Below are 57,218 nucleotides of genomic sequence, written 5' to 3' on the forward strand. Positions count from 1 at the left end.
TCCTGATGGCCCGTACCGGCCGCTGGTGATGGGCGTCTGAGAGCCGCGGCCCGGCGTCAGTCCGGAGTGCGGGCGGTCGTGCCGGGGGCGGGAAGGGTCGGCGGACCGCTCGTGGGGCGGGCCGCGGAGGGGCTCGGGCCCACGGGCGCAGGCGGCTCGGACGTGCGGGCCGGCGGTGACGGGCGGGTGCTCTGGCCCGGAGGCGAGGGACGCGCGGTCATGGCGGGCGGGCTCTCCGGCGCGGGGGACGGCGGGGACGTCTCCGGGCAGGGGGAGGCCGAGGTCCCGGCGGAGAAGCCGTTCGAGGGATCCTTCGAAGGCTCCTCGGACGGTCCGGGGGACGGCGGGCTCGCCGACGGGGTGGGCGAGGCGTCCGAGGCGTCGGTCCTGCCGTCGGGGGCGTCCTGGCCCGGGGTCGGGGGCGGGGGACTCTGACCCGTGGGGTCCTGGCCCGCGGGAGCGGGATGGGCGCCGGGGACGCAGTCGGGGGAGGGATCCTCGGAGGGGCCGTTCGCGGGCCCCGCCGGGGAGCTCTCGGGCGGGGCGCTCCCGGGGACGGGCGCGGCCGACTTGGGGAGGTGCTCCTGGACGGTCTCGCGGGGATTGCCCGCCGAAGTGATGCGGTCGATGGCCGAAGGGGAGGCCGACACGGCGACGGCGACCACGGTGACGACGGCGGCGCCCGCCAGCAGGGGCCCCTTCCAGCCGCCCGTCAGCCAGGACCACAGGGCCGGGCGGGACGCCTCCGTGCGCGCCCTGATCCGCTGCAGCCCGTCGGCGTCGGGCGTGATCTGCTCGGCCTCCGCGTGCAGGGCCCGGCGGAGGCGGTCGGCGTGGAAGTCGCCGGGGGTCAAGACTGCTTCTCCAGGACGTTGCGGAGCGCGGCCATCCCGCGCGCCGTGTGGCTCTTCACCGCGCCGCGGCTGATGCCCATGGCGGCGGCGATCTGCGCTTCGGACAGGTCGGCGTAGTATCGCAGGACCAGCGCCTCCCGCTGCCGGGTGGGAAGGGTGTGCAACGCCTTGATCACAGCGGCCCGCTCCAGCTCGATGATGGCGCCGGTCTCGGCGCTCTGCACGTCGGGCAGGCCCTTGGGGGCGTACTTCTCCACCACGGCGCGGTGCCGCAGCACCGAACGGGCCCGGTTGACCACCGACTGGCGCAGGTAGGCCAGCGCCTTGTCGGGGTCGCGCAGCCGCCGCCACGCCCCGTGCATGGCGACAAAGGCGTCCTGCACGACCTCCTCGGCGGTCGACTGGTCGCGGACGAGCAGCGCGGCCAGCCGGACCAGGGGACGGTACTGGCTGCCGTACAGCTCGGTCACCGCGCGGTCGGCGTCCCACGCCGCCATCGAGGTCGGCGCCACCAGGAGGGTCTCGGTCACGTCGTTGGGACGTGCGCCTTCTTCGTCCGGTTTACCCGATCGCATCTGATCGTCCGGCCCCGGTCACCCCTCCACCTCCCTGCGGGTGTGCCACGACCGCCGGGGGAGGGCGGCCTGCCGTCGAAGAACCCCGTCGCGAAAGAACCCCCGTCGCGAAAGAGCCCCGTCGTGAAAGAGCGCGGGCGGATCCCCGCGCCGGGGGCCGGGGGTTCGCGCCGCCAGGCCACCATAACCAGACCGGGCGCCGCCGCGCCGGATGAGTGGGGCATCGGACCCGCTCAAGATCTCGATAGCATGCCGGGGAAGGCTCTGACGGAGGCGACGTGGACTGTCTGTTCTGCAAGATAATTTCCGGTGAGGTTCCCGCGGAGGTGGTGCGGGAGGGCGAGCGCACGCTGGCCTTCCGCGACATCAACCCGCAGGCCCCGGTGCACGTCCTGGTGATCCCCAAGGACCACCACCCCGACTTCGCGGCGCTGGCCGCCGATCCGGAACTGCTGGCCGAGGTCGCGGCCGAGACGGGACGGGTGGCCGAGGAGGAGGGTGTGGCCGGGTCGGGGTACCGGGTGGTCTTCAACACCGGTTCGGGCGCCGGCCAGACGGTCTTCCACGCGCACGCCCATGTGCTGGGCGGACGCGGTCTCAACTGGCCTCCCGGCTGAAAAAGGGGTCGGCGATCACGACCCGCGCTCGGTACCATGGGTGTCAGGGAAAAGAATCCGCAGATCAGAGGGGCTCAGTGGCCGTTCCAGGCCGGCAGATGACCGAATCAAAGAATCCCGCCCAGAACGGCGCGCGCTCCCAGATCAAGATCGTGGTGCCCGACGAGCAGTCGATGGTGGCCCTGCTGGGCTCCCGTGACGAGCTCCTGGCCGTGATCGAGCGAGCCTTCAACAGCGACATCCACGTCCGCGGCAACGAGATCACCGTCACCGGCGGCTCGGAACCGGAGCTGGTGGCCAAGCTCTTCGGTGAACTGGTGACCCTGCTGCGCAAGGGCGCGACGCTGACCCCCGAGTCGGTGGAGCGCAGCGTCTCGATGCTGCGCGAGTCGGCCCGGCCCGCCGAGGTGCTCAGCCACGACATCCTCTCCTCCCGGGGCCGGACGATCCGCCCGAAGACCGTCAACCAGAAGCGGTACGTCGACGCGATCGACCAGCACACGGTGGTCTTCGGCATCGGCCCCGCCGGCACCGGCAAGACCTATCTGGCGATGGCCAAGGCCGTGAAGGCGCTGCAGGAGAAGAAGGTCAACCGGATCATCCTCACCCGTCCGGCCGTCGAGGCGGGCGAGCGGCTGGGCTTCCTGCCCGGCACGCTCTACGAGAAGATCGACCCGTACCTGCGCCCGCTGTACGACGCGCTGCACGACATGGTGGATCCGGGGTCGATCCCGCAGCTGATGCAGGCGGGCACGATCGAGGTGGCGCCGCTGGCCTACATGCGGGGCCGCACCCTCAACGACTCCTTCATCATCCTGGACGAGGCGCAGAACACCTCGCCGGAGCAGATGAAGATGTTCCTCACCCGGCTGGGCTTCGGCTCCAAGATCGTGGTGACCGGCGACGTGACCCAGGTGGACCTCCCGTCCGGCTCGCGCAGCGGCCTGTCGGTGGTCCAGGAGATCCTCGAGAACGTCGACGACATCTACTTCTGCCGGCTGAGCAGCAACGACGTGGTCAGGCACCGGCTGGTCACCGACATCGTCGACGCCTACGAGCGCTACGACGCGGTCCAGCCGGCGGATCAGCGCCCGGCGCGGCGTGAACGAGGACGAAGATGAGCATCGAGGTACTCAACGAGTCGGGCGCCCCCGCCGACGAGGAGACCCTGGTCAGGCTGGCCCGGCACGTCCTGGACGGCATGCAGGTCCATCCGCTGGCGGAGTTGTCGCTGCTGCTGGTGGACGAGCCGGCGATGCGCGAGCTCAACCTCAAGTGGATGGGCGAGGACAAGCCGACGGACGTCCTGGCCTTCCCGATGGACGAGCTGCGCCCCGGTCATCTGTCGGGCGGCTCGGAGGACGGGGAGGCCGATCCGGGCCTGCTGGGCGACGTGGTGTTGTGCCCCGCGGTGGCCGAGCGGCAGGCCCGGCAGGCCGGCCACGGCACCCAGGAGGAGCTGGAGCTGCTGTGCACCCACGGCATCCTGCACCTGCTGGGCTATGACCACGCCGAGCCGGAGGAGCACGCCGAGATGTTCGGTCTGCAGGGGAGGCTGCTGGAGAGCTGGCGGGAGTCCCGCTGAACGGCGTGCAGTTGTGGATGATCGGGACGTCGGTCGTCCTGGTGGTCTTCGCGGGCCTGTTCGCCGGGGTGGAGACCGCGCTGACCCGGGTCTCCCGGGTCCGGGTCGCCGAGCTGGACTCCCCCCGCCTGTCGGCGGTGGTGGCCGACCCGGCGCGCTACGTCAACCTCCTGCTGCTGCTGCGCACCTCGTGTGAGCTGGCCGCGACGGTGATCGTGGCGGACCTGTGCATCGGCTGGCTGGACGAGACCTGGCGCGCCTATGTCACCGCCGCGGTGATCATGATCCTGGTCAGCTACATCGTGGTCGGGGTCGGCCCGCGCACCCTGGCCATCCAGCACGCCGACAAGGTGGCGCTGGCCGGGGCGACGATCATGCATCCGCTGGTGCGGGTGCTGGGCCCGCTGCCGCGGCTGCTGATCCTGCTGGGCAACGCGCTGACTCCCGGCAAGGGCTTCCGCGAGGGCCCGTTCGCCACCGAGGCCGAGCTGCGGGACCTGGTCGACCTGGCCGAGCAGCGGCGGCTGATCGAGCCGGACGAGCGCGAGATGATCCACTCGGTGTTCGAGCTGGGCGACACCCTGGTCCGCGAGGTCATGGTGCCGCGCACCGACATCGTGTTCATCGAGGGGGACAAGACGCTGCGCCAGTTCCTGTCGCTGTCGCTGCGCTCGGGTTTCTCCCGGATCCCGGTGATCGGCGAGAACGAGGACGACGTGGTGGGCATCGCCTATCTCAAGGACGTCGTCCGGCGGCTGCACGAGACCCCGTCCGACGAGGCGGTCCGGGTCGCCGCGCTGATGCGCCCGGCGACGTACGTGCCGGACTCCAAGCCGATCGACGACCTGCTGCGCGAGATGCAGGCGCGGCAGATCCACGTGGCGATCGTGATCGACGAGTACGGCGGGACGGCGGGCCTGGTCACCATCGAGGACATCCTCGAGGAGATCGTCGGGGAGATCACCGACGAGTACGACAACGAGATCCCCCGGGTGGAGAAGCTTCCCGACGGCCGGCTGCGGGTCACCGCCCGCATGAGCGTCGAGGAGCTGACCGAGCTGTGCGACGTGGAGATCGACGTCGAGGACGTGGAGACCGTCGGCGGGCTGCTGGCACACGCCCTGGGCCGGGTGCCGATCGCCGGCTCCACCGCCGAGGTGGCGGGGCTGCGGCTGGTCGCCGAGAGCCTGGCCGGGCGCCGCAACCGCATCGGCACCGTGCTGGTCGAGCGCCTGCCGCAGGAGCCCCCCGCCGCCGAGGAGTGACGTGCCCCGCCCGGAACAGGGCCGCCTGCGGGCCGTCAACGGCGCGAACCCCCGCCACCGCCCGCCGGGCGCGTGAGCGGGGCCCCGAGGAGGGGCTGTGGAGAAAGCGAACGGTCAGTACGCAGACTGTAGGCTGAGCCCGTGAACGCCGAGGACGAGAAGCTCATCAAGCTGGCCCGATCCTCCCGCGCCCGCAACAGCGCCCCCGAGGGCGCCGCGGTGCGCGACGAGACCGGCCGCACCTACACCGCCACCACGGTGGCGCTGCCCAGCCTGAGCCTGACGGCCCTGCAGGTCGCCGTGGCGATGGCGGTGGCCAGCGGCGCCGAGGACCTGGAGGCCGCGGTGGTCGTCACCGGCGGAGACCTGCCGGACATCAGCGCCGTCCGGGATCTGGGCCCCAAGGCGCCGGTCCTGGTGGCCGGGCCGGACGGAACGGTGCACACCACCCTCTGACCCGCCTTTGACGCGCGGCGGCTTGGCGTCCGCTTGCGTCCGCACCCGCAAGTGACGGCCAAGCCGCGGGCAAGACGTCTCTTCCACAGTGCTCTTCGACAAAGAAGAGCTGGAGAAGGGACGGGGGATGTCTCGGATGCTTCACCGCCTCGGGGGAGCCGCGGCGCGGCGGCCCTGGCGGATGATCGGGGCCTGGCTGCTGGCCTTGGTGCTGTTCGTGGGGCTGGCCTCGACATTGGGCGGGGCCCTGCACGACGACTACAACCTGGAGGGGACGGGTTCGCAGGCCGCGACGGATCTGCTGCGCGAGCGGTTCCCGGCGGTCGCCGAGACCGACGCCCGGGTCGTCGTCCACGCCGACGGCCGGCTGGACCGGGGCGCGGTGGACCGGGCGATCGAGCGGATCAAGGAGCTGCCGCACGTCACCGGCGTGGACGGGCCGCTGCCCAGCGCCGACGGCCGGACCGCGCTGCTGACCGTCCGCTACGACGAGCCGGTCACCGATCTGGATCCGGTGAAGGCCTTGGAGGAACTGGAGGGGGCCGCCGAGGTCCCGGGCGCCCGGGTGGAGTTCGGCGGTCAGGTTCCGGAGAACGCCGCGTCTCCCGGCGGGGTGTCGGAACTCGTCGGGATCGTCGTGGCGCTGGTCGTCCTGTTCCTGGCGTTCGGCTCGATCGTCGCGGCGGGGCTGCCGTTGGCGGTCGCGCTCACCGGTCTGGGCGTCGGGATGGCGGGCATCACGCTGCTGGCGGCCGTCGAGGACGTCAGCACCATCACGCCGATGATGGCGATCATGATCGGGCTCGGGGTCGGGATCGACTACGCCCTGTTCGTCCTCACCAGGTTCCGGGAGAACCTCGCCGACGGCTTGGACGTGCCGGGAGCCGCGGCCGGGGCCAACGCCACCGCGGGCAGGTCGGTGCTGTTCGCGGGCGCCACGGTTCTGGTGGCGCTGTGCGGGCTGGCGTTCGCCGGGCTGCAGGTGTTCGTCGCGATGGGCTTCGCGGCGGCCATCGTGGTCTTCGCGACCATGATGTCGGCGGTCACCCTGCTGCCTGCGCTGCTGGGGCTGGCCGGGCACCGGGTGCTGCGCCGCGGGGAGCGCCGCGGCGCCCCCGTCGTGAACTCCTCGCGCTGGGTCGGCGCTTGGGCGGCCAGGGTGGGCCGCCGTCCGCTGCCGTGGCTGCTGGCGGCGCTGACCCTGCTGCTGGCGCTGGCCGCGCCCGCCCTGGGCATGCGGACCTGGCCGAGCGACGCCGGCTCCGAGCCGGAGGACCGGACGATCCGCAGGGCCTACGACCTGATCGCCGAGGCGTACGGGCCGGGTGCGAACGGGCCGCTGCTGGTCGCCTTGGATCTGGGAGAGAAGACGGACCCTGCGGACGTCAGGGTGAAGCTGGCGGGTCTGGAGGGCGTGGTCTCGGTGAGCGAGCCGAGCCTCTCGCCGGACGGGGGCGTCGCGGTCCTCACGGTCGTCCCCGAGTACGGTCCGCAGGACGAGCGCGTCTCAGGGGTCCTCGGCTCCGTCCGCGAGCAGGTCCGGCCGCTGGGCGGCGAGGTCACCGGGCTCACCGCGGTCTACCACGACCTGAACGAGATCCTGCTGGACCGGATCTGGCCGGTGATCCTGGCCGTCGTCGGCGCCTCTGTCCTGCTGCTCCTGCTGGTCTTCCGGTCGGTGGCGGTGCCGTTGAAGGCCGCCGCGATGAACCTGCTGTCCATCGCCGCCTCCTATGGGGTGCTCACCGCGTTCTTCCAGTGGGGCTGGGGGACGTCGCTGCTGGGCCTGCCGCACAGTGTGCCGGTCTCCAGCTACATCCTGCCGGTGATGTTCGCGGTTCTGTTCGGCGTGTCGATGGACTACGAGGTGTTCCTGCTGTCGCGGGTGCGGGAGGACTACGAGCGCACCGGTGACCCACGCGGCTCGGTGGTCTCGGGCCTGGCCTCCACCGGCCGGATCATCACCAGCGCCGCGCTCATCATGGTCGCGGTCTTCGCCGGGTTCGTCTTCGATCCCTCGGTGGTGATCAAGCAGATGGGGATGGGCCTGGCCGTCGCGGTCGCGTTGGACGCCACCCTGGTGCGGCTGGTTCTGGTTCCGGCCACGATGGCGCTGCTGGGCCGCTGGAACTGGTGGCTGCCCCGGCCGCTGGCCGGGGTCCTGCCGAAGGCGGACACGCATGGCGAGGATCCCACCGGGCGGCGGGAGTCCACCCTGGTCGGCTGAGCCGCGTCTGGACCGCGGAACGTCCCGGAACCCTCAGGTTCCGGGACGTTCCGGTCAAGGGGGCGGTGCGGGGGAGGGTGGGGACTTAAGATGCCCAGGAAATGGTAGAAATACGGGCTTTGGGCACCTTTGAAGCCCGGGTCGGCGGGGGCGTCGCCGACCTCGGGGGAACGCGCCAACGCGCGGTGCTGGCACGCCTGGTCGCGGCGCGGGGCCGGATGGTCCCGGTGGAGCGGCTGATCGACGACCTGTGGCCCGGAGAGGCCCCCGCCCGGGCGCTGGCGGGCGTCCAGGCCTTCGTCTCCCATCTGCGGCGTGCCCTGGAGCCGGGACGGGCGCCGCGGACCGCGGCCGCCGTACTGGTGACACGGCCGCCGGGATACGCGCTCCGACTGGAGGAGGAGGCGGTCGACGTCTGGCGCTTCGAGACGCTCGTGGCGCAGACCGCCGACCCTCAGACGGCCTGGGCGCGTGCCCACGCCGCGCTGGAACTGTGGCGGGGACCGGCGTACGCGGAGTTCACGGACCTCCCCTGGGCCGAGGCGGAGAACACGCGACTGGCAGAACTGAGGCTCACCGCGATCGAGCGCAGGGCCGAGGCGATGCTGCGCAGCGGCGCGGCGGCGCAGGCCGTCCCGGACCTGGAAGCGCACACCGCCGAGCATCCGCTGAGGGAGGAGCCCTGGCGGCTGCTCGCCCTGGCGCTGTACCGGACGGGCAGGCAGGCCGACGCGCTTGCGGCGCTGCGCAGGATCCGGGAGCTGCTCGCGGAGGAACTGGGGGTCGACCCCGGCCCCGCCCTGCAGGCGCTGGAGAACGACATCCTGCGGCAGGCGCCGGAGCTCGACCTGGCCGGGCCACCGGTCCGGCTCACCCGGATCGCGGAGGAGACCGCGCCCGTCCCCGTGGCGAAGACGGCCGCCGAGGAGGATCCACCCGCCGATCTCCTCGTCGGACGGGACCGGGAGCTGGCCGAACTGCTCGGCGCGGCACGGGAGCGCCGCCGGCTGGTGCTGCTGTCGGGCGAGGCGGGAGCGGGCAAGACCGCGCTGGCCGACCAGGCCTGCCGGCAACTGGCGGCCGAGGGCTGGGAGCAGGCCTGGGGCCGCACTCCCGAGGTCGACGGCGCGCCCGCCGCGTGGGCCTGGGCCGAGCTGCTGCGCTGGCTGAACACCCGCCACTCCGCGCCGCCCGCGCTCGCCCCGATGCTCGACGACGACGCCCTGGCCCCCGCAGGCGACTTGGCCGCGGCCAGGTTCAAGCTGCACCGCGCCGTCGGCGACTACCTGGCCGAGGTGGCGTGCCGGGCCCCGCTGGTGCTCGTCCTGGAGGACCTGCACCGCGCCGACGAGGAGACTCTGAGCCTGCTGGCGGGCCTGCCCGAAAGGGTTCCCGGAGTGCTGTTCGTCGGCACCTACCGCCCCAGCCCGCCGTCCGAGGCGCTGACCGACGTCCTGGCCTCCCTCGCGCGGTACGAGCCGGTCCGGATAGAGCTGTCCGGGATCGACGCGAAGGCCGTCGCCGAACTCGTCGGCCGCATGTGCGGGGCCGAAGTGGACCGGCGGACACTGGCCGCGATCGCGGAACGCACCGCGGGCAACCCCTTCTTCGTCCGGGAGACCGCCCGGCTGCTGGACGCCGAGGGGGCCGAGGCGGCCCTGCACGAGGTGCCCTCCGGGGTCGGGGACGTCCTGAGACGGCGGATCTCCCGGCTGCCCGCCGCCGCGCAGACCGTGATGCGGACGGCCGCGGTCATCGGCCGCAACTTCGACCCCGAACTCCTCGTCGAGGTCTGCGAGCTCGACGAGGACGCCGTCCTGGACTCGCTGGAGGCCGCGCTGGTCACCGGTCTGATCACCGAGAGCGGCAGCGGCACGCGGTTCGCCCACGTTCTGATCCGCGACACCCTCTACGGCGACCTGTCCAGGCTGCGCAGGACCCGGCTCCACGCCCGGGTGGCCGACGCGCTGGAGGCGCAGCCGCAGGCCGATCCGGCGGCCCTGGCACACCACCACTTCGCCGCGGGCAGGCGGCTGGACCGGGTCACCCGCCACGCGTCCCGGGCGGCCGAGGCGGCCGAGGCCCGCTTCGCCCACCGCACCGCCGCGCAGCTGTGGATCCAGGCCCTGGACGCCCACGACCGCTCGGGCGCGGACGACCCGCGGGCCCGGCTGGAGCTGGTGGCGCGGCTCATCCGGGTCATGATCATGGCGGGCGAGCTGATGGGGGCGCGGGACCGGCTCTCCGGGGTGCTCGGCGAACTGCGCCGGCTCGGCGATCCGGAGCTGACCGCCCGGGTCGTCACCTCCTACAACGTGCCCACATCATGGATCAACCACCGGTACGGGGTCAGGGACGAGCCGCTGATCACGGTCGTGGAGGAGGCGCTCGCAGCCCTGCCGGAGGGCGTGGCGCGCTGCGGGCTGCTGACCACCCTGGCGCTGGAGCTGGACACCGAGGAGGAGGACCGGGGCCGGGGCCGCCAGGCGGCCAGGGAGGCGGTGGAGATCGCCCGGGGGCTGGGCGAGCCCGGACTGCTCGCGCACGCGCTCAACGGCCTGTACATGAACTCCTATGACGTCCCCGAGTCGCTGTACGAGAGGGACGCCATCGGCCGGGAGCTGCTGGACCTGGCCGAACGCCACTCCCTGGGCGTCCACCAGGTGATCGGCCACATGTACCTGAGCCAGACCAGCGGCGGGCTGCTCGACCTGGCACGCGCCCGGGCCCACCAGGAGGAGGCGGCGCGGCTGGCGCACGCGTACGAGCTGCCCCTGCTGGGGAACATCACGGCTTGGAGCGCGGGGCTGTACCTGGTGGTCGCGGGCCGGTTCGAGGAGGCGGCCGAGGCCTACCGGCGTAGTGCGGAGCTGTCCTCCACCACCAGCATGTGGGGCGGCGAGCAGGCCATGCTCTGGATCGCCCGCTGCGTCCTCCTGCTGGCCCAGGGGCGTCTGGCCGAGGCCGAGGACGGGCTCCCGTTCGGGCCCGAGCTGCAGGCCTCGGGACTGGTGGTCGACATGCACGCCCTCGTTCACCTGGCCAAGGGGAACGCGGAGCGGGCGAAGGAGATCTTCTCCTTCGCCCAGCCCATCCCGCACGACTACGTCCACGAATTCCACCTCTGCCTCCGCGCCGATGTGAGCATCGGGCTGGAGGACAGGGGACTGGCCGAGGAGACCTACCGCCGGCTGCTCCCGTACGCCGGCTTCTACGCGGGCCTGAACACCGCTTCGGTCGCGCTGTGCCCGGTCTCCCACGTCCTGGGGGACCTGGCGAGGTTCCTCGGCCTGGACGCCTCCCCGCACTACGCCAGGGCAGCCGAGGTCGCCAGGACGGTCGGCTCACCCCACTGGGAGGAGCGGGCCCGCGCTCAGCTGCCGTAGACCGCCCGCTGCAGCTTCTGGTAGCCGGGCCGGAACATCCGCAGCATGATCCGGACGGGCAGGCCCGCCGTCTTCTTGATGTGCGCCCACTCCTCGTCGGTGGCGTAGGAGACCATGAGCGGCAGGACGAGTTTCATGTGGCCGAGAGAGGTGTCGGCCTGGAACTTCTTCTCGCACGCGGCGAAGTCCTCGGCCGAGACGTACCGGAGCATGACCGGGAACAAGGCGCGCTCCTCCTCGACGATGTGCTCGTCGAGGAGGTCGGCCAGCTCGGCGAGCGCCCGGGCGCGCTCCCGTCCGGAGGAGGCGAGGATCCGGTCGACGCAGGGGTCGATCTCCCGGTGCTCCTCGGTCAGCGGGGCCAGGTCGACCGCCGCGCCCGCGGAGGCGGCGATGACCGGCCACAGGACCTCGTCCTCCTTGACGTGGTGGGAGTGGACCTCCTTCATGAGGAAGGCCAGGAACCGCCGGAGCGCGGCCTCCTGCCCGGGAGGGAGGAAGGAGCCGCCCTGCCGGGCGGTGAACTCGGCCAGTTTGCGGACCTCGCCGCGCAGGGCGCGGTGGGCGAGGGCCATGCCGATCAGATCCGGTTCGGGGTCGCCCTCCGACCGGGGGCGAACGATGAGAGATTCCATGCCCGTACCCTCTCCCGGCCTGCTTGAGACTGACTTGCCGCTCGGTTGCCGCCCCCGGGACCAGCGGTCGGCTTGGCCGCGCCAAGCGAAGTGAACTTGTGATCGGGGCACGGGGAGCGGCGGTTTATGATGCCCGCGACATGGTCGAGATAAGGGTCCTCGGGGCTTTCGAGGCCCGGGTCGGCACGGGCGACGCCGACCTCGGAGGCAGGAGACAGCGGGCGGTGCTGGCCCGCCTGGTCGCCGCGGGCGGCCGGATGGTCCCGGTGGACCTGCTGATCGACGACCTGTGGCCGGGGGAGGCGCCCGCGCGGGCGCTGGCCGGGGTGCAGGCGTTCGTCTCGCACCTGCGGCGCGCCCTGGAACCGGACAGGCCTCCCCGCACCCCGGCGTCCGTGCTGGTGACCCAGCCGCCCGGATACGCGTTGCGCCTGCCCGAGGACGCGGTGGACGCGTGGCGGTTCGAGCGGCTGGTCCGCGAGAGCGCCGACCCCTCGGCCGCCTGGGCCAGGGCCGACGCGGCGCTGGAGCTGTGGCGGGGATCGGCCTACGTGGAGTTCGCCGACCTTCCCTGGGCCGAGGCGGAGCGGACGCGGCTGGACGGGCTGCGGCTCATCGCCGTCGAACGCAGGGCCGAGGCGATGCTGGCGAGCGGGGCCACCGCCCAGGCCGTCCTGGAGTTGGAGGCGCACACCGCGGCCCACCCGCTGCGGGAGGAGCCCCGGCGGCTCCTGGCCCTGGGCCTGTACCGCAGCGGCAGGCAGGCCGACGCGCTGGCCGTCCTGCGGGAGATCCGTGAACTGCTGGCCGAGGAGCTGGGCGTCGACCCCGGTCCGGCCCTGCAGGCGCTGGAGGGCGACATCCTGCGCCAGTCCCCCTCGCTGGACCCGGCACGGCGGACCGCGTCGGCTGCCGCCGCCCCGCACCGCGCCCCGGACGGGCCGCGAGCCGAGCCCGAACCCGAACCGCTGGTCGGACGGGATCGCGAGCTGGCCGAGATCCTCGACGCGGCCAGGGCGGGCAGGCGGCTGGTGCTGCTGTCCGGGGAGGCGGGCGCGGGCAAGTCCGCGCTGGCGGACCGGGTCTGCCGGAAGCTGGCCGCCGAGGGCTGGGAGCAGGCCTGGGGCCGCACCCCCGAGGTCGACGGCGCGCCCGCCGCGTGGGCCTGGGCGGAGCTGCTGCGGGAACTGGCCGAAAGCCACCCCGCCCCAGAGGTGCTCGCGCCGATGCTCGACGACGACGCCCTGGCCCCGGCCGGGGACCTGACCGTCGCCAGGTTCCGGTTGCACCGGGCGGTCGGCGAGTACCTGGCCGAGGTGGCGCGCCGGACTCCGCTGGCGGTCGTCCTGGAGGACCTGCACCGCGCCGACGAGGAGACCCTCGGCCTGCTGGCGGGTCTGCCCGAACGGGTGCCCGGCGTGCTGTTCCTGGTGACCTACCGCAACACGCAGCCGACCGGCGGGCTGGTGGACGCGCTGGCCTCCCTCGCCCGGCACGAGCCGGTACGGGTGGAGTTGTCGGGGATCGACGCCGACGCCGTCGCCGAACTCGTCCGCCAGGTGTGCGGCCTGGAGAGGGGCGCCGTGGACGCCCGGACGCTGGTCGCCATCGCCGAGCGGACGGCCGGCAACCCCTTCTTCGTGCGGGAGACCGCCCGCCTCCTGGCCTCCGAAGGGCCCGAGGCGGCCGTCCACGGGGTGCCGTCCGGGGTCGGCGACGTGCTCAGGCGGCGCGTCGCGCGCCTGCCCGCCGCCGCGCAGACCGTCCTGCGGACGGCCGCCGTCGTGGGACGCGACGTCGACCCGGACCTGCTCACCGAGATCTGCGGGGTCGACGAGGACACCGTCCTGGACGCACTGGAGGCGGCCCTCGTCACGGGCCTGATGACGGAGAGCCCCACCCGCACGCGGTTCGCCCACGTCCTGGTCCGCGACACGCTTTACGGCGACCTGTCGCGGCTGCGCAGGGCCAGGATCCACGCCCGGGTGGCCCGGGCGCTGGAGGAGCGCCCCTCCGCGGACCCGGCGGCCCTCGCCCACCACCATCTGGCCTCCGGCACCCGGCCGGACCGCGCCGCCCACCACGCGCGCCGGGCGGCGGAGGCCGCCGAGGCCAGGTTCGCGCACCGGACGGCCTCAGAGCTGTGGACCCAGGCCCTGGACGCCCACGACCGCTCCGGTGCCGGAGGTCCCGCCGAGCGGCTGGGACTGGTGGCCAGGCTGGTTCGGGCGCTGGCGCTGGCGGGCGACCTGATCCAGGCCAGGGAGCGGCGCGCCGAGGTGCTCGACGCGCTGCGCGACCTGGGGGACCCGGAGCTGACCGCCCGCGTCCTCAGCGCCTACGACGTGCCGACGTCCTGGACCAACCACAGGTACGGGGTCCGGGACGAGCCGGTCATCGCGGTGGCGGAGGAGGCGCTGGCGGTCCTGCCCGAGGGCGAGCCGCGCGCCAGGCTGCTGACGACCCTGGCGATGGAGCTGGAGGCCGATTTCGAGGAGCGGGGCGCCCGCGCCGCCGAGGAGGCGGTGGCGATCGCCCGGAGGCTGGGCGGGCCCGAGCTCCTCGCGCACGCCCTCAACGGCCTCTACATGAACAGCTACCGGACGGCCGGGTCGCTGCGCGAGCGCGAGGCCATCGCCCTGGAACTGCTGGAACTGGCAGAGCGCCACTGCCTGGGCCTCTACCAGGTGCTCGGCCACATGTTCCTGCAGCAGATCCGCCTGGGCCTGCTCGACCCGGAGGGCGCGGCCTTCCATACCGGGGAGGGGCAGCGGCTGGCCCTCCAGTACGAGCGTCCCCTGCTGGCCAACATCGCGGGCTGGCCCACGGGTCTGCTCCTGGCCGCCGAGGGCAGGTTCGCCGAGGCGGCCGAGGCCTACCGGCGGACCGGCGAACTGTTCCTCACCACCGGCCTGTGGGGCGGCGAACTGGCGATGGTCTGGCTCGGCCGGTTCACCCTCATGTTCGCCGAGGACCGGCTCGCGGAGCTGGCCGAGGAGACCGCCGCGATGTGGGAGATGTGGGGTGATAGCGGCACCATGTCTGACATCTATGCCCTCACCCTGGTCGCACGGGGCGAACCGGAACGGGCGCGGGAGATCTTCGCCCGGAGAAGGCCCGTCCGGTACGACTACTTCCACGACCTGCTGCTCACGGTCCGCGCCTTCGCCGCCGTCCGGCTGGAGGACCGCGAAGCGGCGGAGGAGATCTACGAGCGCCTCCTCCCGTACGCCGACTACTACGCGGGAGCGATCACCGCGGCGGTCGCGCTCTGCCCGGTCTCCTACGCGCTGGGCGAGCTGGCCCGCTTCCTGGGAAAGCACGCCTCGGAGCACTACGCGCGGGCCGCGGAGGTCGCCCGGAAGGCCGGCTCGCCCTACTGGGAGGAAAGGGCGCTGGCCCAGCTCCCGTAGGGGTCCGGCCCGCATAAGCCCAGAACCCGCAATGGGGGTCGGCGTACCGGATAAACGTGCCCGGGTCACTCCGTGTTCCTGCGCCCGGTGACGTCGGATGCGGCGGGGTCAGGGCCGGCGCAGTGGCAGGCGCAGGATCAGGCGGGCTCCGGAGGCGCCGTCGACGCGGTGGGCGGCGTGCAGGGTGCCGCCGTGGGCCTCGGCGATCTGACGGGAGATCGGCAGGCCCAGGCCGCTGCCGCCCGGGTCGCTGGTGCGCGCGTCGGGGCGGCGGAAGAAGCGGGCGAAGATCTCTTCCTTGTCGGCGTCGGGGATGCCGGGCCCGTCGTCGAGCACCTCCAGCACGGCCTGGCCGTCGTCGGCGACGACGGTGACCTCTATGCGGGAGCGGGCGTGGCGTTCGGCGTTGGCCAGCAGGTTGCCCACCAGGCGGGCCAGCCGGATCGGGGAGCCCTCCACCACGATTCCGGGGTCCAGGTTGGTGGTGATGGCGGTTTCGAGGTCGCGGCGGGCCAGTTCGCCGCGCACCACGTGGGCCAGGTCGACCGGCTCGGTCGGTGCGAGTGCCCCTGCCTCCAGGCGGGCCAGTTCCAGGATGTCACCGATGATGTCGCCGAGCCGTTCGGCGTCTTTCAGGGCGGCCTGCAGGATCTCCCGGGGGTTGGCGTCGGGGTCGGACAGCGCCTCCTCCAGCCGGAGCAGCAGGCCGGTGAGCGGGTTGCGCAGATCGTGGGAGGTGTCGGCGACCGCCTGGCGCTGGCGCCGCACCATCTCCCGCAGCCCTTCGGAGACCCGCCGCTCCTGGGCCTCGGAGCTGCGCAGCCGCCGGTTGATCTCCTGCAGCTCCCCGGTCTGGGAGAACAACTGGGCCTCGACCGCCGCCGCGTGCGTCAGACCGGCGTCGGAGAACGCCGATCGGCCGCCCTTCTGCATCCGGTCGATGAACGAGGTCACCTCCTGCATCCGCACGATGACGCCGCAGACCGCGCCCTCGCGGTCCAGCAGCGGAGAGCTGACCACGCTCCAGTACCGCTTCTCGGAGGCTCCCGGACTGCCGGGCACCTCGATGTCGTAGCGCTGCAGCATCAGGGTGTCGGCCTCGTCCTCGCTCCCGGCCAGCGCCCGCTCCAACGACGACCGCAGCGTCTCCACCCCCTCGCCGAAGGAGCCGCCCGGGAACACCTCGAAGGTGTTGCGGCCGATGATCTCCTCGCGCGTCCGGCCGAGCAGCCGCTCATAGGCTCGGTTCACGGAGACGAAGACCAGATCGGGCGACAGCAGCGCCAGCGCTGCCGGAGCGGCATCGAACAGAGCCCGGAAATCAACCTCGGCCATCAGTGCCCCCTTACCGTCACACCCTCAAAAAACCGCCACTGACCTGGGATAACACTACGCCTGGGCTGCCTGGTAGCCGCCGGCGAAGGCCTCCGGCGGGGCGGGGTCGGCGGACTGCTCCACTCGTTCACCTGCCCGCGGATCCGTGACTCCATCGCGAGCTGATGCTCATCGGTGCCCGTCAGCGCCCGTACACACGCCCCGCCGTGAAGTCGATCAATCGTGACCTTGGGGCTCCGCCGGAACACCCGGTTCAAAGCACCCTTCAACGCCCCAAGATCACGTCATTGTGGGTTTCGGGCTTATGCGGGCCGCGTCACCCCGTAGACCTCCCGTTGCAGCTTCTCGTAGCCGGACCTGGAGAGGCGCAGCAGGACGCGCATGGCCGGGCCCGCCTTCTTCAGGAGGTGCGCGAGCTCCGCGGGGTCGGCGTAGTGGGCGATGAGCGGAACGACATATCTCAACTGAGACAAAGCGGCCTCCTTCTGGAAGCGCTTCTGGCACTCGGCGAAGTCCTCGGCCGAGACGTACCGGAGGATGACCGGGAAGACGTCGCCCTCCTCCTCGGTGATGTGCTCGTCCAGCAGGTCCCGCAGGGAGGCCAGGGCCTCGGCGCGCGTCCGTCCCGTGGTGGTGCGGATGCGCTCGAGGTAGGGGTCGATCTCGCCGTGGTCCTCGGTCAGGGGCAGGAGGTCGACCGCAGCGCCCGCGGAGGCGGTGACCACCGGCCAGAGGATGGTGTCCTCCTCGGTGTGGTGGACGCGGATCGTGGTGCTCAGGAAGGCGAGCATGCGCTGGAGGGCCGCCTCCCGCGCGGGCGGGAAGGGGGCGCCGCCCTGCTCGGCGGTGAGGGCGGCCAGCCTGCGGACCTCGCCGCGCATGGCCCGGTGGATGACGAGGAAGAGGGTCAGGTCGGGTTCGGGGTCGCCCTCATTGCGGGGGCGTACGGTCACGGTGTTCTTCGTCGTGTTCATGGCTCCACCGTGGCCCGGCTCGCTTGGCGGACATGCGGCGCCGACTTGCCGGCCGCTTGCCCGCCGCCAGTGACCGTCTCCCGCGGTCGGGTCATCACCGCGGGTACGGGAGAATCAGAAGGTGACCACGCCAGACTTCAGATCCGGATTCGCCTGTTTCGTCGGACGGCCCAATGTCGGCAAGTCCACCCTGATGAACGCGCTCGTGGGCACCAAGGTGGCGATCACCAGCAACCGGCCCCAGACGACGCGGCGCGCCATCCGCGGCATCGTGCACCGTCCGGACGCCCAGCTGGTGATCGTCGACACGCCGGGTCTGCACCGGCCGCGCACCCTGCTGGGAGAGCGGCTGGACAGCCTGGTCCGCGGCACCCTCACCGAGGTCGACGTGATCGGGTTCTGCGTGCCCGCCGACGAGAAGGTCGGCGACGGCGACCGCTACATCGCGCGGGAACTGGCCCAGATCAAGAAGACCCCGGTCGTCGCCATCGTCACCAAGGCCGACAAGGTCGGGCCGCAGCAGCTGGCCGAGCAGCTCATGGCCGTCGACGCGCTGGGGGAGTGGGCGGACATCGTGCCGGTCTCGGCGCTCGGCGGCCTCGGCGCGCAGACCGGCCGGGGCGGCGGGGAGGAGGAGTCCTACCAGCTCGACGTGGTCGCCGGGCTTCTGATCGGGCATCTGCCCGAGGGCCCGCCGCTGTACCCCGAGGGCGACCTCACCGACGAGCCGGAGCAGATCCTCGTCGCCGAGTTCATCCGCGAGGCGGCCCTGGAAGGGGTGGAGCAGGAAGTGCCCCACTCCATCGCGGTGGTCGTCGACGAGATGGGCCCGCGGCCCGGCAAGGACGATCTCACCGACATCTACGCCCACGTCTTCGTGGAGCGGCCCAGCCAGAAGGCCATCCTCATCGGCCGCAAGGGCGCGCGGCTGCGTGAGGTCGGCACCAGTGCCCGCCGGCAGATCGAGGCGATGCTGGGCACCCGCGTCTATCTCAACCTGCAGGTCAGCGTCGCCAAGGACTGGCAGCGCAACCCCAAGCAGCTGCGGCGGCTGGGCTTCTACGATTAACAGGTCTGACAGGGCTGACGGGATCTGACGGCGCTCAGCCGGCGAGGCCGGCCGGGTCCGCGCGCTTGGGCCGGACGTCCACCGGTTCCTCCGCCGCGGGGACACGCCGGTAGAGCAGGACCTCGCCGCCCTTGTAGAGCCAGCGTCCGGCCTTCTGCAGGCCCGTCTCGTTCAGGGCCCGTCTCTTGGCCCCGGCCGTCCGGTCGGAGCCGGGCAGGAACGGGATCCAGTTGTGGATCAGCCAGACCCGGTCCCGGTCGGCCAGCGCCTCGGCGTACCGGGTGCGGGAGATCTCCGTGCCCTTCAGGTCTCCGGCGGCGACCGGCGAGGTCCGGCGCATGACGTCGTCCAGGTCCCGGTAGGCGGAGGAGTAGACGGTCAGGGCGGGCCGCATGCGCACGTCGGTGAACAGGACGGCGTCGCCGGGCCGCCGGTGCTCGGTGATGATCTCGGAGAGGGCGCGCAGGTCGTCCACCCGCGCGGTCTGGCGGCGCTGGTCCAGATGGGTCGGGACGGTTGCCACGGCGGCGGCCACGACCAGCGGCGCGGCGAGTTTCCAGGAGAGGGTCTCCAGCCCGGCGGCGACGAGCAGCGCGGCGGCCGGGACGCAGAAGAGCAGGTACCGCTGCACGTAGTAGGGGCTGACCAGCGAGACTCCCAGCAGCAGCGCCGGGGGCAGCACCAGCCAGGGCAGCGCGACCCGCAGCAGGGGCGAGGCGGGCCGGTACCGCCACAGGCCGAGGGCGATGAGCAGCACGGCGGGGATCAGCGCGATCGGCCCCCAGCCCAGCGCCTGCGCCAGTTTGAGCAGCGCCTTGCCGGTGAGGGGCTCGATCCAGCTCACCTGGTAGCGCTGGCTCGTCGCGAAGGCGACCAGTCCCAGCAGCGGGACCAGTGCTGCTCCGGCCGCCACGGCCCAGGAGCGCAGCGCGTCCCGGCGGGCGATCACGTGGGCGGGCAGGAGGAGCAGCGCGAACATGTGGGTGTAGCCCAGCAGCACCACCGACAGGGCGTACCAGGCCCAGCCGCGCCGGTCCTCGGCGCGGACCAGCAGCCAGGTGGAGAGCACGGCGAGCGCGGCGACCAGGGTGTACTGCCTGGCCTCCTGGGCGTAGCGGCTGAGGAACGGGCTGAGCGCCACCAGCAGCCCGGCGGTCAGCGCGAGCCGGTCGGAGGCGAGCCGCCGTCCGAGCAGGGCGGTGAGCCCGGCCGCCGCGGCGGCGGCCAGGGCGGAGGGCAGCCGCAGGGTGAGCTCGGAGGCGCCGAACACCGTGGTGACCGGCCACATGAGCAGGTAGTAGAAGCCGTGGACGGCGTCGATCTCGCCGAGGACGCGCAGCAGCTGGGGCACGGTCCTGCCGGTCAGGTCGGCGGTGACCGCCTCGTCCCGCCAGAAGGAGGGGGTGGTCAGGCCCCAGCAGGCGATGACGAAGGCCACCAGGGCGCTGACGCAGGGCGGTCCGAGGCGGGAGAGGTGGGAGAGGCGCGCCGGGCCGAGGCGGGGCGGGGGAGATGGGTTCTTTGGCATCCGGATCGGTGAAAGGTTAGCGCTAGACCTTTCGCAACAGATGTCCAGCGCCGCACAGCAGCAGCACCACCGATCCGCCCAGGGCCAGGTACCAGCCGGTGTCGAGTCCGCCCCGGATGTCCAGGACGGCCTGGGCGAGCCGGGCGAGGAGATCGTTCTCCATCTGGTCCTGGTAGGACTGGATCTCGCTCACGAAGAGCAGGCAGGCCGCGGTGCCCAGGACTCCGGGGGCCAGCGCGGCGAGCCCCAGGGGCTTGCGGCCGGTGATCAGGGCGGCCAGCGCCAGGACCAGGCCGAGCACCCCGGCGGCCAGGGCCAGGTAGCCGGGCGCGTTGCTGGTCTCGGCCAGTTCGTCCATGGCGGTCCAGCTCTGGGACTGGGCGGGGATCAGCAGGAACGCCTCCTGGGAGACCCAGACCCAGGGCAGGAAGGGCGCCGCGGCGACCGAGGCCGAGGCCAGCAGGCTGGCGACGGCCAGGGCGCGGCGGGCCGGGGTGGCGGAAGCAGGGGCGGTGCGCGGATACCCTTGCTCGCCGAAACCCGGTGTATAAGGCGGAGTCATGGGTTGAAGGGTAGAAGGTCACGTTTGCCCCCGCTAGCGTCTTCTCTCCATACCGTCCCCGCAGGTTCCGGGAGCTCGGTATGTTGACTTTTCAACCCTTCGGAAGGGGGAGCACGGTGTTGCTCGTCTTCGGTCTGACGGTCTGCTTCCGTACTGTCGGCGAGGGCATGTTCCACTGCCCGTCCTGCGGCGGTGACCGCCGCTACCGCCGCCGCCGCGGCCGTCGCTGGATCACCCTCTTCTTCCTGCCGGTCGTCCCGCTGCGCGGCCTCGGCCAGGCGGTCGAGTGCCGCTCCTGCCGCACCCGGTTCAACGTCTCGGTCCTGCGCCAGCCCACCGCCGCCGCCATGTCCGCGGCGCTGCCCGCCGCCATGCGCGCCGCCTGCTGCCTGGTGCTGCGGGCCGGCGACCCGACCGGGACCCTCGCCCGGATCCGCTCCGTGGACGCCGTGCGCGGCTACGGCGAGGAGGCCTACACCAGCGAGGAGCTGGCCGAGGACCTGCACCTGCCCGCCGATTTCCACCGCGAGGAGATCGCCAGGGCCGGGGCCCACCTGGCCGTCGAGGCCAAGGAATGGTTCCTCACCCAGGTGGTCCGGGTGGCCCTGGCCGACGGCTCTCTGACCGAGGACGAGCGCCGGGAACTGCACCGGGTGGCCGAGTCCCTGGGCATGAGCACCGCCCACGCCCTGGGCGTGATCCTGGTCGCCGAGGGCGCCACCACATGAGGACCGCCCTGGTCCGGGCGCCCGGGCCGAGGCTGGCCGAGGGGCTGGTCACCCACCGGGAACGCCGTCTCCTCGACCTCGCGCTGGCCCGCGCCCAGCACGAGGCCTACACCGGGGCCCTGGCCGACGCGGGCTTCGAGCTCCACTGGGTGGAGCCCGCCGACGACTGCCCCGACGCGGTCTTCGTCGAGGACACCGCGGTGGTGTGCGGGGACAGGGCCGTCCTGGCCCGTCCCGGCGCCCCCGAACGCGCCGCCGAGGTGGCGGGCACCGAACGGGCGCTGCGCGAGCTGGGCCTGGACGTCCTCACCCTGGACGGCGAGTGCGCCCTGGACGGCGGCGACGTCCTGCAGACCGCCGACGCCCTCTACGTGGGACGGTCGGGCCGCACGGACGACGACGCCCTGTGCCGGCTGCCGTCGCTGCTCCCCGCCCGCAGGGTGGTCGGGATCAAGGTGATGGGAGCCCTGCACCTGAAGTCGGCGATGACCGCGCTGCCGGACGGCTCCCTGATCGGAGTCCCCGACCTCATCGACACCTCGGGCCTGCCCGGCCTGCGGGTGGCGCCGGAGCCGTCCGGGGCCTCGGTGGTGCCGCTGGGCGAGGACCACCTCCTGCTGGCTCAGAGCGCCCCCCGCACCGCGGCGCTGCTGCGCGCGGACGGCTGGCGGGTCACGACCGTCGACATCAGCGAGTTCGAGGCCCTCGAAGGCTCCGTGACCTGCCTTTCCCTTCTCGTCTGAGAATCTCCCCTCCCTGGGCTTCCCGTGGCGGGAAACATCGTCATGCCCGGATTCATCATGTGTTTACATGGTGGTACTTCGGTAATGCGCAATTAACATCCGAGGGTCTCTCCGGAAATACGGCTCCCGCAAATTGTTGGGCGACCGACAAGCGGGGTCCTTCCCGAGGAGAAGCAAGTTGCGTATTTCCCACTGGCGGAAAATGGCCGTCATGGCCACCGCCGCGGCCCTCGTCCTCACCGCATGCGGTGAGAGCGAGGAAACCGCGAGCGCTGAGAACGGCGACACCATCAAGGTGGGCATCCTCCACTCGCTGAGCGGCACCATGGCCATCAGCGAGGTCACCGTCAAGAACTCCGAACTCATGGCGATCGAGGAGATCAACGCCAAGGGCGGCATCCTGGGCAAGAAGATCGAGGCGGTCGTCGAGGACGGCGCGTCGGACTGGCCCACCTTCGCCGAGAAGGCGCGCAAGCTCATCAAGAAGGACAAGGTCGCGACGGTCTTCGGCGGCTGGACCTCGGCCAGCCGCAAGGCCATGCTCCCGGTCTTCGAGGCCGAGAAGGCCCTGCTGTGGTACCCGGTGCAGTACGAGGGCCTGGAGTCCTCGCCCTACATCTACTACACCGGCGCGACGACCAACCAGCAGATCATCCCCGGTCTGGACTACCTGAAGTCCCAGGGCAAGAAGAAGGTCTTCCTGGTCGGCAGCGACTACGTCTTCCCGCGCACCGCGAACAAAATCATCAAGGCCTACGCCGAGGCCAACGGCATGGAAATCCTCGGCGAGGAATACACCCCGCTGGGCCACACCGAATACGGAACGCTCGTCAACAAGGTCATGGCGTCGAAGCCGGACGCCGTTTTCAACACCCTCAACGGTGACAGCAATGTCGCCTTCTTCAAGCAGTTCAAGGCGGCCGGCGGCACCGCCGAGAAGTTGCCCGTGCTGTCGGTGAGCATCGCCGAGGAGGAAGTCGGCGGCATCGGCGTCGACAACATCGTCGGCCACCCGGTGGCCTGGAACTACTACCAGACCACCGACACCCCGGAGAACAAGACCTTCGTCGAGGCGTTCAAGGCCGAGTACGGCCAGGAGAAGGTCACCTCCGACCCGATGGAGGCCGGCTACAACGCCGTCCACCTGTGGGCCGAGTCGGTGAAGAAGGCCGGCACCACCGAGGTCGAGGCCGTCAAGAAGGCCTCCGCCGGAATCGAGCTGAAGCTGCCCGAGGGCCTGGTGACCATCGACGGCGAGAACCAGCACGTGTACAAGACCGCCCGGATCGGAGTGATCCAGTCCGACGGCCTGATCAAGGAGGTGTGGAACTCCGGCAAGCCGATCAAGCCGGACCCCTACCTCAAGACCTACCCCTGGGCCGAGGGCCTCTCCTAAGGCCCAGGGCTCGCGGACTCGCGGCAAGCGGCCACCCCGCCCGTCGAGGCGGGGTGGCCCCCTGCGCGGGAGCCACGAAACACAGAGGAGGGGACATGCTCGACCAACTGCCCGTCGGGCTCAGCATCGCCGGCGCTCTGCTGCTCATCGCGCTGGGCCTGACCTTCACTTTCGGCCAGATGGGCGTGATCAACATGGCCCACGGCGAGTTCATCATGGCCGGGGCCTACACCGCCTACCTGCTCCAGGACCTCGTCGACGACCAGGCCGTGCTCCTGGCCCTTCCCGTCGCGTTCGGCGTGGCGGGGGCGATGGGCCTGGTCCTGGAACGGCTGGCCATCAGACGGTTCTACGGAAGACCACTGGACACCCTGCTGCTCACCTGGGGCGTGAGCCTGGTGCTGCAGCAGCTCGCACGCGACCTGTTCGGCGCCCCCAACGTCAACGTGACGGCACCGGGCCGGCTCGAGGGGCGGCTCGCCCTCGGCGGCATGACGATCCCCTACACGCGGCTGTTCATCATGGTCTTGGCGGTCGCCTGCGTGGTCGCGATCTGGGCCTACATGAGCCGCTCCAGGCAGGGGCGCAGGATGCGCGCGGTCATGCAGAACCGGGAGCTGGCCGCTTGCTCCGGGGTGGTCACCGAACGGGTCGACCAGCTGACCTTCTTCATCGGTTCGGGCCTGGCCGGCGTCGCGGGCGTCGCGCTGACCCTCATCGGCCCGATCGGCCCGACGCTGGGCACCAACTACATCGTCGACGCCTTCCTGGTCGTCGTCGCCGGCGGCCTCGGCCAGCTGCGCGGCGCGGTCCTGGCGGCACTGGCCCTGGGCCTGCTCAACTCCTTCGTGGAGTTCTGGACCGACGCCAGCTCCGCCAAGGTCGTGGTGTTCGCGGCGATCGTGGCCTTCCTCCAGATCCGTCCGCAGGGCATGTTCGTCCTCCGCTCCCGGGCGCTGACATGAGCGCCCTGACGCGGGGCAGGGCCCTGCTCACCGGGAGGAGCCGCGGCTACGTGCTGTTCGCCTCGATCGCCCTGCTGCTGCTGGCGATCGCCCCGGTGGCGCTCGACCCGTTCCGGCTCGGCCTGCTGGCCAAGTACCTGTGCTTCGCCATCGCCGCGCTGGGCATCGGGCTCGCCTGGGGCCAGGGCGGCATGATGACCCTGGGCCAGGGCGTGTTCTTCGGGCTCGGCGGCTACTGCATGGGCATGTACCTCAAGCTGAAGGACGCCGGGTCCGGCGGGCTGCCGGACTTCATGGTGTGGAGCGGCGTCGAGGAGCTGCCCGCCCTGTGGGAGCCGTTCCACAACCCGTTCTTCGCGCTGACCATGGTGGTGGTGCTGCCGGTCGTGGTCGCGTCCGTGCTCGGCCTGCTGGTGTTCCGCCAGCGGGTGCGCGGCGCCTACTTCGCCATCCTCAGCCAGGCGCTGGCCGCCGCGTTCGTGATCTGGCTGATCGGCCAGCAGGGCCTCACCGGCGGCACCAACGGGCTGACCAACTTCTACGACGTGTTCGGCATGGACCCCGAGGAGGAGAGCACCCAGCGCACCTTCTACTTCGTGGTCGTCGCGGTGCTGGGCGCGCTCTACCTGCTCGCCCGCCAGCTGGTGAAGAGCCGCTTCGGCAGGCTGCTGGTGGCCGTCCGCGACGGCGAGGACCGGGTGCGCTTCCTCGGCTACAACCCCGCGACGGTCAAGACGATCACCTTCGCGGTGTCGGCGGCCATGGCGGGCATCGCCGGAGCCCTGTACGTGCCGGTGGTCGGGATCATCTCCCCCGCGCTGCTGGGCGTGGTGCCCTCGATCGAGCTGCTCGTCGCGGTGGCGATCGGCGGACGGTTCTCGCTGGCCGGGGCGGTCCTCGGCGGCGTCCTGATGAACTGGGCGCACACCACGCTCTCGGAGAACTGGCCCGAGGGCTGGACCTACCTGCAGGGCGGGCTGTTCATCCTGGTGATCATGCTGGCGCCCAAGGGCATCGCCGGCCTGGCGGGCCAGGCCGGAGACCTGCTGGCCCGGCGGCGCGGAGCCGCGGCCGCGCCCCGGCCGCTCGCGAAGGAGGAGGTACCGGTATGAGCGGGGAGAAGACAACGGAGGCCCTGCTGGAGATCAGGGACCTGATGGTCGTCTTCGACGGCTTCACGGCGATCAACGGGGTGGACCTGACCGTGGGAGAGGGGGAGCTGCGCTTCCTCATCGGCCCCAACGGCGCGGGCAAGACCACGCTGGTCGACGTGATCACCGGGCTCACCCGGCCGACGTCGGGGACGGTCCGCTTCGCCGGGACGCCCCTGACCGGCCGGAAGGAGCACCAGATCGTCCGGCTCGGCATCGGCCGGACCTTCCAGACCTCGGTGGTGTTCGAGGAGCTGTCGGTCCTGGAGAACCTGGACCTGGCCGCCAGCTTCCGCCGTCCGCTGGTGAGCCTGCTGCGCCGCCGCAGGGGCGTCACCGACGAGGTGGCCGCCGCGCTGGAGACGATCGGGCTGCAGGACCTGGCGGAGAGGCCGGCCGGCGTCCTCTCGCACGGCCAGCGCCAGTGGCTGGAGATCGGCATGCTCATCGCCCAGGGGCCCAAGCTGCTGCTGCTGGACGAGCCGGTCGCGGGCATGAGCAAGGACGAGCGGGAGCGCACCGGCGAGCTCCTCACCGAGATCGCCAGGGACCACACCGTGATCGTCATCGAGCACGACATGGAGTTCCTGCGCCGCTACGCCTCGACCGTCACCGTCCTGCACGAGGGCTCCGTCCTGGTGGAGGGCGATGTGGCCTCGGTCCAGGCCGACCCCAGGGTCCAGGAGGTCTACCTGGGCCGCAGGAAGGAGGAGGCCGCGTGATGCTCAAGGTGACGGGGCTGGAGGCGGCCTACGGCAGGGCCAGGGTGCTCTTCGGCGTCGACTTCGAGGTCGGCGCCGGGCAGCTGATGTGCGTGATGGGCCGCAACGGCGTCGGCAAGACCACGCTGCTCAACTCGGTCATGGGAGTGCTCGCCCCCACCGCGGGCACGGTCGAGTTCGAGGGCCAGGACGTCACCCGGATGAAGACCTACGAGCGGGTCAGGCTGGGCATGGGCTACGTCCCCCAGGGGCACGAGACCTTCCCCCAGCTCACGGTCGCCGAGAACCTGCAGGTCACCCTGGAGGCCACCGGGCACCGGGACAGGGGGGCGGTGGACGAGGCGCTGGAGGTCTTCCCCCGGCTGGTGCCGCTGCTCAAACGGCGGGCCGGGTTCCTGTCCGGCGGCCAGCAGCAGCAGCTCGCGATCGCCCGGGCCCTGGTGACCCGGCCGAAGATGCTGATCCTGGACGAGCCGACCGAGGGCATCCAGCCCAGCATCGTCCTGGAGATCGAGGAGGCGATCGAGCGCCTGCACGCCACCGGCCTGGCGATCCTGCTGGTGGAGCAGTACCTGGAGCTGGCGCTGCGGCTGGCCGACCGGTTCATCATCCTGGAGGGCGGCCACGTGGTGCACGCGGGAGAGGCCGAGGACCTCCGAGACGAGAAGGTGGGTCGGCTGCTGGCCGTCTGAGCCCTTCTGGAAGGCGGAAGGGGGTCCCGGCCTCGGCCGGGACCCCCTTCGCACGCGTTCGGGCGGGGCTCAGTACTTACGGGCCTTCAGCGCCTTCATGATCAGCGGCCAGGCCAGCTTGTACTCGCGGTTCCAGTAGGCCCAGTTGTGCATGCCGTCGCCGTACAGGTGGGCGGTCACCGGGATCTTCATGGCCTTGAGCCGGTCGATCAGCGACTTGGAGGTGGCGCCGCAGATCTGCTCGCCGACGCCGCCGACCATCTGGTACTGCAGCGCTCCGGCCACGTTGCCCTGGTCCTTGAGCACGTCCGCGAACTTCGCGTCCAGCGGCCCGGCCTTGCCGGTGGTGCCCGAGGAGATGTAAAGGCCGACGCCGCGCAGGTTGCCCGCCAGGTAGTACGGGTCGTGCAGCAGCCAGTTGTCGCGGTTGCGGACGGGATCGCCCCACTTGATCTCGGGGCTGGTGTCGACGCTGGAGTTCATGTCGGCCAGGGCCATCAGCGTGGAGATGCCCGGCTTCGTCATGTGCAGGATGCCGCTGTAGCAGGCGGCGTAGCGGAACAGGCCGCGGTGGCGCGCGGCGTAGGTGATCGCGCCCTGGCCGCCGGAGGAGATGCCCATGACCGCACGGACGGCGCCGGCTCGGTAGTTGCGCTCCATCAGCTGGACGACCTCGGCGGTGTGGAAGGTCTCCCATTTGGGCGGGCCGCCCTTGCCGCCGTTGTACCAGTCGGTGAACCCGGCGCTGACCCCGCCCTCGGGCATCACCACGATCACGTCCCACTGGGCGGCGAGGTCCTTGATGTCGGTCATGATGTCCCAGCCCTGGTAGTCGCCCCCCTCGCCGCCGCCGCCGTAGACGTACAGGGTGGGCCAGGTGCGCTTGGCGTTCTTGCTCCAGCCGCGGGGCAGGAAGATCCGGGCCTTGGGCTGCATGAACGGGATGGACGGGGTGTTGATGGTGATGTCCAGGGTGCGCTCGCGCACCATCTGCTCGCCCACCACCGTCGCGCCGGTGTCCGCCGGGGCGGCGGAGGCGCTGCCGGGGCGCAGGACGGTGATCAGGCTGGAGAGGGCGACGGTCGAGATCGCGCCACGTCTGGTGATTGCATGCACGAGGCTGTCCCCTTGGACCCGGCTTTTGGACACTGTGATGGATAGCGAACCTAGCGGAACATCCGTCTTATGCGCTACTTGTCTCACTCTGTGTAACTTGGGGAAGCTGTGACCTCTGCCGAGTCGCGACAAGTGGTTGACGTGAGTTGACTCTTCGACTTGTGTTCGAGAATGGGGCGTGGAAGATCAATCAGGGTGGAGAGCAGTTGCTTTTCAATGGCGCTCCGCCATTCCCTGACACGGGCGCCCGCCCCTTCGCCGGGGCGCATGGAAGGCTTCTGACCGTTGGATTCGCCAGGGGGACGAAAAGTTCGGAGATGTTAGAGTGATCGTCGTCACGTGGCCGTGGGAGCCGGGTTGACGCACAGTAGCGGGTCATCCATCGCTATCCACTTAGGGCCCAATGAATCGTGCCGAAAGTAACTTCTGGGCAACGTGGGTCATATAGGGTCTAGACCGTTTCGTGCGGCGTGTGCCGCTTTTCGTGTTCGTGGAGAGGCGCTCTGTGACCGACATGTCGACCTCATCGTCGACCTCGCCGGGTGGGCCGGACTACGAGTGGCTCACCGACGGTGCCCCGCAGGCTGCCCAGCCCCAGACCCGGCAGATGCGTCCGCCTGCCCCGCCCGTCCCCCGGCAGGTCCGCCCCCCGGCGCCGCCCCAGCCCCAGCCCCAGCCCGTGGCCGCGCAGAGGCCCCCCCGGCCCCAGGCGCAGCCGCCGGCCGGGATGAGGGTGGGCCAGGCGCCCAGGCCTCGGACCCCCGGTCCCCGGCCGCCCCGCCGTCCCGTGCCGCCCGGCCCCGTCGGCGGTGACACGCTGCGCACCATGGAGGACCTGCCGCCGATGCCGCGGCGGCCCCAGCCGCGCGGCCGCCGGCTCCGGCCGGTCCCCCCCATCCCGGACCCCTCGCCGCTGCTGCCGCAGCCGCCGAACGACGAGGAGAAGTACTCCTACGCCGACCGGCACCTGTGGGTCTTGAACGTCTGCACGATCATCAGCTTCGCCTGCCTGTCGATCACCGCGGTCAAGTTCGTGTCGATCAGCCAGTTGTGGCTCGCGGCGCCGTTCCTGTTCTTCACGGTGCTCAACTACCTGCTGTCGCTGCGGATCGACCTGTTCACCAAGAACTTCGACCTCAAGCACCACAAGAAGATCGTGTCGAACTGGAAGCCCGACGTCTATCCCAGCGTCGACGTCTTCCTGCCGGTCTGCGGTGAGCCGATCGAGGTCATCCACAACACGTGGACGGCCGTGCGCAAGGTCGTCGAGCACTACCCCGGCAAGGTCGTCCCCTACGTCCTGGACGACGGCGCCAGCCCCGAGCTGGCCGCCATGGCCGCCGACTTCGGGTTCCGCTACGGCTCCCGGCCCAACCGCGGCTGGTACAAGAAGGCCGGCAACCTGCAGTTCGGCTTCCACAGCTCCGACGGCGACTTCATCCTGCTCCTGGACGCCGACTTCGCGCCCCGGCACGACATCCTCAACGAGGTCCTGCCGGTCATGTACGACGAGCCGGACGTCGGCATCGTCCAGACGCCCCAGTTCTTCCGGGTCCTGGACCACCAGACCTGGGTGGAGCGCGGCGCGGGCGCCTCGCAGGAGCTCTTCTACCGCTCGGTCCAGGTGTCGCGTCAGCGCCGCAACGGCTCGATCTGCGTCGGCAGCTGCGCGGTGTACCGCCGCGCCGCCCTGAACGACAACAACGGCACCACGCTCATCGAGCACTCCGAGGACATCCACACCGGCTACGACCTGCAGGTGCTCGGCTGGGGCACCAAGTACGTGCCGATCGCGCTGTCGGCGGGCGTCTGCCCGGACAACGCCGGCGCCTTCCACAACCAGCAGTACCGCTGGTGCATGGGCTCCTTCTCGCTGCTGGGCGCCAAGAAGTTCTGGAAGGCCCCGCTGCCGGTCTCGACGAAGATCTCGTTCTCGGCGGGCATGCTGTACTACCTGCACACCGCGCTGTTCACCTTCGTCGCGCCGATCCTGCCGATCATGATGCTCATCGGCGCGCCGGAGCTGATGAACCTCAAGCACATGGTGTGGCTGCTGCCCAGCCTCATCTACGCGACGATCATCTTCCCCGCCTGGCACCGCGCGCCGTTCCGGCTCGAGGCCTGGGCCGTGGGCATGATGCAGGGCTGGGCCCACGTGTTCGCCCTGTGGGACATGATGCGCGGCCGCGAGATGGGCTGGAAGCCGTCCGGCTCCAGCGGCGTGAAGAAGAACAAGATGCGCCGCGTCATCATCGCCTACGCCGTCTGGAGCGGCGGCTGCTCGATCGTCTGGGTCGGGCTGGCCTGCTGGCGCATGGCTACCATGTACCCCCCGGACGTGGCGATGGCGCTGAGCACCGCGCTGTTCTACGCCGTGGTGGTGGGCCGCGTCCTGGTGGAGCCCCGTGAATTCCTGAAAGCGGACGAAGACTGATGAAGACTTCTCGTGGCCTGCGGGCCGCCGCTGCCGCATTGGCCGGCGCCCTGGCGCTGGCCGCCTGCGGCGACCCCGCGCTGGACCGGGACGACTACCACACCGCCCAGAAGGTCGGGGACATCGAACCGGTCGACCCGGTCGACATCCGCAAGCTGATCCACCCGGAGAACGAGTACCTCGGCCTCGCCTACGACAAGACGATCGACTCCGGCATCGAGCGCATGGAGAAGTTCGGCGAGAAGGTCGGCAAGCCGCACAACCTCCTGAAGTACTTCGAGGAGGTCGGCGGCGACTTCAAGGCAGAGGAGAATAAGCGCATCTGGGACGCGGGCGCGCTGCCCTTCGCCGACGTCGAGCCCATGGAGGGCACCCCCAAGGAGTACGCCGACGGCGAGTACGACGACATCATCAGGTCGTACGCCCTGGAGGTGAAGGACTCCAACATCCCGCTGGCCTACTCCTGGGGCCACGAGATGAACGGCTGGTGGTACCCGTGGGGGTACTGCAGCAGGGGCGGTACGCACCTCAACGCCGGCAAGCCCAACGAGAAGCCCAGGGCGGAGAAGGACATCGGCATCGCCTGCAAGGGCGACTCCAAGGAGAACAAGCCCGAGGACTTCGCTGCGGCCTGGCGGCACATCCACGACATCTTCACCGAGGTCGGCGCGGGCAACGTGATCTGGGTGTGGAGCCCGAACACCGCCGAGGCCCCGGACATGCCCAACCTGAAGGACTTCTATCCGGGCGACGAGTACGTCGACTGGATCGGCATCAGCGGCTACATGAACGAGCCGGACCCCCCGACGGAGAAGAACCCGCGTATCTTCCAGGGCGTCTTCGGGGAGCTCCTGAAGAAGCTCAGGCGGTTCACCGAGAAGCCGATCGTGATCGCCGAGACGGGTTCCACCGCGACCCTGCGCAAGGCGGATGACGTCATGTATCTCTTCGCCGGGATCCTCTTCGAGAAGAAGACCCTGCCCTTCCTCCGGAAGAACGACATCCTGGGGTTCGTCTGGTTCGACGTCCAGAAGGAAGAGTTCGGGAAGGTAACGGACTTCCGGGTCGAGTCGCAGCCTGCCGCGCTTAAGAAGTACCGGAAGATACTCCAGACCCCGGAGTACGGGGACCACCTCGGCTTTGACCCTAAGCAGCTGATCGATGACAACTGAGACGAGCTTCGACATCCGTCCGGTCGGGGGCGAGCCCGAGCCCGAGCAGCCCAACAAGTACCGCTCGAACGTGCGTCCGGCCCCATACCGGATCCCCGCGGCCCCCCCGATCGCGTGGGCTCCGGGCAACAGCGCGCGCCGCGCCTGGCTGAGCCGTTTCGTGCTGATGGCGCTGCTGCTCCTGCAGGCCCTGCTGTCGCTGCGGCTGAACAACTCCGCCTCTCCGGGCGAGCTGCAGACCCTGCCGGACTTCCGCACGGGTGACTTCTTCACCGGGTCGTCGCTGTACCCGACGATCGCGGGCGCCGTCTACGGCGGGCTCGGCATAGGGGGCGTGCGGTTCCTCAGCGCGGTCTTCATGGTCTGCGCCACCGGGCTGCTGTACTCCTGGACCACACGGCTGTTCAACGAGCGGGCGGGCCTGAGCGCCGCGGGCGCCTTCTGCGTGGCCGCCCCGACGCTGGTGCTGGGCGCGCTGGCGACCGAGGACGCGCTGTCCCTCATGCTGCTGGCCGGGGCCACGTGGCTGGTGGTGCTCAGCCGCAGCGGCCCGCTCTGGCCCGCGATCGCCGCGGGGCCGGTGGCGCTGCTGGCCGTGGTGGTCAAGTACTCGGCGCTGTTCTACCTGCCGTCGATCCTGCTGCTGGCGGTGCTGGTGTCGCTGCGCCACACCTCGGTCGCGCAGTCCATGGTGCGGGCGGCGTCGCTGGGCGTCTCCTTCCTGATCGCGGCCGGCTTCTACGTGGCGTCCACCTCGGGCCTGACCACGCCGGAGACCGCTCCTTTGTCGGAGCTGTTCCAGGGCTGGTTCAACTGGCTCGGCCTCTTCCTGGCCTTCGGGATCTTCGGCGCGGTCATGTACGTGCGCAAGGCCCGGATGGGCGAGGTACCGAACGGAGGGGCCCCCGACCCCAGCCCGGCGTGGCGGCTCACCCTCAGCCTGGCCTTCCTGCTGCCGGCGCTGCTGGCTCCGTTCCTGCTCATGGCGACGCCGGTGTCGGGCACGCTGTGGCGGCCCGAACTGGCCTTCGGCGCGCTGCTGGCGGCCTCGATGGTCGGCGTCGGGCTGGTCCGCATGATCGGCGCGCACTTCCGGTTCCCGCAGCTGGGCATCATGGCCGCGGTGGCGCTGCTCTCCCTGGGCATGGCCCAGTCGGAGTACGAGTACAGCCTCTGGCCGAACTACGAGAACATCGCGAAGGTCCTGGATGGCGAGGTGACGGCCGAGGGCCGCTATCTGGCCTCCGACCCCAGGGTCTTCAGCTTCTACATGGAGCAGTACCGGTCGTCCCAGTGGACGGCGATCTCGGACGTGCCCATGAACAACGGCGCCGCCGGCCTGGAGGCGGCGCTGCGGAAGGGGACCTACGACCTGGTCGTCATCGAGACCCCCACCAGCTCCGACGAGGAGAAGGCGGTGCTCGACCAGCTCGTGAAGGAAGGCCGGTACCGCATGCTGACCGGCGTCCCCTTCAAGCTCGGCTGGGACATCAACACCCACCAGATCTGGATCAAGAACCTGGCGGCTCCCGCAGCTCCCAAGCCGGGCCAGTAACCGCGACACCCCCCACCTGGAGCATCCTCTGACATGAAATCCTTCCGACCCCTCGTAGCCCTGACACTCCCGGCGGTTCTGGCGGCCGGGTGCGCGGCGGGCGGCGCCCCCGAGGCCGCCCCCGAGAAGAAGACTCCGGCCGTCGTCGACACGGAGACCAGCGGCCGGGACGTCTACCTCAAGGAAGTCCCCGAGCCGATGGCTCTGGAGCCCGAGCCCACCGACCCCAAGGACCCCGCGGCGCCCCCGCCGGCCGAACCGGCGGGCCAGATGGAGGACACCACCTCCGCCCGGACCACCAAGACCGGAACCAGCGGCGGCCGGGTCGTCTACAACATGAAGCCGCCGCAGGGCTTCAAGCGCTACAACGCCCCCGGCGCCTACAACGTCACCAAGCTGATCTACCCCCGGCGGGAGATCTTCGGCGTCTTCACCGACCAGGCGCGCAACCAGATCGCGGACCGCAACGCGCTGGCCAAGAAGGTCGGCATGAAGCCGAACATGATCAAGAGCTTCTACGGCTGGGGAGACGGCTTCGACCCCAACTGGGCGAAGAGGATCTGGTCGGCGGGCGCCATCCCGCAGTACGAGCTCGAGATGCACGACCCCGATGTGGCGACCCTCGCCGAGGTGGCCGCAGGCCAGCACGACGAGTTCATCCGCGGCCTGGCCAGGGGCATCCGCCAGGCCAACGTGCCTGTCGCCTTCAGCCCGTGGCACGAGATGAACGGCGACTGGTACGAGTGGGGCTTCTGCGGGCCGACCTCCAAGCCTGAATCCAACGCCTGCAAGGTGGACAACGACCCGGCCGACTTCCGGGCCGCCTGGCGCCGCATGCACAACATCTTCAAGGCCGAGGGCGCCACGAACGCGATCTGGATCTGGCAGACCAACCAGATCGGGGCCCGTCCGAAGGTCGGCCTGAAGCAGTTCTACCCCGGCAACGGCTACGTGGACTGGCTCGGCGTGGTCGGCTACTACTACCGCCAGCGGGGCTGGTACCACACGTTCAACGACGTGTTCATGCCGACCATCCGGCAGCTCAAGAAGATCTCCAACAAGCCGATCTTCATCCCCGAGATGGGCATGGACTCCGGGAACCGCACCAAGGACGTCTACAACTTCCTCTACAACGTGGCGAAGCGTCCGGACGTCATCGGCTTCCTGTGGTTCAGCTACAACAAGCCGACGGAGATAGACTTCCGCATCGACGCGAACGCCGCCTCGACCCGGACCTTCAAGAAGTACATCCAGAAGGCGGCCTTCGGCTTCAACCCCAAGACGCCGACGAAGATGAAGTACAACGCCAGGACGCACAAGTAACCCCCGCCAGCTGAGGAGAGGCCGGATATGACCGCCCCCGAACCGCTCGGCTCCGTGGTCGTCGTGATCCCGACCTACAACGAGCGGCTCAACCTCCCGCTGATCGTGCGGCGGGTGCGGGCGGCGACGCCCGATGCCGACGTGCTGGTCGTCGACGACAACAGCCCGGACGGCACCGGGGAACTGGCCGACTCACTGGCGGCCGAGGACGAGCGGGTGCGCGTGCTGCACCGCACGGCCAAGGACGGGCTGGGCGCGGCGTACATCGCCGGGTTCCGCTGGGCCCTGGACCGCGGCTACGACGTCATCGTGGAGATGGACGCCGACGGCTCACACCGGCCGGAGGAACTGTCCCTGCTCCTGGAGGCGTTGCGCGACGCGGACCTGGCCATCGGTTCGCGGTGGGTGCGCGGCGGCAAGGTGCACAACTGGCCGATGTCCCGCGAGGTGCTCTCTCGCGGCGGCAACACCTACGCCAGGCTCATGCTCGGCATCGATTTGCACGACGCCACCGCCGGCTACCGTGCGTTCCGCCGTACCGCACTGGAGAAGATCGGGCTCGACGAGGTCGACTCCCGCGGGTACTGCTTCCAGATCGACATGGCGCTGCGGGCCATCCGTACCGGCCTGCGCGTCGTGGAGGTCCCCATCAATTTCGTCGAGCGCGAGCTCGGCGCCAGCAAGATGAGCGGCAACATCGTGGCCGAGGCGATGTGGCGGGTGACCCGGTGGGGCATCCGCGGCAGGCTCGGCCAGAAGGACCACCGCTCCTAGGAGCGGTCCCCGTCCCGACGCACCCCCCTCCCCCCGCCCTCGACCCCTCTCACCCGATCGGCCTGGAGGCCTGATGCAGTTCCGGTACGTAGTGGCGACAGCCCTTCCGCTCGCGCTCGCCGCCGGGTGCTCGTCGACCGGGGGCCCGGTGAGCGGCCCCGAGACGGCGCCCGCCGTGCAGGCCCAGGAAGAAGAGCACAAGCCCGGACAGTCCGGCGGTCAGAACTACCGCAAGCCCAAGGGCGACTACCTCGGCATCTACGTCGAGGGCAAGTACAAGAACAAGCCGGCCCAGCAGGCGAAGGCCTTCAAGAAGAGCGTGGGGCGCAAGCCGACCATCGCCAAGTTCTTCCACGCCTGGCCCGCGACCTTCCCGACGGCCTGGGCCAAGGCCGCCTACCAGGCCGGCGCGCTGCCGCAGCTGGAGATCGAGCCGCACGGCGTCGGCACGATCGAGGCCATCGCCGCGGGCAAGAGCGACGACGTCATCCGCGCCTACGCCCAGGGGGCCAAGGCGGCCGGAGTCCCGATCTCGATCAGCTTCGCGCACGAGATGAACGGCTACTGGTACGACTGGGGCACCAAGAACACCAAGGCGAAGACGTTCGTCAAGGCCTGGCGTCACATGCACGACCTCTTCGAGGAGGAGGGCGCCACCGACGTCAAGTGGCTGTGGACGCCGAACGTCGTCTACCCGATGCCGAAGGTCAAGCTCAAGCAGTACTACCCGGGCAACGCCTACGTGGACTGGGTCGGCGTCATCGGCTACTACCGCAAGAACCAGAAGACCCCCACCTTCAAGTGGATCTTCGAGCCGACGATCAAGCAGATCAAGAAGTTCTCCAAGAAGCCCATCCTGATCGCGGAGACGGGCGTCCAGACCGGTCCGGGTCGTGACAAGAAGATCACGGAACTGGTCACGACCGTCGCCAAGCGTAAGGACATCATCGGTCTCATCTGGTTCAACATGGACAAACGGAAGGCTGAGAAGGCGGATTACCGTCTGGAAGCCAACAAGTCGTCGGTGAAGACGTTCCGGTCCCTTGTCACCAAGTACTCTTTCGGTCGCCCCTAACGATCGAGAGAAAATGACCACATGACCGAGCTGCTGCGGCTGGACAACCCGATCCGCGCCTATGACTGGGGTTCACGCGACGTCCTGGCCAGGCTGCTCGGCAGGCCGGCGCCCAGCGCCGGGCCGGAGGCGGAGCTGTGGATCGGCGCCCACCCCGGCGACCCGTCGCGGGTCGCCGGGGAGGGCTCGCTGCTGGAGCGCATCGACCGGGAGCCCGAGCACATGCTGGGCTCCGGCCGGAGTCGGCTCCCCTTCCTGCTGAAGGTGCTGGCGGTCGACGCCCCGCTGTCCCTGCAGGTGCACCCGGACGCGGAGCAGGCGGTCGAGGGGTTCGCCCGGGAGGAGTCCTGCGGGCTCCCGGTGGGAGACCCCAAGCGCTGCTACCACGACGACTGGCCGAAACCGGAACTCATCTACGCGGTGACCGAGTTCGAGGCGTTGTGCGGGTTCCGTCCGGTCGGGGAGTCGTCGGCCGCGCTGCGCGAGCTGGGCGGAGCCCGGCTGGAGCGGGTGGCGCTGGCGACGGAGGGCGGCGGCCCGCGCGAGGCGCTGGAGCTGCTGGCGAACTGGCCGGCGGACGACCGGGGCGCGCTGGTCGACGAGGTGCGCTCGGGCGGCGGCTGGATCGAGCTGCTGGCCCGCCGCTACCCCCAGGACCCTGGCGTGGTCACCGCGCTGCTGCTCAACCGGGTGGTGCTGCGGCCGGGCCAGGCGCTGTTCGCCAGGCCCCGCACCATCCACGCCTACCTGAGGGGGACGGGCGTGGAGATCATGGCCAGCTCCGACAACGTGCTGCGCGGCGGGCTGACGCCCAAGCACATCGACCTGCCGGAGTTGTTGTCCGTCACCGACTTCACCACGGGCCTGCCGGAACTGGTCTCTCCCGTGCCCCTGGCCGGGGGAGAGGACCTCTACCCGGCGCCGGTGGACCAGTTCCAGCTCACCCGGCTGCGTCCCGCGCCCGTGGTGGAGGTGGCCGAGCCGGGCCCCGGGGCGCTGCTGTGCCTGGAGGGCGAGCTGGCGGTCGAGCGCGGCGCGTGCAGAGAACGTCTGCGCAGCGGCGAGGCGCTCTTCGTCCCGCACCGGGGCGGCGCGCTGCGGGTCACCGGAGACGGGCTGGGTTTCCGGGCGGGGATCCCGTGCTGACCCGGATCCTGGGAAATTCGTGTCCGCTTCGTTATCTATTGCATTAGGGACACGTTCCAGTGGATGTTCTACGACGCGTCGTAGAGCCACTGGTAACATCCGCTGCATTGAAAAGTCTGGCACCAGGGGATTCCTGCGTGTGGCTCATCTGCTGAACGTCTACGTGTCCCACGTGGCGCGCGGAACCGTGGCGGTCGTCACAGCCTGAAAAGCCGGATCAAAATATTTGCCCGTTCACGACAACCAAGGGCCCTCTTCGCGCATCTAAGCGGCGTGGCGCTTTTTGGTTCTGGAGGGCATGGAGCGTCGGTTGGGATCCGCGGTCGATCGAAGGGGGTAGCCGGCTTTGCGTTCGCACGTCGGCGAGCATCCGGTCAGCAAGGCGGCCGGGCCGGACATCGTGCCGTGGGCTGGTACATGCCCTTCGTCGTCCACCAGGCGCGGACACCGTCCGCAGCCGCCCTGTTCCATGTCGGGTGATGAGTTTTGACACGCAACAAGATCATCGCGATCGTCGCCGCCGGAGTCGTGGCCCTCGCCGCCATCGTGGGCGGCGTCCTGATGTTCCGCGGTGGAGGCGATGACACCGGACCCGCCGACGCCAAGAAGTCGGCGAAGATCGAGGACGTGCCGTCCGAGCGGCTGCCGGGGGAGACGGAGACGGCGGAGCCCGAGCCGCTCGCTCCCGAGGTCACGATGACGACGCCCGCGGGGCCCTCGCCCGAGCTCACCTCGGCCGCGAAAGTGCCCGAAAACGTCGACGGGTGTGACCACGCCTACGGCGCCACCATATGCGTTCCCTGGTCCTTCCCCGCGGGTGTCGACTCGCAGAAGGAGAAGTGCGCCTGGCTCAAGCAGCGCGGCTTCACCACTCTGCCGGTCCCCGGTCGCGACAGGCATGGACTGGACCCGGACAAGAACAAGATCGCTTGCGATAACTGAATGTGTTGTTGGGGGTTCAACCAATGAAGTTTCAGCGCTCCAAGGCCACAGCGGTGCTGTGCGCCTCCGTCCTGGGAGCGACAGCTCTCCCCGGTCTCGCGTCGTCGGCCATGGCCGCGCCCACCGGCAAGGTGCAGAACCCGGGGTTCGAACAGCTCAAGGGGGGCTTCCCCTCCTGCTGGACCCGTTTCTCGACCGGTAAGAACACCGGCACCATCGCTTCGGCGAACGACGGCAGGAGCAAGCGCGGCGTCGCGGTGAACGTGACCCAGTACGCCAGCGGTGCCAAGGCCGTGGTGCAGACGGCGGGCTGCGCGCTCAAGGTGCAGCCGGGCAAGCGCTACGACCTGGAGTTGTCGTACAAGAGCACCTCGGGCAAGGCCGCGGTGATGCTCTTCCGGCAGAAGGCCAACGGCAAGTGGGTCAAGTGGAAGTACATGCCCTTCCTGCCGGCCTCGAAGAAGTTCCGCCTCGCGGTCGCCCGCACCCCGGTCGTGCCCAGCGGCACCAAGGCCGTGCGGTTCGCCATGGGGCTGGCCGACACCGGCAGGCTGGTGACGGACAACTACAAGTTCGGGCTGGCCAGTGGCAGGGCACGCTGTGTGGGCTCGGAGTGCACCAAGGGCCACTGGATCGTCAACGACTTCGGCAACGGCGGCGTGCGGGCGATCCACAGCGTGATGCTGCACAACGGCAAGGTGCTGCTCATCGCGGGCTCCGGCAACGGCGCCAACCGCTTCAACCGCGGTGAGTTCGTCACCTGGCTGTACAACCCGAAGAACAACAAGTTCAAGAGCATCCCGACGCCGTATGACATGTTCTGCGCCGGTCACGTGCAGCTGCCCGACGGCCGCGTACTGGTCGTCAGCGGCACCCAGGAGTACGCGCAGTACAACGCGGCCGGCCAGGAGACGCTGGGCTGGCTCGGGTCGAAGAAGTCCTACATCTTCAACCCGAAGACCGAGCGGTACACCAAGGCCAACGACCTGAACGACGGTCACTGGTACCCGTCGGCGACGGTCCTGGGCAACGGCGACGTCTACTCCGTCGGCGGCTACGCGGCCCAGCGCACCGCGGCCGGAGGCAACCTGGTCTCGACGGTGGCCGAGCGCTTCTCCTGGAAGCAGGGCCGCTGGCTGCCCGCCAACCAGATCGCCCAGCCGAACATCAACTGGGCGACCTACCCGTCCCTGGTCCTCACCGGCAACGGGCAGCTGTTCTACAACGGCAGCAGCGTGTTCGGCCACCCGGTGAACGGGAACGGCACGCTGCGCGGTCCCGGCTTCTTCAACCCGAACACCGGCGCGTGGCGGCCCCTGCCCGGCAACGGCAACCTGCGCAAGCCCGGCTCGCGTGACATGTCGGCGGCCCTGCTGCTGCCGCCGGCCCAGGACCAGCGGGTCATGGTCATCGGCGGCAAGAACTTCAGCGGTGACCCGAACGACCCCGAAGCCGGCCAGAACGCCATCCGCGACACCGACGTCATCGACCTGAAGAAGGGTATGGGGGCCCGCTACCAGGCCGGTCCGAACCTCAACCAGGGTCCGGTGAACGTCGGCGGCATGGAGGCGGGCGCGCAGCGGTTCGTGGCCCAGCAGGGCAACTCCGGCAAGACGTATGTGTCGGCGGTCATCCTGCCCGACGGCAACGTCTTCGAGACCGGCGGCTCGCAGACCGCGCGGTTCGAGCACGTGCACGAGGCCTCGATCCTCAACCCGCGGAACAAGAAGCCGTCCCAGATGAAGTGGCAGCGGGTCGCGGCCGACCCGGTGTCGCGGACCTACCACAGCACCGCGGTCCTGCTGGACGACGGCCGGGTCCTGGCGGCCGGCAGCAACCCCGGCAACCTGGGCGCGGACGGCGACAGCTACTACGACACCCGCATCTCGATCTACTACCCGCCGTACATGTACAAGGACAACGGCGGCCGGCCGCAGATCACCTCCGTCCCGAAGAAGAACGGGAAGAAGCTGGGCTGGAGCTACGGTTCCAAGCCGGTGATCAAGGTCAACAGCCAGGTCGCGCGGGCGTCGCTGGTGCGGCCGGTGGCGGTGACCCACTCCTCCGACCCCAACCAGCGGTCGGTGGACCTGCCGGTCAAGTCCCTGGGCGGCGGCCGGTACCAGCTGGGCGTCACCAAGAGCCCGAACATGGCGCCTCCCGGCTGGTACATGCTCTACATCGTGGACAACTCGGGTGTTCCGTCCACGGCCCAGTGGGTGCACCTCGGCTAAGCCCCTTTAAAACGGTCATTAACTGACCTACTGCGCCATTCATGTGTAATGCATGGATGGCGCTTTTTCTTTGACGGTCATGGGTTTTGGTCGGCCTGCGTGTGATCAGTAATGAATAAAGGTCGCTTGCGATGACTGACTGTCTTGGGGGAGTAGGCGATGAGGTTCCGACGCTCCAGGGCGTCCGCGGTCCTGAGTGCCTCACTGCTGGGAACGACCGTCCTTCCGGGCCTTTCGGCCCCGGCACTGTCCGCGCCCGCGGGGGGGCTGAGGAATCCCGGATTCGAGAGGCTCGCGGGCGGGTTCCCCGCGTGCTGGACCCGGCTGTCCACCGGGCGGAACTCCGGCACGGTCCGGGTGGTGCGCAAAGCCCGGCGGGGCGGACGCGCCATGGAGGTGAGGATCACCAGGCACGTCCGTGGGTTCAGGGCGGTCGTGCAGAAGCAGGACTGCGCCCTCAAGGTCCAGCCGGGCAGGCGTTACGACCTGGGGCTGTCCTACAGGAGCACCTCCGGCAGGGCCGCGGTCGTACTGTTCCGGCAGAAGGCCGACGGCCGGTGGGCGCGATGGCACGCCTTCCCGCACCTTCCGAGCTCCAGGAAATACCGGCGGGCGTCCTTCCGCACGCCCGTCGTGCCGAAGGACACCGGCGCGATCCGGTTCGCCGTGGGTCTACAGGGGAGGGGCACGCTGGTCACCGACGACCACGGGTTCCGTCGGGCCGAGGGGAGAGCCGGATGCGCCGGCCCCGAATGCTCCCGAGGGCATTGGGTGGTCCGGGACTTCGGCGACGGCGGTGTGCGGGCGATCCACAGCGTGCTGCTGCACAACGGCAAGGTGCTGCTCATCGCGGGGTCCGGCAACAGCGTGAAACGCTTCAAGCGAGGCCGTTTCGTCACCAAGGTCTACGACCCGGAGACGAACGGATTCACCACCGTCCCGACCCCGTACGACATGTTCTGCGCCGGTCACGTGCAACTGCCCGACGGTCGCGTGCTGGTCGTCAGCGGCACCGCCGCGTACGCCAACAACGAGGACGGACGTCTGACCTCCGGCTGGGTCGGGTCGAAGAAGTCCTACGTCTTCGATCCCAGGACCGAGCGGTACACCAGAGTCGATGACCTGAACGACGGCCACTGGTACCCGTCGGCGACGATCCTGGGCAACGGCGACGTCTACTCGGTGGGGGGATACGCGTCGACCCTCGCGGGCGACGGCTCCAACAAGGTCTCGACGGTGGCCGAACGGTTCTCCTGGCGGGAGGGGCGCTGGTTGGACAGGGACGAGGTGGCGCAACCGGGCATCAACTGGGCCACCTACCCGTCGCTCATCCTCGCCGGGAACGGGCGGCTGTTCTACAGCGGCAGCAGCGTGTTCGGCCATCCGGTGAACAAGGACGGCTCGCTGCGCGGCCCGGGCTTCCTCGACCCGAACACCGGTGGCTGGCGGGCGCTGAGAGGCGGCGGAGGGCTGCGCTCGCCCAAGGCCCGGGACATGTCGGCGAGCGTGCTGCTGCCGCCCGCGCAGGACCAGCGGGTCATGGTCGTCGGCGGGAAGAACTTCTCCGCCACGGGCAAGTACGCGATCCGCCGGACCGACGTCATCGACCTGAAGAAGGGGATGGGCGCCCGGTACAAGGCGGGCCCGGACCTGCCGCGGGGCCGGGTCAACATGGGCGGGGTGGAGTCGGGCCGGCAGCGGTTCGCCCCGCAGCCCGCACGGGCGGGCAAGACGTACGTGTCGGCGGTCATCCTGCCCGACGGCACCGTCCTGGAGACCGGCGGCTCCCAGCGGGTGCGGCTGGAACACGTCCACGAGGCCTCGATCCTCGACCCCAAGGGCAGGAGGCCGTCCCGGATGAGGTGGAAGCGGGTGGCGGCCGACCCGGTGTCGCGGACCTACCACAACACGGCCCTCCTGTTGCCGGACGGCCGGGTCCTGGCGGTCGGCAGCAACCCCGGCAACGCCGGCCCGGACGGGGACAGCTATTTCGACACCCGCATCTCCCTCTACAGCCCGCCCTACCTGTACAAGGAGGGCGGAGCCCGGCCGAGGATCACCTCGGTGCCCAAGGGCTGGTCCTACGGCTCCAGACCGGTGGTCACCACGGACACCGAGATCACCGGGGCGTCCCTGGTGCGCCCGGCCGCGGTGACCCATTCCTCCGATCCCAACCAGAGGCTGGTCCGGCTCCCGGTGAGCAGGCTCGGCGGCGGCAGGTACCGGCTGCAGATGGACCGGCGGCCCGCGATGGCCCCGCCCGGCTGGTACATGCTGTTCGTCACCGGCAGAGGCGGAGTCCCCTCACGGGCCCAGTGGGTGCATGTGAGCTGAGACCCAACAGTTACCCGACAAATTGAACTCCCGCTGCCCGCAGGGTGTCCAATCGGCATGGCGCTTTTGTTTCTGAAGAGCAGAACGTCGCCGGCTGGGATCCATCTGCCAGGTGAGACGCCGGCGGTCGCCGTATGGTTCGGTTGTGGGGAGTGTCACGCATGAAGTTCCACCGCTCCAGGGCGTCCGCCGTCCTGTGCGCTTCCCTGGCCGGCGCGACCGCCCTGCCGGGGCTGGCGTCGTCCGCCATGGCCGCACCCACCGGCAAGGTGCAGAACCCGGGCTTCGAGAAGGTCTCGGGAGGCTTCCCCTCCTGCTGGACCCGCTTCTCGACCGGTAAGAACACCGGGACGGTCCAGGTGGTGAACGACGGCCGCGGCAGCAAGCGCGCCGTCTCCGTGAAGATCACCCAGCGGTCCAGCGGCTCCAGGGCCGTCGTGCAGACGGCGGGCTGCGCCCTCAAGGTGCAGCCGGGCAAGCGCTACGACCTGGAGTTGTCCTACAAGAGCACCTCGGGCAAGGCCGCGGTGACGCTCTTCCGGCAGAAGGCCAACGGCAAGTGGGTCAAGTGGCACACCCAGCCCTACCTGCCCGGCTCCAAGAAGTACAGGCTGGCGGTCGCCCGCACCCCGGTCGTGCCCGGCGGCACCAAGGCCGTGCGGTTCGCCATGGCCCTGGAAGACGTCGGCACGCTGGTGACCGACAACTACAAGTTCAAGTTGGCCGGCGGCAAGGCGCGCTGTGTGGGCTCGGAGTGCACCAAGGGCCACTGGATCGTCAACGACTTCGGCAACGGCGGTGTGCGGGCGATCCACAGCGTGATGCTGCACAACGGCAAGGTGCTGCTCATCGCGGGCTCCGGCAACGGCGCCAACCGCTTCAACCGCGGTGAGTTCAGGACATGGCTGTACAACCCGAAGAACAACACGTTCAAGAACATCCCCACGCCGTATGACATGTTCTGCGCCGGTCACGTGCAGCTGCCCGACGGCCGGGTGCTGGTCGTCAGCGGCACCCAGGAGTACTCCGACTACAGCGGCCCCCAGGAGACCGGCTGGATCGGGTCGAAGAAGTCCTACGTCTTCAACCCGAAGACCGAGCGCTACACCAAGGTCAACGACCTGAACGACGGCCACTGGTACCCGTCGGCGACGATCCTGGACAACGGCGACGTCTACTCCGTCGGCGGCTATGCCGGGTACCGCAACAACGGGAACGTGGTCTCGCTGGTGGCCGAGCGCTTCTCCTGGAAGCAGGGCCGCTGGCTGCCCGCCGGCCAGGTGGCCCAGCCGCAGATCAACTGGGCCACCTACCCGTCCCTGGTCCTCGCCGGGGACGGCCGCCTGTTCTACAACGGCAGCAGCGTCTTCAGCCACCCGGTGAACGCGGACGGCACGCTGCGCGGCCCCGGCTTCCTCGACCCGGACACCGGCGCGTGGGGCGCGCTGCCGGGCAACGGCGGCCTGCGCGCCCCCGAGGCCCGGGACATGTCGGCGGGCGTGCTGCTGCCCCCGGCGCAGGACCAGCGGGTCATGGTCGTCGGAGGCAAGAACTTCTTCGTCAACGGCTACGCGGTCCGCTCCACCGACATCATCGACCTCAAGCAGCGGAACCCGCGCTACCAGGCGGGCCCGGACCTGCCGAACAACGGCGTGGTCAACGTGGGCCCGGTGGGCGCGGGCCAGGAGATGTTCGTTCCGCAGCCCGCCCAGGCGGGCAAGACGTACGTTTCGGCGGTCATCCTGCCCGACGGCACCGTCTTCGAGACCGGAGGCTCCCAGGGCAACCGGGCGGAGCACGTCCACGAGGCCTCGATCCTCGACCCGAAGAACAAGAAGCCGGCCGAGATGAAGTGGAAGTCCGTGGCGGCCGACCCGGTGTCGCGGACCTACCACAACACCGCGGTCCTGCTGGACGACGGCCGGGTCCTGGCGGCGGGCAGCAACCCCGACTACCCGGCCGGGGACGGGGACAGCTACTTCGACACCCGCATCTCCATCTACAACCCGCCCTACCTGTACAAGGAGGGCGGCGCCCGGCCGAGGATCACCTCGGTGCCCAAGGGCTGGTCCTACGGCTCCAAGCCGGTGATCACCACCGACGCCAAGATCACCAAAGCGGCGCTGGTGCGGCCGGTCGCGGTGACCCACTCCTCCGACCCCAACCAGCGGCTGGTCAACGTCCCGGTCACGTCCCTGGGCGGCGGCAGGTACCGCCTCCAGATGGACAAGCGGGCCGAGATGGCGCCTCCCGGCTGGTACATGCTCTACGTGACCACCGGCTCGGGCGTCCCCTCGCCCGCCCAGTGGGTCCATGTGAACTGACCCTCCTCGGGCCCGGTAACGGGGCGCCGCCCTCCCGTCGCGGAGGGCGGCACCCCGGTCCAGGTCAGCGCCGGGCGGTGCGCCGCCACCACAGGGCGGACGCGGCGACCCCGGCGATGACCGGCAGGACCAGCAGCAGGACGCGGACCGGACCGGGCGTCTCCTTCTCGTCCGAGGCGGCGGGCGTGGCGCTCGAGGCGTCGTCGGCGGGAGACGCGGCCTCGGTGGAGGGGTTCCCGGCGGGAGCGCCGCTCCGGTCGGGCAGGGGGACACCCTGCAGACCCGGGGTGGGCCGGGCGGCCGGGCCGATGTCCAGGGCGAACTCGTTGGTGCGCAGCCCGGTGCCGTTCCGGGTCACCTCGAAGCCCGCCTGCACCTTGCACAGGTAGGCCTCCTTGCTCTGGTAGCCGCGGGCGACGGCGTCGTCGGCGAACGGCTTGAGGGCGAAGTCCTCGATCCGGGTCGTCGTCTCCCGCATGTCGTAGATGAGGCCGACCTGCCCGGTGGGGCCGGTGAACTTGTAAAGGTCGTAGACCCGGTCACCCACCTTGACGCCGTCGGCGACCTTCCAGCTCGGCGACGGGTCGATGCCCGGGCTGGTCAGCCAGATCATGATCTCCAGCGCCCCGCCGTTGGCCACGATGTGCGGGGCGGTGGAACGGCAGGCCGCCTGGTCCGGGTGGTACCAGATGTCGTAGGAGGCGTTGTAGTCCCCCTCCGCCAGGGTGATGTCCCAGGTCGTCCGGATGTCCTGCGGCGAGTCGACGCGCAGCGGCAGGCGCTTCTCGGCGATGGCCGTCCCGATGTTGGGGTAGGCGCCGGGAGGTGCCCCGTTGCTCAGCGTGCCCCAGTCGAGGGAGCTGCGGCTGACGGCCCAGGAGGTGCCCTCCCCGTAGGTGACGCAGATCTCCCCGTGGGAGTTCCACCGGTTGGCCTGGACCGCGTAGCCCCCCGCCACGAATCCCGGCTCGCCGGTGTTGCAGCGTTCCTCCGGCGCCCGCGCCCCGGCGCCCGAAGCCGCCGTCATCGACGCGAGCAGCGCCGCCCCCGTCACCACTCCCAGCAGGCTTCTCAACTCGCCTTCCCCTCCCCGAGAGCCCCATCGAAGCACATCTCGCCCGAGGGAGCAGTGCGGATCACAGCTCCCGTGTTTCGTTAACGCCGACGAAATCTGCTACGTTTTCACCATGCTGTATGGCCTGCTCCTCCTTAGCGGCCGCGACGAGGCCTAAAAGGCCGGCTTCCTCGTCGCGGTGCTGAGTGTGCCCGTCGGCCGCGAGAGAGACCGCCACAGCCGAAACCCGGGAGCAGGGGAAAACCCATGAACGACCAGAAGCCCAGCGGCATGCCCTTCAGCAGGTACCAGCCCTTCCAGACGATCAAGCTGAGTGATCGTACCTGGCCGGACAAGGTGATCACCCAGGCGCCACGCTGGTGCGCGGTGGACCTGCGCGACGGCAACCAGGCCCTGATCGACCCGATGGACGCCCAGCGCAAGCTGAAGATGTTCGAGCTGCTGGTCCAGATGGGCTACAAGGAGATCGAGGTCGGCTTCCCGGCGGCCAGCCAGACCGACTACGACTTCGTACGCAAGATCATCGAAGAGGGCCGGATCCCCGACGACGTGGTGATCCAGGTGCTGACCCAGGCCCGTCCCGAGCTGATCCAGCGCACCTTCGAGTCGCTGGAGGGCGCCAAGCAGGCGATCGTCCACCTGTACAACTCCACCTCCACGCTGCAGCGACGGGTGGTCTTCGGGCAGGACAAGGAAGGCATCACCGCCATCGCGATCGAGGGCGCCAAGCTGTGCAAGAAGCTGGCGGCCGAGACCGACACCCAGATCTTCTTCGAGTACTCGCCGGAGTCCTTCACCGGCACCGAGCTGGAGTACGCGGTCGAGGTCTGCAACGCCGTCAACGACGTGTGGCAGCCCACCCCCGACTGGAAGGTGATCGTCAACCTGCCGGCGACGGTGGAGATGGCCACCCCCAACGTCTACGCCGACCAGATCGAGTGGATGAACCGGCACCTGGAGCGCCGCGACTCCGTCATCCTGTCGCTGCACCCGCACAACGACCGCGGCACCGCGGTGGCCGCCGCCGAGCTGGGCTACATGGCCGGCGCCGACCGCATCGAGGGCTGCCTGTTCGGCAACGGCGAGCGCACCGGCAACGTGTGCCTGGTCACCCTGGGCCTGAACCTGTTCACCCAGGGCGTCGACCCCGAGATCGACTTCTCCGACATCGACGAGGTCCGGCGGACCGTCGAGTACTGCACCCAGCTGCCCGTGCACGAGCGGCACCCCTACGGCGGCGACCTGGTCTACACCGCCTTCTCCGGCTCCCACCAGGACGCCATCAAGAAGGGCTTCGACCACCTGGAGCGCGACGCCGCGGCGGCGGGCGTCGGCGTGGAGGAGTTCACCTGGCAGGTGCCGTACCTGCCGATCGACCCCAAGGACGTGGGCCGCAGCTACGAGGCCGTGATCCGGGTCAACAGCCAGTCCGGCAAGGGCGGCGTGGCCTACATCATGAAGACCGAGCACTTCCTGGACCTGCCGCGCAAGCTGCAGATCGACTTCTCCCGGGTGGTGCAGGAGCACACCGACAGCGAGGGCGGCGAGGTCGTCGCCGAGGAGATCTGGAAGATCTTCGAGCGGGAGTACCTGTCGGGCGGCCCGCGCATCGGGCTGCTGGCCCACCGCACTTCCTCCCGGGTCGACGAGAAGGACCTGATCACCTGCGACGTGCGGATCGACGGCGAGATCCGCGAGATCCAGGGCATCGGCAACGGCCCGATCAGCGCCTTCGTCGACGCGCTGGCCCCGGTCGGCATCGAGGTCAAGGTGATGGACTACCACGAGCACGCGATGAGCTCCGGCGGTGACGCCAAGGCCGCCGCCTACGTCGAGTGCCAGGTCGAAGGAAAGGTCCTGTGGGGGGTGGGCGTCGACGCCAACATCGTCACCGCCTCCCTGAAGGCCGTGCTGTCCGCGGTGAACCGCGCCGCGAGGTAAGAGGCCCTCGAAAAGCACGAAGGCCCCCGGGGTGACGATCTCACCGGCCCGGGGGCCTTCGTGCGTCCGGCCGTCTCAACCCAGCAGCGAGGCGCCGTAGGACACGCCCCACAGGGCGCCGAGGGAGAGGATGACCCGGTCGCCCAGCAGGACGTCCTCGGGCGCGCCGCCTTCTCCCCGGTCGACGACCAGCGCGTAGCGCAGGACGGCCAGGGTCATCGGCACGATGGAGATCATCCGCCAGGAGGCGGTGTCGGGGTCGTCGGACTCCAGCGCCCACAGGCAGTACGACAGCGTCATGAGGGCGGCGGCGCCCTGCCAGACGAACCGCAGGTAGCTCTCGCTGTACTCGCTGAGGAGCTTGCGGGTGTGCTGCGCCTGGTCGCCCAGCGAGGCCAGCTCCGAGGAGCGCTTGGCGGCGACCACGAACAGGGAGCCGAACCCGACGGTGATGAGGAACCACTGGGAGGGGGCGACCTGGGACGCCACGCCGCCCGCGATGCCGCGGAGCAGGAAGCCGGAGGCCACCACCGCGATGTCCATGACCGCCACGTGCTTGAGGTGCACGCAGTAGAGGATCTGGATCACCGAGTAGACGAACAGCACCGTCGCGGTGGACCCGTTCAGCAGCAGCGCCGCCAGGAGCACCGGCAGCAGGGACAACCCGATCCCCAGCCCGTAGGCGACCTTCAACGGGACGATCCCGGCGGCGATCGGACGCCGGCACTTGTCGGGGTGGGCTCGGTCGGCCTTCACGTCCAGGGCGTCGTTCAGGAAGTAGATGCCCGAGGCGGCCATGCAGAAGAGCACGAAGACGAAGAGGGTGCTGCCCGCCACCTCCGCTTCGAAGATCCTGCCGCCGGCCACGGGGGCGGCGATCACCAGGACGTTCTTGGTCCACTGCTTGGGCCGCGCGGTACGCAGCAGGCCCTTCCAGAGCGAAGGGCCGGGGGCGGGGGAGGAAGGGGGGAGAAGCCGGTCGGTCTGTCCAAGTAGGGGGAGGGTGCCCAAGATGGGATCCTTTTCTCTGGGTTCAGCGCCGGGTGTCGGGTTTAAGGCGGTACAGCTGACCGAGGGGAGCCGTGCCGTACCGGGGGGCGATGCCACCGAGGGGGGTGACGAAGGTGAAGTGGGGACTGCGTTCGAGGTCCTCGCGGACCTCGTCCCACACCGGGGCGCGGTCTATCAGGACGTATTCGGCCTGGTGGTCGCGCAGCCGTTCGACCAGATGGGGAATGTCACGAGGCGGCTCGATCACCACGAGGTTGCGCTGCAGGTGGGGACCGCGCAGCGGCATGATCAGGGTCTGTACGTTGCCCTCGGCGAGGGCGATGACACTCCCTTCGGGCAGTCGGTCCAAGGCGCGGAACTCGGTCCAGGGCCAGATCCGCGCGGATCGGTCGGCGGCCAGGCTCAGGGGCAGCAGGTCGGTCAGCGGAAGGCCGCCGTGCTCGGCGACGACGGCCTCGTCCGCGGCGTCTCCGCTGGTGATGGGGACGTACATGTGGCCGGTCACCACCGCGAGGGCCGTGCAGGCGGCCAGGGCGAACTGCAGCGCTCCGTCGAGGGCGCGGGCGGGACCGCGGCGTCCCCGGTTGAGTCGGCTCATCAGCAGGACGCAGAAGGCCAGGAGACAGCCGTAGCCGATCAGCACGTACCGGCCCCACCAGGGGGCCGGGCTGGGGCCGAACGACACCGCGACACCCAGGAGGAGCAGCAGCCCCGCCCCGACCCCCAGCCGGTGCCGGACGCGTCCCAGCCACAGCAGGACGCCCAGGACGGAGACGGGCAGGACGACGACGAGCCAGGCCGTGCCCAGGCCGCCCAGCCGGATGTCGTAGATCGGGGTCTGGAAGTCGGTGAAGGGACGGCTCCAGGAGGTCCACAGTTGTTCCGGCAGGGTCATCGCGCGGATCTCCGCGGGGACGTTGGTGCCCATGACGAGCTCCTGGACCGTGCCGTAGCCCTCGAAGCCGACCATCGCGATGGGGTAGAAGGGGTTGTCGTAGTTCAGCCAGGTCCGCAGGTACCAGTAGGCGCCGACGAGCACGACCGGCAGCACCAGGGCGGGAGCCGACCGCAGGAACGGAGCGAATCCCAGCCGGTGGCGCCGGGTCGTGTGCGCCACGACGAACACGGCGGCCACACCCACCGCGCCCAGGACCGCCAGGTTGCTGCTCTTGGAGCCGGCGGCGGCGCCCAGCGCGGTTCCCAGCACCAGCATCTTGCGGGTGATCACCGTGCGGGGGTCGCCCGACAGGCGGGCCGCGCCGGGCAGCACGGCAAGGACGTACAGGGCGGCCAGGCCGAACGCGGCGCTCTGGACGTCCACGTAGTAGGTGTGGGACTGGGCGAAGACGGAGGGGGTCAGCAGGAAGACGAGCCCGGCCAGGGCGGCGAAGCCGCGGCTCGCGCCCAGCCGCCGGGCGAGCCCGGCGACCGCGGCGGCGGCCAGCGGATAGCCGGCCATCAGGAAGAGCACGCCGTAGTCGGTGGACTTGAGGAAGACCATCGGCCAGCCGGCCAGCGACTCCACCCCCATCGGGTAGGTGTCGGACCAGATGATCTCCCTGGATCGGTCCACCGCCCCGGTCTGCGCCCACTGCGAGGGCGCGACCAGGTGGTACATCAGGCCGTCCCAGTCGGTGGGCGGGAACCGTACGCCCAGCCAGCCCCGCAGCGTGTAGACGAAGAGCGCGAGCAGGCCGAGGAGGCAGGCCAGGGGGTGGCTCGCCCAGCCGCGGAAGGAACGGCGGATCCAGGTCTTCAGGCGCCGGCCGAAGACGCCGGGGCGGCGGCGCACCTCGACGGCGGCGCACAGCAGGCCCAGACCCGCCAGCACGCCGGCCCCGCAGGTCAGGGGGATCGGCTGGTAGTAGCGCAGCAGCGCGCCCACCACGATGGTGAGCAGCATGAATCCGGCGAGGGCGAGGGTCGTGAAGGTGACCAGTGCCTCGGCGGGCCGGATCGGACGGGCCCAGACGGTGAGACCGAATGCTCCGATCAGGACGAGCAGAGTCGCCGTGACCAGCAGCAATGTCTCCGCCATACCTCAGATTCCCTGCTAGTTTTCGGATACGTTACGTAATAGTCCGCTATATGGGACAGGAGAGTATCCGATGATCGCAGATCTTGCGGTGTATTGCTGATGTATGGGGGATTTGCTCTAGCATCATGCGGGTGCGTCGTTACCGGAAGTTGATCGGTGAGCTGGCCCGATTCGGCAGTGTCGGAGTGTTGTGCGTGGCGGTGAACATCGCCCTGTACAACCTGCTGCGCTTCGGGCTGGAGATCGAGTCGCTGACCTCCAATGCCCTGGCCATGGTCGTTTCGACGAGCATCGGTTATGTGGCTAACCGTTACTGGACATTCCGCGAGAGCGACGAGAGCGGGATGGCCCGGGAGTATGTGCTTTTCTTCGTTCTCAACGGTGTCGGATTCGTGATAACGGAGGCCGTCCTGTGGCTGGCCCACTACGCGGGGTTCGACGGCGAGTTGACGTCGAACGCCGCGCTGCTGGTGGGCATCGGGCTGGCGACGGTATTCCGCTACTGGGGCTACAAACGCTGGGTCTTTCGCGAAAGCGCGGCGGAAGAGCCGGTGAAGGTCGGGTGAGGCCGGTGGCCGGATCCGGAGAGCACGAGGTCCCGGGGAGAACCTCCCCGGGACCTCGCTTCGGTGGTGCCTCTATCGCTTGAGCAGGTGGCCGACGAGCTCCCGCAGGGGCCCGGTCAGCTGGGACTCGCTCACGGTCGCCGTCCTGCCGCCGAGGTCGATCTCATAGACGAACCTGTCGTTCCCCTCGTGCTCCCCGTGCCGGGGCGGCAGCGAGTCCAGGTCGCTCCGGGAGACCAGGGCCTCCAGCGCGGGGTCCTCGGCGGTGTCGGCCTCCGCCCGCCGTTCGATCCCGGCGAACCCGCCCGAACGCACTACGCTCACTCTCATGCCGTGACGCCTACCCCGCTCCAGGCGGCGCGTACCGCCTGCTGTTCGGTGCTCTCCTCCCCGTAGCGGGTGCCGGCGAGTTTGACGGTGGCCGCCGCGAAGCCCGCGAAGTCCGTGTCGGGATAGAGCAGGTCGCTGGTGAGGGTGTCGTACCAGATCCGTCCGGCGCGCTCCCAGGAGTACCCGCCCAGGGCGGAGGCCAGGAGGTGGAAGGCCCGGTTGGGGATGCCCGAGTTGATGTGGACGCCGCCGTTGTCCCGGGGGGTGCGCACGTAGCCGTCCATATGGCCGGGCTGCGGGTCCTTCCCGAGCTCTGGGTCGTCGTAGGCGGTGCCCGGCTCCTTCATGGAACGCAGCGCCACCCCGGCGACGGACGGGCCGAACAGCCCCTCGCCGATCAGCCAGTCGGCCTCCTGCGCGGTCTGGCCCAGATGGAACTGCTTGACCATCGAGCCCATGACGTCGGACATCGACTCGTTGAGCGCGCCGGGCTGCCCGTAGTAGGCGAGGTTCGCGGTGTGCTGGGTGACGCCGTGGGCCAGTTCGTGGGCGGTGACGTCCAGCGGCCCGGTGAAGGACAGGAACAGCCGTCCGTCGCCGTCCCCGTAGACCATCTGCTCGCCGTTCCAGAAGGCGTTGTCGTAGTCGACCCCGTAATGGACGGTGGAGACCATCTCCATGCCGTCGTTGTCGATGGAGTTGTGGTCGTAGACGTCCTCGAAGAAGCGGAAGGTCACGCCCAGCCAGTCGTAGGCGTCGTCGGCGGCCTTGTCCCCGGTGGCCGCGCCGCCCTCGCTCCGGACGGTCCGGCCCGGCAGCTCCTCCCGGCGCCCGGCGTCCTTGACGGTGCGCCGCGGCTCGTCGCGGGCCCCGTTGCCCGAACGCCGGACCTGGACCAGCTCCCGTTCGGTGCGGTTGGCGGCGTCGAGGCCGAGCGTGCGGACGGCCCGGGCCCTCGTCGCCGGGTCCGCGGTGTTCGCCACGATCCGCTCGAGAAGGTGCGGAGGAACGATCGTGCATCTCATGGTGCTCATCGTGTCACTCCGCGTGCCGATCGGGCGGGACATCCTCGCGCTGCTTCACTGCCCTTTCCGACACCGATGAGACCGTCAAAGCCCGGCAAAGTGGTGTATCTCACACCTGTGACGGCTGTTGGGCAGCGGCCACCGGCACGCACGAGGACAGCCCCCTGCGTCGTCGGCATGGTGACCGCCTTGGCACACCGGGCATGCGGGACAATGGAGGGGTGACGGTCTACCGCGACGAAGGCATCGTGCTGCGCACCCAGAAACTGGGCGAGGCGGACCGGATCATCACCGTGCTGACCCGACGTACCGGGCGGATCCGGGCGGTGGCCAAGGGCGTGCGCAAGACGAGGTCGAAGTTCGGCGCCCGGCTGGAGCCGTTCACCCATGTGGACCTCCAGCTGTACGAGCGCCGCTCGCTGGATCTGATCACCCAGGCCGAGACGCTGCGGCCGTACGGCGAGCCGCTGGTCAGCGACTACCCCCGCTACACCGCGGGCACGGCCATGCTGGAGACCGCCGAGAAGCTCACCGCGGAGGAGAGGGAACCCTCGCTGCGGCAGTTCCTGCTGCTGGTCGGCGGCCTGCGCACGCTGTGCGAGCGGTCCCACGAGCCCCGGCTGGTGCTGGACGCCTTCCTGCTGCGCTCTCTGTCGGTGGCCGGCTGGGCCCCCGCCCTGGACGAGTGCGCGCGTTGCGGCGGCCGGGCCGGGATCCGCGGGTTCGCCATCCCGGCCGGCGGCGCGATCTGCCTCGCCTGCCGGGTGCCGGGCTCGGCCACCCCCGCGCCCGAGACGTTCACGCTGATGCTGGCGCTGCTGCGCGGCGAGTGGGACCTCGCGGACGCCAGTCAGGACCGGCACCGCGTAGAGTGCAGCGGCCTCGTGGCCGCCTACCTGCAGTGGCATCTCGAACACGGGATCCGTTCACTGCGCCACGTCGAGAGGAGCAAGAGTGAAGTTCCGCGCACCGGACCCGCACCCGAGCGGGGCCAAGCCACCGGAACTGCCCCGTGAGCTGATCCCCAGGCACGTCGCCATCGTCATGGACGGCAACGGCCGCTGGGCCAAGGAGCGCGGCCTGCCCCGCACCGAGGGGCACAGGCGGGGTGAGTTCTCGCTCTTCGACGTGATCGAGGGCGCGATCGAGCTGGGCGTCCCCTACCTGTCGACGTACGCGTTCTCCACCGAGAACTGGCGGCGCTCGCCCGAGGAGGTGCGCTTCCTCATGGGCTTCAACCGGGACGTGATCAGGCGGCGCCGCGACCAGCTCAACGAGATGGGCGTCCGGGTCGTGTGGGCGGGGCGCAAGCCGAAGTTGTGGCGCTCGGTGATCAAGGAGCTGGAGGACGCCGAGCGGATGACCGTCCGCAACGACGTGCTGACCCTGCAGTTCTGCGTCAACTACGGCGGCCGGGCCGAGCTGGCGGACGCGATGGCGGCGATCGGCCGGGACGTCAAGGCCGGGAAGATCAACCCGGACAAGATCACCGAAAAGACGATCTCCAAGTACCTCTACCAGCCGCAGGTCCCGGACGTCGATCTCTTCCTGCGCCCGTCGGGGGAGCAGCGCACGTCCAATTTCCTGCTGTGGCAGTCGGCCTACGCTGAAATGGTGTTCCAGGACACGCTCTGGCCCGATTTCGACAGGCGGCACCTGTGGTACGCCTGCGAAGTGTTCGCCAGCCGTGACCGGCGTTACGGAGGGGCGATCCCGAATCCGGTCCCGACGAATTAACGCAAAGGTGGGTTTGGCGGGGAACTCAGTGGGAACTGTCATAAGTTCCTTGTAAGGTGCCGAGCCATGAGCTACCCCCCGCAGTACGGCCCTCAGGGGCAACCGCCCTACCAGCCCGGGCCGCCGCAGGGCCCGGGCTACCCGCAGGCCCCGGGTTATCCGCCGGCTGCGGGTTACCCGCAGGCTCCGGGCCACCCCCAGACCCCGCCGCCGTTCGGGGCGCCGCAGCCCCCGCCCGGCAACGTCTTCGCGCCTCCCCCTCCGGGCCCGCCGAAGAGCAACAAGGGTCCTCTCGCGGGCTGTCTCGGCCTGGTGGGCGTGGCGGTGGTCGTCATCGCCATCAAGGTCGTCTTCGGCCTGGCGAGCAACGGCGCCTCCGAGGCGATCAAGGACCTCGACAGCCCCGACCGGACCACCAACGGCGAGATCACCGACTCCGGCAACCTGGACCCGCTGAAGCTGCAGGTCGGCGACTGCTACCACAACGGCATCTCCAGCGTGGACACCACCGAGACGGTCCACAACATCGACGCCATCCCCTGCACGGAACGCCACAACGCCCAGGTCATCAGCGAGACCACGATGAGCGGCGTCTATCCGACGGCCACGCAGTTCGTCGACAAGTGCTCCGAGGAGGCCAAGACCTGGGCCGGCCGCTACAGCACGGCCTACCGGGCACTGGAGCAGCGCGACCCGAACTTCACGGTGTCGGCCTTCTTCCCGCTGAGCGCGCAGTGGAGCTCCACCGGGCCCAACCGGATCACCTGCAGCCTGGTCAGCTCCACCGGGGATCTGGGCGACAAGCTGCCCACCCTCTGACCCGACCCGGAAAGTAAAAAGCCGCCTCCCGCCGGAGGCGGCTTTTTCTTTACCTTTTTTACGGCCGGAGTCAGGCCCTTGTCATCGAGTGAGTTCCGTCATATCAGTGATGCGTCGAGGGTGATCTCCGTGCCGGTCAGCGCCCGGCTCACCGGGCACTCCTCCTTGGCCTTTCCGGCGGCCTGTGCGAACTGATCGGCGCTCATTCCCGGCGCCGATCCCCGGACGATCAGATGGATCCCGGTGATGCCCTCGCCCGGTTGGAACGTCACGTCGGCCGTGGTGTCCAGGTGCTCGGGCGGGCTGCCGGCCTGGGCCAGGACGTTGGAGAGGGCCATCGAGAAACAGGCGGAGTGGGCTGCGGCGATGAGCTCCTCCGGACTGGTGCGCCCGTTCGGCGACTCGGCCCGCGACGGCCAGTCGACCTCGAACCTGCCCAGCTTCGAGGACTCCAGCGAGGCGGTGCCCTGCCCGCCGAAGAGCGGGCCTTCCCAGTGCGTGGAGGCGGTACGGGTAGTTGCCATGACCTGATCTTACTTCGCTTTCTGATCTTTCCGAGTTGGCGGTAAGTCCTATCACGTAAGGGTTACAGGGGCATTTGCATACCGGTCGAGACCCTCTGTTTGGGGGTTTCTTGACACATATGGTTAACTGGGGGCAATCCAGGCAATGGGGAGGCAATGCCAGCCTCATCCAGGCCTCCACGGAAGCGATTCGAGATCGCTTAGGCACCGCGTCGTATGCCCGAGAGCACGACCGCATCGAGTGCCGGTCCCAGACGGCGTCCCACCAGTACAGAGCCGTTCCGGGACGCCCTGTCCACCGAGCAAAGGATTCGTGTTGCAGAAGCGTGCCCTCACCCTGTCCCTGGTCGGCGCCACCGCTCTCGCCGCCCTGTCCACCGGCGTCGTGGCGAACTCCGACGCCATCTCCCAGGCCGCCAACACCGTCGCCGCTCCCCGGCAGGGCGCCCCCGCCGCGGCCCTCACCGAGGCCGCCACCCCGCAGGCCGCCACGGCCGACCGCAAGGCCGACACCAAGAAGGCCGAGGAGACCAAGAAGCAGGTGGCGGAGAAGAAGGCCAAGGCCCTCTACGCCGGCACCACCACCGCGTCCTACTTCTGGGACGACGGCTCGGGCGTCAACGGCGACACCGGCGCCCCCGCGGGCGGCAAGCCCATGCAGAAGGGCCTCTTCGCCTCCCCGTCGTGGCCGCTGCACACCAAGGTGAAGGTCACCTACAACGGACGCTCCGTCACCGGCTTCGTCGGCGACCGCGGCCCCGGCGAGCCGTCCCACCGCGGGGTCATGCTCGACCTGGACACCTACACGTTCCGGTACCTGTTCGACGGCAAGAAGCCCAAGAGCA

General features: G+C 70.1%; 48 protein-coding genes (2 of these 48 only partly in view). 34 read left to right on the plus strand and 14 right to left on the minus strand.

The window, feature by feature from the left end:
• On the plus strand, positions 1-29 hold the final stretch of the coding sequence (locus ABGB12_RS07445; RefSeq protein ID WP_347675523.1) for a 16S rRNA (uracil(1498)-N(3))-methyltransferase. Its footprint begins 709 nt before the window's first position; the window shows 29 of its 738 coding nt (coding positions 710-738); its start codon lies beyond the left edge, outside the window; the stop codon is at positions 27-29.
• 27 nt (positions 30-56) lie between these two features.
• On the opposite strand, the gene ABGB12_RS07450 is transcribed toward ABGB12_RS07445, so the two are convergent.
• Both ABGB12_RS07450 and ABGB12_RS07455 read right to left on the minus strand, forming a co-directional pair.
• Entirely contained in the window at positions 57-854 is a 798-nt protein-coding gene (locus tag ABGB12_RS07450) for a hypothetical protein (protein WP_347675524.1), read from the minus strand.
• Positions 851-1,351, minus strand: a complete 501-nt coding sequence (locus tag ABGB12_RS07455) for a SigE family RNA polymerase sigma factor (RefSeq protein ID WP_347676096.1) — start codon at positions 1,349-1,351, stop codon at positions 851-853. Before ABGB12_RS07455 ends, ABGB12_RS07450 begins: the two co-directional genes overlap by 4 nt.
• Before the next feature lie 356 nt (positions 1,352-1,707).
• Here ABGB12_RS07455 and ABGB12_RS07460 point away from each other — a divergent pair, with 356 nt between their 5' ends.
• The 7 genes from ABGB12_RS07460 to ABGB12_RS07490 all read left to right on the plus strand — a co-directional run bounded on the left by ABGB12_RS07460 (position 1,708) and on the right by ABGB12_RS07490 (position 10,965).
• Positions 1,708-2,046, plus strand: coding sequence for a histidine triad nucleotide-binding protein (locus ABGB12_RS07460; RefSeq protein WP_347675525.1), 339 nt, complete (start codon positions 1,708-1,710; stop codon positions 2,044-2,046).
• Between the two features lie 98 nt (positions 2,047-2,144).
• Positions 2,145-3,167: a PhoH family protein gene (locus tag ABGB12_RS07465; protein WP_347675526.1), complete on the plus strand. Its 1,023-nt coding sequence runs from the start codon at positions 2,145-2,147 to the stop codon at positions 3,165-3,167.
• The gene (gene ybeY / locus ABGB12_RS07470; protein ID WP_347675527.1) at positions 3,164-3,631 is read left to right on the plus strand and encodes an rRNA maturation RNase YbeY; all 468 of its coding nucleotides are present in this window, start codon (positions 3,164-3,166) and stop codon (positions 3,629-3,631) included. The genes ABGB12_RS07465 and ybeY overlap by 4 nt, the downstream gene beginning before the upstream one ends.
• Entirely contained in the window at positions 3,628-4,896 is a 1,269-nt protein-coding gene (locus ABGB12_RS07475; protein ID WP_347676098.1) for a hemolysin family protein, read from the plus strand. The genes ybeY and ABGB12_RS07475 overlap by 4 nt, the downstream gene beginning before the upstream one ends.
• 141 nt (positions 4,897-5,037) lie before the next feature.
• Positions 5,038-5,352 (plus strand): cytidine deaminase, encoded by a 315-nt coding sequence (locus ABGB12_RS07480; RefSeq protein WP_347675528.1) that lies wholly within the window; start codon positions 5,038-5,040, stop codon positions 5,350-5,352.
• A 136-nt stretch (positions 5,353-5,488) separates the two neighbouring features.
• Positions 5,489-7,579: an MMPL family transporter gene (locus tag ABGB12_RS07485; protein WP_347675529.1), complete on the plus strand. Its 2,091-nt coding sequence runs from the start codon at positions 5,489-5,491 to the stop codon at positions 7,577-7,579.
• A gap of 119 nt (positions 7,580-7,698) precedes the next feature.
• Positions 7,699-10,965, plus strand: a complete 3,267-nt coding sequence (locus tag ABGB12_RS07490; protein ID WP_347675530.1) for a BTAD domain-containing putative transcriptional regulator — start codon at positions 7,699-7,701, stop codon at positions 10,963-10,965.
• Here ABGB12_RS07490 and ABGB12_RS07495 read toward each other — a convergent pair.
• Positions 10,953-11,600 carry a hemerythrin domain-containing protein gene (locus ABGB12_RS07495; RefSeq protein WP_347675531.1) on the minus strand — a complete coding sequence of 216 codons (648 nt, stop codon included), beginning with the start codon at positions 11,598-11,600 and terminating at the stop codon, positions 10,953-10,955. The two genes, ABGB12_RS07490 and ABGB12_RS07495, sit on opposite strands and share 13 nt — an antisense overlap.
• A 140-nt stretch (positions 11,601-11,740) precedes the next feature.
• Between ABGB12_RS07495 and ABGB12_RS07500 the strand changes: the two genes are divergently transcribed.
• Positions 11,741-15,013 (plus strand): BTAD domain-containing putative transcriptional regulator, encoded by a 3,273-nt coding sequence (locus ABGB12_RS07500; protein WP_347675532.1) that lies wholly within the window; start codon positions 11,741-11,743, stop codon positions 15,011-15,013.
• A gap of 108 nt (positions 15,014-15,121) precedes the next feature.
• Here ABGB12_RS07500 and ABGB12_RS07505 read toward each other — a convergent pair whose 3' ends face one another.
• Positions 15,122-16,348, minus strand: a complete 1,227-nt coding sequence (locus ABGB12_RS07505) for a PAS domain-containing sensor histidine kinase (protein ID WP_347675533.1) — start codon at positions 16,346-16,348, stop codon at positions 15,122-15,124.
• 302 nt (positions 16,349-16,650) lie between these two features.
• A complete protein-coding gene (locus ABGB12_RS07510) occupies positions 16,651-17,322 on the minus strand; it encodes a hemerythrin domain-containing protein (RefSeq protein ID WP_347675534.1) in 672 nt (223 codons plus the stop codon).
• A 121-nt stretch (positions 17,323-17,443) separates the two neighbouring features.
• On the opposite strand from ABGB12_RS07510, the gene era reads away from it, so the two are divergent.
• Entirely contained in the window at positions 17,444-18,391 is a 948-nt protein-coding gene (era, locus tag ABGB12_RS07515) for a GTPase Era (protein WP_347675535.1), read from the plus strand.
• Between the two features lie 34 nt (positions 18,392-18,425).
• Here era and ABGB12_RS07520 read toward each other — a convergent pair whose 3' ends face one another.
• Positions 18,426-19,919: a glycosyltransferase family 39 protein gene (locus ABGB12_RS07520; RefSeq protein ID WP_347675536.1), complete on the minus strand. Its 1,494-nt coding sequence runs from the start codon at positions 19,917-19,919 to the stop codon at positions 18,426-18,428.
• Positions 19,920-19,941: 22 nt separating this feature from the next.
• On the minus strand, positions 19,942-20,481 hold the full coding sequence (locus tag ABGB12_RS07525; protein WP_347675537.1) for a hypothetical protein: 540 nt from the start codon (positions 20,479-20,481) through the stop codon (positions 19,942-19,944).
• Between the two features lie 116 nt (positions 20,482-20,597).
• On the opposite strand from ABGB12_RS07525, the gene ABGB12_RS07530 reads away from it, so the two are divergent.
• The 7 genes from ABGB12_RS07530 to urtE all read left to right on the plus strand — a co-directional run bounded on the left by ABGB12_RS07530 (position 20,598) and on the right by urtE (position 26,878).
• Complete coding sequence (locus ABGB12_RS07530) at positions 20,598-21,209, plus strand: zinc-ribbon domain-containing protein (protein WP_347675538.1); 612 nt, start codon at positions 20,598-20,600, stop codon at positions 21,207-21,209.
• Positions 21,206-21,952 carry a N(G),N(G)-dimethylarginine dimethylaminohydrolase gene (locus ABGB12_RS07535; protein WP_347675539.1) on the plus strand — a complete coding sequence of 249 codons (747 nt, stop codon included), beginning with the start codon at positions 21,206-21,208 and terminating at the stop codon, positions 21,950-21,952. Before ABGB12_RS07530 ends, ABGB12_RS07535 begins: the two co-directional genes overlap by 4 nt.
• Before the next feature lie 211 nt (positions 21,953-22,163).
• A complete protein-coding gene (gene urtA, locus ABGB12_RS07540; RefSeq protein WP_347675540.1) occupies positions 22,164-23,348 on the plus strand; it encodes an urea ABC transporter substrate-binding protein in 1,185 nt (394 codons plus the stop codon).
• 95 nt (positions 23,349-23,443) lie between these two features.
• Positions 23,444-24,313, plus strand: a complete 870-nt coding sequence (gene urtB, locus ABGB12_RS07545) for an urea ABC transporter permease subunit UrtB (protein WP_347675541.1) — start codon at positions 23,444-23,446, stop codon at positions 24,311-24,313.
• Entirely contained in the window at positions 24,310-25,425 is a 1,116-nt protein-coding gene (gene urtC, locus ABGB12_RS07550) for an urea ABC transporter permease subunit UrtC (protein ID WP_347675542.1), read from the plus strand. Before urtB ends, urtC begins: the two co-directional genes overlap by 4 nt.
• Positions 25,422-26,186: an urea ABC transporter ATP-binding protein UrtD gene (urtD, locus tag ABGB12_RS07555; RefSeq protein ID WP_347675543.1), complete on the plus strand. Its 765-nt coding sequence runs from the start codon at positions 25,422-25,424 to the stop codon at positions 26,184-26,186. The genes urtC and urtD overlap by 4 nt, the downstream gene beginning before the upstream one ends.
• Positions 26,186-26,878, plus strand: a complete 693-nt coding sequence (urtE, locus tag ABGB12_RS07560; protein WP_347676100.1) for an urea ABC transporter ATP-binding subunit UrtE — start codon at positions 26,186-26,188, stop codon at positions 26,876-26,878. The genes urtD and urtE overlap by 1 nt, the downstream gene beginning before the upstream one ends.
• Before the next feature lie 69 nt (positions 26,879-26,947).
• On the opposite strand, the gene ABGB12_RS07565 is transcribed toward urtE, so the two are convergent.
• Positions 26,948-27,994, minus strand: a complete 1,047-nt coding sequence (locus ABGB12_RS07565; RefSeq protein ID WP_347675544.1) for an alpha/beta hydrolase-fold protein — start codon at positions 27,992-27,994, stop codon at positions 26,948-26,950.
• Between the two features lie 514 nt (positions 27,995-28,508).
• Between ABGB12_RS07565 and ABGB12_RS07570 the strand changes: the two genes are divergently transcribed.
• The 11 genes from ABGB12_RS07570 to ABGB12_RS07620 all read left to right on the plus strand — a co-directional run bounded on the left by ABGB12_RS07570 (position 28,509) and on the right by ABGB12_RS07620 (position 45,307).
• On the plus strand, positions 28,509-30,428 hold the full coding sequence (locus tag ABGB12_RS07570) for a glycosyltransferase family 2 protein (RefSeq protein ID WP_347676102.1): 1,920 nt from the start codon (positions 28,509-28,511) through the stop codon (positions 30,426-30,428).
• Positions 30,428-31,600 carry a glycosyl hydrolase gene (locus tag ABGB12_RS07575; RefSeq protein ID WP_347675545.1) on the plus strand — a complete coding sequence of 391 codons (1,173 nt, stop codon included), beginning with the start codon at positions 30,428-30,430 and terminating at the stop codon, positions 31,598-31,600. Before ABGB12_RS07570 ends, ABGB12_RS07575 begins: the two co-directional genes overlap by 1 nt.
• Complete coding sequence (locus tag ABGB12_RS07580; RefSeq protein ID WP_347675546.1) at positions 31,590-33,155, plus strand: glycosyltransferase family 39 protein; 1,566 nt, start codon at positions 31,590-31,592, stop codon at positions 33,153-33,155. The genes ABGB12_RS07575 and ABGB12_RS07580 overlap by 11 nt, the downstream gene beginning before the upstream one ends.
• 33 nt (positions 33,156-33,188) lie before the next feature.
• Positions 33,189-34,478 (plus strand): glycosyl hydrolase, encoded by a 1,290-nt coding sequence (locus tag ABGB12_RS07585; RefSeq protein WP_347675547.1) that lies wholly within the window; start codon positions 33,189-33,191, stop codon positions 34,476-34,478.
• Between the two features lie 27 nt (positions 34,479-34,505).
• Positions 34,506-35,252: a polyprenol monophosphomannose synthase gene (locus ABGB12_RS07590; protein WP_347675548.1), complete on the plus strand. Its 747-nt coding sequence runs from the start codon at positions 34,506-34,508 to the stop codon at positions 35,250-35,252.
• A 73-nt stretch (positions 35,253-35,325) separates the two neighbouring features.
• Entirely contained in the window at positions 35,326-36,327 is a 1,002-nt protein-coding gene (locus ABGB12_RS07595) for a glycosyl hydrolase (RefSeq protein ID WP_347675549.1), read from the plus strand.
• A gap of 21 nt (positions 36,328-36,348) precedes the next feature.
• Positions 36,349-37,473 carry a mannose-6-phosphate isomerase, class I gene (gene manA, locus ABGB12_RS07600; protein WP_347675550.1) on the plus strand — a complete coding sequence of 375 codons (1,125 nt, stop codon included), beginning with the start codon at positions 36,349-36,351 and terminating at the stop codon, positions 37,471-37,473.
• A gap of 486 nt (positions 37,474-37,959) precedes the next feature.
• Positions 37,960-38,415, plus strand: a complete 456-nt coding sequence (locus tag ABGB12_RS07605) for a hypothetical protein (protein ID WP_347675551.1) — start codon at positions 37,960-37,962, stop codon at positions 38,413-38,415.
• 23 nt (positions 38,416-38,438) lie between these two features.
• Positions 38,439-40,649 carry a galactose oxidase early set domain-containing protein gene (locus ABGB12_RS07610; protein WP_347675552.1) on the plus strand — a complete coding sequence of 737 codons (2,211 nt, stop codon included), beginning with the start codon at positions 38,439-38,441 and terminating at the stop codon, positions 40,647-40,649.
• 159 nt (positions 40,650-40,808) lie between these two features.
• On the plus strand, positions 40,809-42,983 hold the full coding sequence (locus ABGB12_RS07615; RefSeq protein ID WP_347675553.1) for a galactose oxidase early set domain-containing protein: 2,175 nt from the start codon (positions 40,809-40,811) through the stop codon (positions 42,981-42,983).
• Positions 42,984-43,144: 161 nt separating this feature from the next.
• Entirely contained in the window at positions 43,145-45,307 is a 2,163-nt protein-coding gene (locus ABGB12_RS07620) for a galactose oxidase early set domain-containing protein (RefSeq protein ID WP_347675554.1), read from the plus strand.
• A gap of 64 nt (positions 45,308-45,371) precedes the next feature.
• On the opposite strand, the gene ABGB12_RS07625 is transcribed toward ABGB12_RS07620, so the two are convergent.
• Positions 45,372-46,382, minus strand: a complete 1,011-nt coding sequence (locus tag ABGB12_RS07625; RefSeq protein ID WP_347675555.1) for a hypothetical protein — start codon at positions 46,380-46,382, stop codon at positions 45,372-45,374.
• Positions 46,383-46,628: 246 nt separating this feature from the next.
• On the opposite strand from ABGB12_RS07625, the gene leuA reads away from it, so the two are divergent.
• Positions 46,629-48,323, plus strand: a complete 1,695-nt coding sequence (gene leuA, locus ABGB12_RS07630) for a 2-isopropylmalate synthase (RefSeq protein ID WP_347675556.1) — start codon at positions 46,629-46,631, stop codon at positions 48,321-48,323.
• A 75-nt stretch (positions 48,324-48,398) separates the two neighbouring features.
• Here leuA and ABGB12_RS07635 read toward each other — a convergent pair whose 3' ends face one another.
• Complete coding sequence (locus ABGB12_RS07635; RefSeq protein ID WP_347675557.1) at positions 48,399-49,334, minus strand: decaprenyl-phosphate phosphoribosyltransferase; 936 nt, start codon at positions 49,332-49,334, stop codon at positions 48,399-48,401.
• A gap of 22 nt (positions 49,335-49,356) precedes the next feature.
• Complete coding sequence (locus tag ABGB12_RS07640; protein ID WP_347675558.1) at positions 49,357-51,372, minus strand: hypothetical protein; 2,016 nt, start codon at positions 51,370-51,372, stop codon at positions 49,357-49,359.
• 131 nt (positions 51,373-51,503) lie between these two features.
• On the opposite strand from ABGB12_RS07640, the gene ABGB12_RS07645 reads away from it, so the two are divergent.
• Entirely contained in the window at positions 51,504-51,938 is a 435-nt protein-coding gene (locus ABGB12_RS07645; RefSeq protein WP_347675559.1) for a GtrA family protein, read from the plus strand.
• Positions 51,939-52,010: 72 nt separating this feature from the next.
• On the opposite strand, the gene ABGB12_RS07650 is transcribed toward ABGB12_RS07645, so the two are convergent.
• Together ABGB12_RS07650 and ABGB12_RS07655 are read right to left on the minus strand one after the other, a co-directional pair.
• On the minus strand, positions 52,011-52,268 hold the full coding sequence (locus ABGB12_RS07650) for a protealysin inhibitor emfourin (RefSeq protein WP_347675560.1): 258 nt from the start codon (positions 52,266-52,268) through the stop codon (positions 52,011-52,013).
• Positions 52,265-53,302, minus strand: coding sequence for a M4 family metallopeptidase (locus ABGB12_RS07655; protein ID WP_347675561.1), 1,038 nt, complete (start codon positions 53,300-53,302; stop codon positions 52,265-52,267). Before ABGB12_RS07655 ends, ABGB12_RS07650 begins: the two co-directional genes overlap by 4 nt.
• A gap of 212 nt (positions 53,303-53,514) precedes the next feature.
• Here ABGB12_RS07655 and recO point away from each other — a divergent pair, with 212 nt between their 5' ends.
• The 3 genes from recO to ABGB12_RS07670 all read left to right on the plus strand — a co-directional run bounded on the left by recO (position 53,515) and on the right by ABGB12_RS07670 (position 55,849).
• Positions 53,515-54,309: a DNA repair protein RecO gene (gene recO / locus ABGB12_RS07660; RefSeq protein ID WP_347675562.1), complete on the plus strand. Its 795-nt coding sequence runs from the start codon at positions 53,515-53,517 to the stop codon at positions 54,307-54,309.
• Positions 54,248-55,030: an isoprenyl transferase gene (locus tag ABGB12_RS07665; protein ID WP_347675563.1), complete on the plus strand. Its 783-nt coding sequence runs from the start codon at positions 54,248-54,250 to the stop codon at positions 55,028-55,030. The genes recO and ABGB12_RS07665 overlap by 62 nt, the downstream gene beginning before the upstream one ends.
• A 66-nt stretch (positions 55,031-55,096) precedes the next feature.
• Entirely contained in the window at positions 55,097-55,849 is a 753-nt protein-coding gene (locus tag ABGB12_RS07670) for a hypothetical protein (RefSeq protein ID WP_347675564.1), read from the plus strand.
• 98 nt (positions 55,850-55,947) lie between these two features.
• Here the strand turns inward: ABGB12_RS07670 and ABGB12_RS07675 are convergent, their stop codons facing one another.
• A complete protein-coding gene (locus tag ABGB12_RS07675; protein ID WP_347675565.1) occupies positions 55,948-56,373 on the minus strand; it encodes an OsmC family protein in 426 nt (141 codons plus the stop codon).
• A gap of 313 nt (positions 56,374-56,686) precedes the next feature.
• Between ABGB12_RS07675 and ABGB12_RS07680 the strand changes: the two genes are divergently transcribed.
• Positions 56,687-57,218 carry the 5' portion of a hypothetical protein gene (locus ABGB12_RS07680; RefSeq protein ID WP_347675566.1) on the plus strand. The gene runs 110 nt beyond the window's last position, so the window shows 532 of its 642 coding nt (coding positions 1-532); its start codon is at positions 56,687-56,689; its stop codon lies off the right edge, out of view.

This window comes from Actinocorallia sp. B10E7, assembly GCF_039871655.1.
Classification (GTDB): Bacteria; Actinomycetota; Actinomycetes; order Streptosporangiales; family Streptosporangiaceae; genus Actinocorallia.

What these genes read in the sequence shown, in the direction of transcription:
- ABGB12_RS07455 (WP_347676096.1), bottom strand. Translation starts at nt 1,351, where the DNA reads ATGGCGGCGTGGGACGCCGACCGCGCGGTGACCGAGCTGTACGGCAGC.
- ABGB12_RS07465 (WP_347675526.1), top strand. Translation starts at nt 2,145, where the DNA reads ATGACCGAATCAAAGAATCCCGCCCAGAACGGCGCGCGCTCCCAGATC.
- ybeY (WP_347675527.1), top strand. Translation starts at nt 3,164, where the DNA reads ATGAGCATCGAGGTACTCAACGAGTCGGGCGCCCCCGCCGACGAGGAG.
- ABGB12_RS07485 (WP_347675529.1), top strand. Translation starts at nt 5,489, where the DNA reads ATGCTTCACCGCCTCGGGGGAGCCGCGGCGCGGCGGCCCTGGCGGATG.
- ABGB12_RS07495 (WP_347675531.1), bottom strand. Translation starts at nt 11,600, where the DNA reads ATGGAATCTCTCATCGTTCGCCCCCGGTCGGAGGGCGACCCCGAACCG.
- ABGB12_RS07500 (WP_347675532.1), top strand. Translation starts at nt 11,741, where the DNA reads ATGGTCGAGATAAGGGTCCTCGGGGCTTTCGAGGCCCGGGTCGGCACG.
- ABGB12_RS07505 (WP_347675533.1), bottom strand. Translation starts at nt 16,348, where the DNA reads ATGGCCGAGGTTGATTTCCGGGCTCTGTTCGATGCCGCTCCGGCAGCG.
- ABGB12_RS07510 (WP_347675534.1), bottom strand. Translation starts at nt 17,322, where the DNA reads ATGAACACGACGAAGAACACCGTGACCGTACGCCCCCGCAATGAGGGC.
- ABGB12_RS07520 (WP_347675536.1), bottom strand. Translation starts at nt 19,919, where the DNA reads ATGCCAAAGAACCCATCTCCCCCGCCCCGCCTCGGCCCGGCGCGCCTC.
- ABGB12_RS07525 (WP_347675537.1), bottom strand. Translation starts at nt 20,481, where the DNA reads ATGACTCCGCCTTATACACCGGGTTTCGGCGAGCAAGGGTATCCGCGC.
- ABGB12_RS07535 (WP_347675539.1), top strand. Translation starts at nt 21,206, where the DNA reads ATGAGGACCGCCCTGGTCCGGGCGCCCGGGCCGAGGCTGGCCGAGGGG.
- urtA (WP_347675540.1), top strand. Translation starts at nt 22,164, where the DNA reads ATGGCCACCGCCGCGGCCCTCGTCCTCACCGCATGCGGTGAGAGCGAG.
- urtB (WP_347675541.1), top strand. Translation starts at nt 23,444, where the DNA reads ATGCTCGACCAACTGCCCGTCGGGCTCAGCATCGCCGGCGCTCTGCTG.
- urtC (WP_347675542.1), top strand. Translation starts at nt 24,310, where the DNA reads ATGAGCGCCCTGACGCGGGGCAGGGCCCTGCTCACCGGGAGGAGCCGC.
- urtD (WP_347675543.1), top strand. Translation starts at nt 25,422, where the DNA reads ATGAGCGGGGAGAAGACAACGGAGGCCCTGCTGGAGATCAGGGACCTG.
- urtE (WP_347676100.1), top strand. Translation starts at nt 26,186, where the DNA reads ATGCTCAAGGTGACGGGGCTGGAGGCGGCCTACGGCAGGGCCAGGGTG.
- ABGB12_RS07570 (WP_347676102.1), top strand. Translation starts at nt 28,509, where the DNA reads ATGTCGACCTCATCGTCGACCTCGCCGGGTGGGCCGGACTACGAGTGG.
- ABGB12_RS07575 (WP_347675545.1), top strand. Translation starts at nt 30,428, where the DNA reads ATGAAGACTTCTCGTGGCCTGCGGGCCGCCGCTGCCGCATTGGCCGGC.
- ABGB12_RS07580 (WP_347675546.1), top strand. Translation starts at nt 31,590, where the DNA reads ATGACAACTGAGACGAGCTTCGACATCCGTCCGGTCGGGGGCGAGCCC.
- ABGB12_RS07585 (WP_347675547.1), top strand. Translation starts at nt 33,189, where the DNA reads ATGAAATCCTTCCGACCCCTCGTAGCCCTGACACTCCCGGCGGTTCTG.
- ABGB12_RS07590 (WP_347675548.1), top strand. Translation starts at nt 34,506, where the DNA reads ATGACCGCCCCCGAACCGCTCGGCTCCGTGGTCGTCGTGATCCCGACC.
- ABGB12_RS07595 (WP_347675549.1), top strand. Translation starts at nt 35,326, where the DNA reads ATGCAGTTCCGGTACGTAGTGGCGACAGCCCTTCCGCTCGCGCTCGCC.
- manA (WP_347675550.1), top strand. Translation starts at nt 36,349, where the DNA reads ATGACCGAGCTGCTGCGGCTGGACAACCCGATCCGCGCCTATGACTGG.
- ABGB12_RS07610 (WP_347675552.1), top strand. Translation starts at nt 38,439, where the DNA reads ATGAAGTTTCAGCGCTCCAAGGCCACAGCGGTGCTGTGCGCCTCCGTC.
- ABGB12_RS07615 (WP_347675553.1), top strand. Translation starts at nt 40,809, where the DNA reads ATGAGGTTCCGACGCTCCAGGGCGTCCGCGGTCCTGAGTGCCTCACTG.
- ABGB12_RS07620 (WP_347675554.1), top strand. Translation starts at nt 43,145, where the DNA reads ATGAAGTTCCACCGCTCCAGGGCGTCCGCCGTCCTGTGCGCTTCCCTG.
- leuA (WP_347675556.1), top strand. Translation starts at nt 46,629, where the DNA reads ATGAACGACCAGAAGCCCAGCGGCATGCCCTTCAGCAGGTACCAGCCC.
- ABGB12_RS07640 (WP_347675558.1), bottom strand. Translation starts at nt 51,372, where the DNA reads ATGGCGGAGACATTGCTGCTGGTCACGGCGACTCTGCTCGTCCTGATC.
- ABGB12_RS07650 (WP_347675560.1), bottom strand. Translation starts at nt 52,268, where the DNA reads ATGAGAGTGAGCGTAGTGCGTTCGGGCGGGTTCGCCGGGATCGAACGG.
- ABGB12_RS07655 (WP_347675561.1), bottom strand. Translation starts at nt 53,302, where the DNA reads ATGAGCACCATGAGATGCACGATCGTTCCTCCGCACCTTCTCGAGCGG.
- ABGB12_RS07670 (WP_347675564.1), top strand. Translation starts at nt 55,097, where the DNA reads ATGAGCTACCCCCCGCAGTACGGCCCTCAGGGGCAACCGCCCTACCAG.
- ABGB12_RS07675 (WP_347675565.1), bottom strand. Translation starts at nt 56,373, where the DNA reads ATGGCAACTACCCGTACCGCCTCCACGCACTGGGAAGGCCCGCTCTTC.